Here is a 42,596-nt window from a genome sequence, read left to right as displayed (position 1 = left end):
GGTGGTAGGCGGCGTTCCAGCGGATCTCCTTGGCGAACTGCTCGGTGCTGGTGTTCTCGTCGATGGTGAGCAGTTCGACACCGGTCATCGCGGCGAAGTCGCTCAGCGTCTCGGCGTCCACGGCGGAGCTGAGCACCGTGTGGTGCGGAGCGCCGGCCAGCAACCAGCTCTCCGCGGACTCGGCCAGCGAGGGACGCGGCTTCCACACCGCCCTCGCGACCGGAAGCTGAGGCAGCGGCTGGCTCGGAGCGATGACGTCGACGGCGTTGGCGGTCAGCCGGAAGCGGTCGCCCAGGTCGGCCAGCCCGACGACGACGGCGGGGCCCTCGGCCGCGTTGAAGACCAGGCGGACGGGGTCCTCGCGGCCGCCGATGGACAGCGGGTGGATCTCGCAACTGGGCCGGTCGGCGGCCACCGAGGGGCAGACCTCCAGCATGTGGGCGCCGAGGACACGCGGAGTGCCGGGGCCCAGGTGGTAGGTGTAGTCCTCCATGAAAGTGGTGCCGCCGGGTTGACCGGCGCCCATGACCTTCATCGTGCGCAGCAGCGCGGAGGTCTTCCAGTCGCCCTCGCCGCCGAAGCCGTAGCCGTCGGCCATCAGCCGCTGCACGGCCAGGCCGGGCAGCTGGCGCAGCCCGCCCAGGTCCTCGAAGTTGGTGGTGAACGCGGTGAAGCCGCCCTCGGTGAGGAAGGTGCGCAGGCCCAGTTCCTGACGGGCGGCGTACAGGAGCGAGTCGTGGCGGATGCCGCCGGGGCGCAGGGCGGGCACGACGTCGTAGGACTCGACATACTCTTCGGCGAGTTTCGCGGCGGCCTTGTCCTCGACCGCGTCGACGACGGCGACCAGGTCGTTGACCCCGTAGGTGTTCACGGAGAAGCCGAACCTCAGCTGCGCCTCGACCTTGTCGCCCTCGGTCACCGCGACATCGCGCATGTTGTCGCCGAAGCGCGCCAGGCGCAGGGTGCGTGCCGCGTGACGCCCGGCCGCGGCCCGGGTCCAGGCGGCGACCCGCCTCACGACCCGGGGGTCCGTGCTGTGACCGGCGACGATCTTGCGGTTGACGCCGACCCGGGACTCTATGTGGGCGAACTCGCGGTCACCGTGGGCGGCCTGGTTGAGGTTCATGAAATGCATGTCGATGCTCGACCAGGGCAGCGACAGGTTGTACTGCGTGTGCAGATGCAGCACAGGCCGGTCCAGGGCGCTGAGCCCGGCGATCCACATCTTCGCCGGGGAGAAGGTGTGCATCCACACGATCACGCCGACACAGGTGTCCGAGGCGGTGGCCTCCAGGCACAGCCGCCGGATCGACTCGGCGTCGGTGAGGACGGGCTTCCACACGATCCGCAGGGGAATCTGGGGCGAGGCGTCGAGCCGTTCGGCGATCTGCCGTGACTGGTGGGCGACCTGCTGCAGGGTGTCGTCGCCGTACAGGCCCTGGCTGCCGGTCAGAAACCAGATCTCCTGGCCGGTCGACGGCCCTTCGGATGCGGTCATGGCGGGGTTCCTTTCGGGTGGAGCGGTTTGCGGTGGGGACGGGCGGACCGCTCAGGCGGACGCCTCGGCGCGGATACCGCGCAGACGGTGCATGACGTCGTTGGTGCCGCGGCCGAAGTAGTCGTGCAGGACCCGGTATTCGTCGTAGAGGCGGTCGTAGGCCGCGGCGCGTTCCGGGTCCGGCTGGTACACGCCCCGTTCGGCGTTGCCCATGGCGTGCGCCGCGGCCTGGATGTCGGGGTACGCCCCGGCCGCGACCGCGGCGTGCATCGCGGCGCCGAGAGCCGGCCCCTGTGCCGAGCCGATGATGCTCAGCGGGCGGCGGGTGACATCGGCGTAGATCTGCATGAGCAGGGCGTTCTTCATCAGACCGCCCGCGATGATCAGTTCGTGGACGGGTACCCCGGACGTCTCGAAGGCCTCGATGATGGTGCGGGTGCCGAAGGCGGTGGCCTCCAGCAGGGCGCGGTAGACGTCCTCGGGCCGGGTCGAGAGGGTCAGCCCCACGACCACGCCGCTCAGTTCGTGGTCGACCAGCACCGAGCGGTTGCCGCTGTGCCAGTCCAGGGCGATCAGGCCGTGCTCGCCCACCTTCTGCCCGGCCGCGAGCGCGGTCAGGTGCTCGTGCGGGTCGCGGCCGAGGGCGGCGGCCTCTTCGGCGTACGCGGCGGGGAACCCGGTGCGTACGAACCAGGCGAAGATGTCGCCGACGCCGCTCTGTCCGGCCTCGTAGCCCCACAGGCCCGGCAGGATGCCGCCGTCGACGACACCGCACATGCCGGGCACCATGCCCTGCTGGTCGGAGCTCATCACATGGCAGGTCGAGGTGCCCATGATGGCCACCATCTGCCCCGGCTCCACCGCCCCGGCGGCGGGTGCGGTGACATGCGCGTCGACGTTGCCCACGCACACCGCGATGCCTTCCGGCAGCCCCGTCCAGGCCGCGGCCTCGGCCGTCAGCTGCCCGGCCTTCGCGCCCAACGCACCGATCGGGTGCTCCAGTTTCTCCGTCACGAAGTCGTCGAAGCCGGGGGCGAGCGCTTCCACGTAGGCCCGGGAGGGGTAGGCGCCGTCCTGGTACTGACCCTTGTATCCGGCCGTGCAGGCATTGCGCAGATATGTGCCGCACAGCTGCCACACGATCCAGTCCGCGGCCTCCACCCACCGCTCCATGCGGCCGTAGACCTCCGGATCCTCCTCCAGGACCTGCAGCGCCTTGGCGAACTCCCACTCCGAGGAGATCTTCCCGCCGTACCGCTGGAGCCAGGGCTCCTTGCGTTCGGCGGCCAGCGTGGTGATGCGGTCGGCCTGTGCCTGGGCGGCGTGGTGGCGCCACAGCTTCACGTAGGCGTGCGGACGGGCGGTGTACTCGGGCAGTTCGCACAGGGGCGTGCCGTCGGCGAGCGCGGGCAGCACCGTGCAGGCGGTGAAGTCGGTGCCGATGCCGATGACCTGCTCGGGCCCCACTCCGGAGCGGGCCAGGGCCTCGGGTACGGCGATGCGCAGGACGTCGATGTAGTCCGACGGCACCTGCAGGGCCCAGTCCGGGGGCAGCCTGGTGCCGTCCGGCAGTTCGCGGTCCAGCACCGCGTGCGGGTACTCGTGCTGGGCCGTCCCCAGCTCCGCACCGTCGCGCACCCGGACCACCACGGCCCGGCCGGACAGCGTCCCGAAGTCGACTCCTACGACGCACGGTTCCGGGTTCCCGGCCGACTCGCCTCCGGCGTTCACCATCAGCCTCCTCCACACAGGGGTGTTCGACATGTCGATCGATGTTCGAAAAAATGCGAGCGGTTGACCGGCCAGGTCGGCCGGAACGTCCTAACCCCGGCTTCTGCCGAAGTAGCGGGCGCGTGCCCGGTCGAGCAGGATGGCGACGCCGAGGACCGCTCCCTGCACCACCTGCTGGTCGTACGGGCTGACCTTGAGGGCGAGCAGGCCGTTGGTGATGAACTCCAGCAGGATCGCGCCGGCCGCGATGCCCGCGATACGGCCCTCGCCGCCGGAGAGGGACATCCCGCCGACCACCGCGGCGGCGATCGCGGTCAGTTCCCAGCCCGCGCCGACCGAGGGGTCGGCCACGTTCATACGGCCGATCACCAGGATGCCGACCAGGCCGGCGAGGGCCGCGCTGGCGACGTACGTGGAGGTGATCCGGCGCGCGGTCGGGATGCCGGCCAGCCGGGCGGCCTCCTTGTTGCCGCCGACCGCGTAGATCTGCCGGCCCACGTAGGTGCGCTCCAGCACGAACCAGGCGACGGCGGCCGCGCCGACGAAGAACAGTGCGGGGACCGGGACTTCACCGAGGTAGTACTGACTCAGGTTGCTGAACATCGGGTCGAGGTCGTTGATGGGCGAGCCGCTGGTGATCGCGAGTGCCGTGCCCTGTGCGACGGTGTAGGTGACCAGGGTGATCACGAAGGGCGGCACGTTCAGGCGGGTGACCATGATGCCGTGCCAGAGTCCGACGCCGGCGGTGATCACCAGCGTGAGCAGGATCGCGACGGGCGCGGGCAGGCCCTCGTCGACGTTCATCCAGCCGGCCAGGATGCCGGCCAGGCCGGCCAGCGCGCCCACGGACAGGTCGATGCCGCCGGTCAGGATGACCAGGGATTCGCCGATCGCGAGGATGCCGACCTGCGACAGGTCGCGGCCCATCACCTGGAGGTTGCCCACCGCCGTGTACGTCTGCGCGTTGGCGGCGATCGACAGGAACACCACCACGCAGGCGATGATCACGCCGGCCTCCGGTGAGGCGGCGAGTCTGCGGGCGAGGGTCCGCACGGCCGAACGGGACGGCGGCGCGACCTCGTTCGGGACGAGCGTGCTCTGCGCGCTCATGCTGTGGCTCCGTTCGTCACTGGGTGTGTCTCAAGAGGAGCGGTACCGGCCGCGGCCGTCATGATCCGTTCCTTGGTGGCGTCGGCCCGGTCGATGACCGTGACCACCCGCCCGTGGTTCATCACCGCGATGCGGTGACAGATCCACAGCAGTTCCTCCAGTTCGGAGGAGGCGACCACCAGCGCCATGCCCTGCTCGGCCGCCCGGTCGATCAGCTTGTAGATCTCCGCCTTCGCGCCGACGTCCACACCGCGGGTCGGCTCGTCGAGCAGCAGCAGTCGCGGTTCGGCGGCGAACGCCCGGCCGAAGATGGCCCGTTGCTGGTTGCCACCGGACAGCGAGCCAATCGGCTGCTCCACCGACTGCATCCGTACGTTGACGTTCTCAGTGATCTTGCGTGCCTCGACGCGTTCCCGGCCCGGGCCGAGCAGGCCGCGGGTGCTGATCCGCTTGAGCACGGAGACGACGACGTTTGCCCGGATCGAGGCGAACAGCACCAGTGACTGTTCCTTGCGGTCCTCCGGGATCAGGGCGATCCCGGCCGCCACGCCGTCGCCGGCGCCCCGCGGCTGGTAGGGCTCGCCGCCCAGCCGCATCCGGCCGCCCGTGGCGGGCTGTGCGCCGGCGATCGTGTGGACCAGGCGGCTGCGGCCGGAGCCCATCAGCCCGGCCACGCCGAGGATCTCACCCTCGCGCACCTCCAGGTCGACGGGTCCGAGACCGTCCGCGGTCAGGCCCTCGACCTGCAGCAGGACCGGGCTCGTCGCCGGCGGCGCCTTCGGCTCACCCTGGGTGACCTCACCGCCGACCATCTCCCGGATCAGCCGTTCCTCGGTGGCCTCGGCAGGTTCCAGGTCGGCCACCAGCCTGCCGTTGCGCAGCACCAGAACCCGGTCGCTGATATCGCGCACCTCGTCCAGACGGTGCCCGATGAACAGCACTGTGCCGCCGCGTTCGGCCAGTTGCCGGGCGAGGCCCAGCACCATCTCGGCCTCGACGGGTCCGAGGGAGGAGGTCGGCTCGTCCAGGATCAGCAGCTTGGGTTCACGGCCCCAGGCCTTCGCGATCTCGATCATCTGACGGGTCGGCACCGGAAGGGTGCGCACCTCCCGGCCCACCTCTATGGTCTCGGCGGACAGGCCGATCTCCGCCAGCATCGCCTCGGCCTCGGCCCGCTGCGCCGCACGGTCCACCAGGAACCGGCGCCTGGACTCGCGCGGGCGGCGGCCGAGGAGGAGATTCTCGGCCACCGACAGCTGGCCGACCAGCGGGAACTCCTGGGAGACCATGGCGACTCCGAGCTGACCCGCCGCCTCGGTGGACCCCGCGACCAGGGGCTCGCCGCCGATCAGGATCTCGCCGTCGTCCCGGTGGACCGATCCGGCCAGGGTGCCCATCAACGTGGACTTCCCGGCACCGTTCTCGCCGACCACGCCGACCACCTGCCCGGCGTACAGGTCCAGTTCCGGCAGGTCCAGGACGCGCACCGGTCCGTAGGACTTGTGCACCCCCCGCAGCCGTGCGGTGACCGCGCGGCCCGGGGCGTTCTTCGTGGCCGTCATGCTCAGCCGATCCCGAGCTGCGACTCGAGGGACTGGTAGGCGCTCAGGTCGGACTTGGTGACCAGGCCCACGCCGGAGCTCAGGGTCGAACCGTCCTTCTCCAGGTAGGGCTTGACGAGCGCCATCGTCTTGTCCTTGCCGAGCACCTTCTCCGCGGCCAGGATGTACGCCCCGGTGTAGCCCTGCTGGTACGGCATCTGCACGACGGTCCCGGAGATCACGCCGGACTTGATGAACTTCAGCGTCTGGGCGTCGGAGTCGTCGGAGACGATGTGTACCGAGGCCGTCTTGCCGGCCGAGGTGACGGCCTGGGCCAGTGCGGGGCCGTCGTAGGAGTAGACGCCGTAGAGACCGTTGACGTCCGGGTTGTTCGCGAGGATGGTCTCCGCGTCCGAAGTCGCCGTGCTGGCCTGGAGGTTGTCGTTGACCTTCTGCGCGACGGTGATCTTGGTGCCCTTGAGCGCGTCCTCGAAGCCCTGGATGCGCTGGGTGGCGTTGGACGCGGTGAGCGAGCCGACCAGGATAGCCACCTTGCCCTTTCCGCCGAGGACCTGCTTCATCGCGGTGCCCGCCTGGAAGCCGGCGGTGTAGTTGGGGGTGCCCAGGTAGAGCGAGGCGGCGTCGGTGCCCGGCAGCGGCGAGTCGATCGCGAGGACGCCGATGCCCTTCTGGACGTCGGTGTGAATGGTTCCCGCGGCCGAGGTCGGGTCGATCGCCGAGATCGAGTAACCGGTGACACCCTGCGAACGCAGCGTCTCCAGCTCGGAGTTCTGCTCGGTCAGCTTGCCGTTCGGCGGGGCGAAGTAGGTGCACTTGCTCTTCGGGACGCCGAGGTCGGAGCAGCCCTTGAGGAAGCCGACCTGCCCGGCCTTCCAGTAGTCGGCGGCCACGTTCACGACCATCGCGATGTCGACCTTGGACAGGTCCTTTCCGGCCAGCGCGGACTTCAGCGCCGCGTCCAGCTTGGCGAGGTTCGCCTGGTTGAAGGTGACCGAACCGGCCAGCGCGACCGGGGCGGCGGCCTTCGTGCCGGTCGAGCCGGTGGTGTCGGAGCCGCCCGCGTTCTTGGAGCAGCCGGCGGCGGCGAGCGAGAGGAGCACGGCGGTCGCGGTGACCAGGGTGCGGGACCTTCTGTTTCGGATCATGGGTGATCAGCGCCCTTCTAGGCGTGGCTGGTTGGTGTCTCGGGACGTCTGGAACGCCGGGAACGCGCACCTGTGCACGGGCATGCCGGTGCCGGGGAGGCGGGAACAGGTGCGGGGGCCGCTGGGAAGCGGTACGTGGCACAGGACGCCGGGGTCGCCGGGCGGGGGGCTCATCGGAGTGAGCGCGGCGAGGGCGCGGGGTGCCTGAGGATGGCTCAGGGCTGAGGAGAGGCCGGCCGCCCGGGGCGGTGGGCCGAGGTGGAGCTGTCGTACCTCGTGGAGGTCACGGCCGACCCCTCACGGTCGGCGGGCGGCGGAACTCCGTACGGCACGCGGCTCACAACAGGCTGTGCCGGCAAGGGCATTGGGGTGGAGCGTCAGCGGGGGGCTGTCATGTCGGGCTTTCCGTTCGGTGTCGCGGGCGGGTCGCCGAGGTCCGCACCACGAGGCTGGGCGGTATGACGATGTGGGGTCTGTCCCCGGACGCCGGGATCCCGGCGTCCGGATCACCGACGATCTCGATCAGCGCGCGGAGGGCGCGGCGGCCGAGTTCGTCGAAGTCCTGGCGGACGGTGGTCAGCGACGGGCCGAAGTACTCGGTCTCCGGCATGTCGTCGAAACCGACGACGCTGATGTCCTCGGGCACTCGGCGCCCGCCCTGTTGCAGGGCCCGCAGCAGGCCGAGGGCCATGTGGTCGTTGGCGCAGAACACCGCGGTGACCTCGGGGTCGGTGGCGATCCGCCGGCCGTGCTCGTATCCGGTACGGGCCGTCCAGTCGGCGCCGGCCAGCGCCTGGGGCACGGGAGCGTCCCGCTTCTCCAGGGCGGCGCGCCAGCCGGCCTCGCGCTCCTGTGCGTCGAGCCAGGAACGCGGCCCGACCAGGTGGTGCACCGTGCGATGGCCGAGGTCGAGCAGATAGGAGGTGGCGAGTTCGGCACCCGCCTCGTTGTCCACGGCGACCGAGGCCAGCGCGGTGTGGGTGCCGCAGCCCACCGCGACCAGGGGTACGTCAGGAGGCACGTTCGCCAGTGCGCCCACCGCCGCGGTCTGCGGCGCGATGACGATGATGCCCTCCACGCCCTGGTTGCGCAGCCGGTCGACGGCGTCCAGCACCGAACGCCGGTCGAGTGTGCCGACCGCGGCCACGGTGACGAAGTACTCGTGCTGTCTGGCCGCCTGCTCGATGCCGTAGAGCATGCAGGCCGGGCCGTACAGCGTGGTGTTGAAGCTGATCACACCCAGAGTGCGGGTGCGGCGGGTCGCCAGGGTGCGGGCGGCGGCGTTGGGCCGGTAGCCGAGTTCGCGGACGGCTGCGAGCACCCGCTCCCGGGTGGTGGCCCGCACGTTCGGGTGGTCGTGGAGGACTCGGGAGACGGTCTGGTGCGAGACACCGGCGATCCGGGCCACGTCCGCCATCACCGGTGCGCGATCCCCGTCCATGCTCCGCCTCCTCACGCGCCGTCAGATTCTTCCGACCGATTGCTTCTCCGGTGGGAGGAGCACGTCGTGCCGAATTGTTAGCGCACACAATCTGCGGGGGTCAAGGTTGCCCCGACCCCTCACCTTCGCCTTTTTGCGACCCCTATGCCTTGCGCCACATCCCATCTGACCTGCAGTCACCTCACCCATCAAGATCCTTTCCGGTGCGGTGACACACCCGGGTAAACAGACTGCACAGGTTTTGTTTCCGCACTCTTGACTGTTCGACGGTGTTGACCCGCTATTCATACGGCCGTAAAAAGACGGGGCGCGGAACCGATCGTTCATTCGCCGACCACGCGAGAACGGCACCCCCACAGGTCGCGAGACCGCCTCAATCCACTGCTCTGACCTGCCGTGATGCTCCGAGCGGCACCGAACGGCCAACGCAGTGCCCAGTCCGGCCTTCTCCCCATCACCCTTCCCGTGCCGCTCGATCGAGTGACGACACCCGCGGGTTCGCATTGTTAGCGCCCACATCGAGTCTCCCGGAGCCTGCGGCGCCGGACGAGACAAGAACCGACGACGGAAGAGGTTCACAGTGAAAACTCCAGCGACAGGCCGACGCCTGAGAGGGCTCCTGCTGACGGTGGGCGCGGTCCTCACCCTGGTCGGGGGGATCCTCGCCGGGATCGTCGGCGTCGCGGGCACGGCCCAGGCCGCCTCGTCCCTGCCCTGCGACATCTACGCGTCCGCGGGGACACCGTGCGCCGCGGCGCACAGCACCACTCGGGCGCTCTACGCCTCGTACAACGGCTCCCTCTACCAGGTCAAGCGTGCTTCGGACGGCGCGACCACCAACATCGGCGTCCTCAGCGCCGGCGGCTACGCCAACGCCGCGGCACAGGACTCCTTCTGCTCCGGCACGACCTGCGTCATCACCAAGATCTACGACCAGAGCGCGAACCACAACGACCTGACCATCGAGGGGCCGGGCGGCAACGGCGGCCAGGACGTCGGCGCGATCGCCGACGCACTGCCGGTCACGGTCGGCGGCCACGCGGCGTACGGCGTCTTCGTCTCCGCCGGCGTCGGTTACCGCGACAACAGCACCACGGGTATCGCCACCGGCAGCTCCCCCGAGGGCGCGTACATGGTGACCAGCGGCCACCATGTGAACAACCGCTGCTGCTTCGACTACGGCAACGCCGAGACGTCGGGCAACGACACCGGCAACGGCCACATGGACGCGATCAACTTCGGCACGGAGTGCTGGTTCTCGCCCTGCTCGGGGTCGGGCCCGTGGGTCCAGGCCGACCTGGAGAACGGTCTGTTCGCCGGCGGCAACGGCTCGAACACCAACAACAAGGGCAACTCCAGCGAGTTCGTCACCGCCCTGGAGAAGAACAACGGCACGACGACGTACGCGATCAAGGGCGGCAACGCGCAATCGGGATCGTTGACCACCTGGTACAACGGGGCCCTCCCCAACCTCGGCGGGTACACCCCGATGCACATGGAGGGCGCCATCGTCCTCGGCACCGGCGGTGACGACAGCAACGGCTCCGACGGCTCCTTCCTCGAGGGCGTCATGACCTCCGGCTACCCGACCGACGCCGCCGACAACGCCGTACAGGCCAACATCACCTCCGTCAACTACACCACCCCGGCCGCGAGCTTCCCCGTCGCCGGCACCGCCTACCGACTCACCAACACCAACTCCGGCAAGGTCCTGGACGCGGTGAACTGCGGTACCGCCAACGGGACGTCGATCGACATCTGGGCCTCGCTCGGCAACACCTGCCAGCAGTGGAAGTTCGCCAGCGCGGGCAACGGCCACTACACCATCAGCAACGTCAACAGCGGCACGGTCCTGGACGACAAGAACTGCGGACAGAGCAACGGCACGGCCGTCCAGCTGTGGGCCTCGCTCGGCAACACCTGCCAGCAGTGGGACGTCACCAAGGTCGGCAGCCACTACACCCTCACCAACGTCAACACCGGGATGACGCTGGACGTGGCGAACTGCGGGACGGCCAACGGCACCGCGGTCCGCCAGTGGCAGCAGCTCGACAACGCCTGCCAGCAGTGGAACATCGCCCCCTGACCGGATGACGGAGTCATCGCGGGCCCGTCGGCCCTCCCCACCGACGGGCCCGCGGCCACTCTCGACCGCCCCTCGATTCGTCCGATGAACAGCTGAACAAAGGAACTTCCGCATGCCCTCGCACCCCGGACCGTCCCGCAGGACCGTCCTGACAGCCCTCGGTGCCGCGTCCCTGGCCGGGACCTTCGCCGCCTCCGCTCCCGCCTCGGCCGCCGAACGCTCCGGCCCGAGCGCGGACGCGGCTGCCGTAGACCTCCCCGCCGCGGCCGCGCACTGGAGCTTCGACGAGGGCTCCGGTACCTCCGCCGCCGACTCGTCCGGCAACGGCCACAACGCCACGCTCCAGGAGGCGGCCGCCTGGGACACCGGCAAGGTCGGCGCCCACAGCCTGAGCCTCACAGCCGGCGGCAACGCCACCGCGTCCGGGCCCGTCGTCGACACCTCCAGGGCGTTCTCGGTGGCCGCCTGGGTCAACCTCAGCCAACTGGGCGGCTACCAGACCGCCGTGAGCATCGACGGCAAGGTCGTGAGCTCCTTCTACCTGGGGCTGCGCGACGACACCGGCACCTTCGCCTTCGCCCGCCTCGACTCGGACGCCACCCAGAACGCCGCCGTTGCTGCCGCCGCCTCGGCCCCCACCGCCGGCGTCTGGACCCACCTGGCCGGCGTCAGCGACCCCGCGGCCGGTGTCACCCGCCTCTACGTCAACGGCGTACTGGAAGGCGAGACCGCCTACACCGCGGGCTGGGCCGGCACCGGCGACACCGCCATCGGCCGGGCCCTCTACGGCGGCGGGCACGTCGACCAGTGGCACGGCCTGATCGACGACGTCCAGCTGTTCCCGAGCGCGCTCACCTCCGACCAGGTCGCGACGCTGGCCGGAGTGCCGGTGGAGACCACGACACCGCTGCTGAGCGTGGACGTCGCCCACCCCGCCCACGCCGTCTCCCCGATCCTCCCCGGACTGATGTTCGAGGACATCAACCACTCCGGCGAGGGCGGCATCTACGCCGAACTGGTGCAGAACCGCTCGATGATGGCCGACGACACCGCGCCCGTGCACTGGTCCGCCGTAGGCGGGACAGCCCTCGCTCTCGACGCCACCACGCCCCTCAACGACGTCCTCAAGCGTTCCCTCAAGGTCGTGCTGCCGAGCGATACCGGCGCCGGAAGCCGGGCCGGGGTGGCCAACGACGGATTCTGGGGCATACCCGTGCGGCCCCGGACCACGTACACCGCGCGGCTGTTCGCCAAGGCGTCGCGCCGGATCGGCCCCCTCACCGTGGCCGTCGAGTCGGCGGACGGCGCGACGGTGTACGCCTCCGCGCGGATCCCCCACCTCGGTACGGCATTCCCCGACCGCCCCTTCGAACTGACCCTGCGCACCGGTTCGGGCGCCCCCGTCACCGGCGACGCGAGACTGACCGTCACCACCGCCGACCCCGCCGCGGCGGGCGAGACCCTGTGGCTCCAGCACGTGTCCCTCTTCCCGCCCACCTACAACAACCGCCCCAACGGCCTGCGCGTCGACCTGATGGAGAAGCTGGTAGCTCTGAAGCCGAAGTTCCTGCGCTTCCCCGGCGGCAACTTCCTGGAGGGCAACACCGTCGCGACCCGCTTCAACTGGAAGAACACCATCGGCCCGGTCTGGGAGCGCCCCGGCCACATGGACGACGCGTGGGGCTACTGGTCCACGGACGGACTCGGACTCCTCGAATACCTGGAGTGGGTCGAGGACATGCGCGCCCAGCCGGTCCTCGCCGTCTTCGCCGGCTACGCGCTCAAGGGCGAACACGTCACCGGCGACGCGCTCGAGCCGTACATCCAGGACGCCCTCGACGAGATCGAGTACGTCACGGGCCCGGTCACCAGCACCTGGGGCGCCCGGCGTGCGGCCGACGGCCACCCGAAGCCGTTCCCGCTGGAGTTCGTGGAGATCGGCAACGAGGACTGGTTCGACTCCTCCGGCTCCTACGACGAGCGGTTCGCCGCGTTCCACGACGCGATCAAGGCGAAGTACCCGCACCTGAAGCTGATCGCCTCGACAACGGTGACGAGCCGCACGCCGGACCTGATCGACGAGCACTACTACCTCGCGCCGTCCGCAGCGCAGGCCGCCACCCACAAGTACGACAACAGGGACCGCGATTCGACGAAGGTCTTCGTCGGTGAATGGGCCGCTCAGGAGGGCCGCCCCACCCCCGACCTCAACGCCGCGCTGGGCGACGCCGCCTGGCTGGCCGGACTGATCCGCAACTCGGACCAGGTCCTCATGGAGTGCTACGCGCCGTTGTTCTCCCACGTCAAGAACAACGTCTGGGCGACCAACCTGATCGCCTACGACAACCTGACCAGCTATGTGTCGCCCAGCTACTGGGCGCAGCAGATGCTCACGAGCAGAGTGGGCGACACCGTGCTGCCGGCCACCGCACGCGCGCTGCCAGGCCTGGCCACCGTGGCCACCCGCGCCGGGAACCGCCTCTACGTCGCGGTCGTCAACTCCGGTACGGAGAAGGTGAGCGTGCCGGTCGAACTGAAGGGCCTGGCCAAGGGAGTCAGGAAGAACGCCACTGCCACCGTCCTGACCGGCCCCTCGCGCACCACCACGAACACCCTCAGCGACCCGGCCGCGCTCGTGCCCAGCACGAGCACCGTCACCGGGGCCGGGGCGAGCTTCACCAGCACCGTGCCGCCGCTGTCCGTCACCGTCCTGGAGCTCGTCCTGACGTGACAGCCTGGCGTCACAGGTGGGGTGGAGCCTCACCGCCGAGGAACGTCAAGCCCCGGAGGGACGACGGCGTCGTACTACGGCAGTTGCCAGTTCACCGGCTGTGCCCCCTGGCCGACCAGCAGGTCATTGGCCCGGCTGAACGGGCGCGAGCCGAAGAAGCCACGGTCCGCCGACATCGGTGAGGGGTGGGCCGACTCGATCGCCGGGAGGTCGCCGAGCAGGGGACGGAGGTTGCGCGCGTCACGGCCCCACAGGATCGACACCAGCGGCTTCCCGCGCGCCGCCAACGCCCGGATGGCCTGTTCGGTGACTTCCTCCCAGCCCTGCCCGCGGTGCGCGCCCGGCTTGCGCGGGGCCGTCGTGAGCGCCCTGTTGAGCAGCAGCACGCCCTGCTCGGTCCACGGCGTCAGATCACCGTTCGACGGCCTCGGCAGCCCGAGGTCGGAGTGCATCTCCCGGAAGATGTTCTCCAGACTCCCCGGCAGGGACCGCACCTCGGGCGCCACCGCGAAACTCAACCCGATGGCCATTCCCGGGGTGGGATAGGGATCCTGGCCCACGATCAGGACGCGGACATCGTCGAAGGGCTGCTGGAAGGCTCTCAGGACGTTGGCCCCGGCCGGCAGATAGGTCCGGCCCGCCGCGATCTCGGCCCGGAGGAAGTCCCCCATGCCCGCGATACGTTCGGCCACAGGTTCAAGAGCCTTCGCCCAGCCTGCTTCGACAAGTTCATACAAGGGTCGTGGTGCCACGGCGCGTCACTCTACTGGCACACACTGATGCCCCGCATGCCCAGGGAAGCCTCCACACGCCGGCCCTGGCGCAGGCGCTATTCTTCCTCCGCATCGAGCTCTTCGAGCCGGTCGGGGCGCCCGCGCGCATCACGCGGCCGGTCATCGGCCGGTCATCGGGAAGGAGGGGGGCCTCCCTCATGGCGGCCGACCGCGGTTGCGGGGACGGGTTCCTCGCCGTCGACTCCGGTGGCTCCGGCCTGCGGGTCGTCGTCGGCACCCCCGGTCGCGGGACCACCGCCCCGCGGGAGTCGCCGGTGCCGGTCCGGACAGGTCCGCGCGGCATCGATCCGGGGCATCTGATGGAGCAACTGGTGCCCATGGTCCGGGCGCTGTCGTCCGAGGCGGGGCTGAGCGGGCTCGGCACCGCCGTCGTCGGGGCGGCCGGTCTCGCGAGCCTGGGCGATGCCCTGCGGGCCGAGCTTCCCGCCGCGCTGGAGCGGGAGTTCGGGGTCCGGTCCGTCGCGCTCGTCGCCGACGCGGTGACCGCCTATACCGGCGCTCTCGGACCGCGTCCGGGTGCGGTCGTCGCCGCCGGTACGGGTCTCGTCGCGATCGGCACCGATCTCAAGTCCTGGCGCCGGGCGGACGGCTGGGGTCATCTGCTGGGCGACTGCGGGGGCGGCGCGTGGATCGGGCGGGCCGGCCTGGAAGCCGCTCTGCGTGCCCACGACGGGCGGCCCGGGGGTTCGGCGGCACTGCTGGTCCGTGCCGAGGAGTCGTTCGGGCCGGTGCGGGAGCTGCCCGGCAGGCTCTACCCGCGCACGGACCGGCCCGCCGTACTCGCCTCCTTCGCGCCCCAGGTGGCGGCGGCCGGTGCCGAGGGCGACCCGGTGGCCGGGGGGATCCTGCGCGAGGCGGCCCGGCACATGGCCGAGTCGGCGGCCGCGGTCTGTCCGGCGGCGGGCGAGACGCATGTCAGCCTCACCGGTGGCTTGTTCAGGATGGGTGCCGCCCTCGTCGTACCCCTGGACGAGGAGCTGGAGCGACTGCTGCCGGGCGCGCGGCGGGTGCCGGCGGCGGGCGGGCCGCTGGAGGGATCCGTACAGATCGCCACAGAACTGGCGTCGGGTTCGCTCACCCTGCCGTGTGACGAGGCGATGTTGTACGTGGTGACCCCAAAGAGGGGCTGAAGCGGACGTAACTCATCAGACAAAACCGGACGGATACCGCTCACCTGCACCCTCCCCGAACAGGGAAGCCCAGGAAGCCAGTAACATGCGTCGCCATGAGCTCCCCCACTGGGCCCGCGTCCGGCCTGCCAGTACGAATGCCGCGACCTCGCCAGCCCGGGCGGCACCGCCGACCCGAGCCGCTGGCGGCTCCCGAGGGCGCGCCCGCGCTCGTCCTCGCGGTGCCGGGTACGCCCGGCGCGGCCACGCGCGGTCTCGCCGAGGAGGTCGTGAGCATCGCCCGCTCCGAGCTGCCCGGCCTCGACGCGCGGATCGGCTACCTGGACGGGGACGACTCGGAGTTCCCCACGCTCCAGGCCGTGCTGGCCCACACCGCCGGTGAGCGCACCGCCCGTTACGAGCAGGCCAAGGCCGCCGGAGTGGACGTCAGGGAGCCCGAGGGTCCCGTCGCCGTCGTGGTGCCGCTGCTCGCCGGGCCGGACAGCTCGCTGCTGCGCCGGATCCGCCAGGCCGTGATGGACAGCCGGATCGCGGCCGACCTCACGGATGTGCTGGGCCCGCACCCGCTGCTCGCCGAGGCGCTGCACGTACGTCTGTCGGAGGCCGGGCTGGCCCGCGCCGACCGCGCTCGCCTGTTCGCCGTGACGACCGCCGCGGACGGCATCATCCTGGGCGCGGTGGGCGGCGAGGAGGCCGTGCAGGCGGCCGGGATCACCGGCATGCTGCTCGCCGCGCGGCTGGCCGTACCGGTGATGGCCGCCGCGCTCGACCAGGACGGTTCGATCGCTTCCATCGCCGATCAGCTGCGCTCCTCCGGTTCGCAGCAGCTGGCTCTCGCGCCGTACCTGATAGGGCCGGAGATCGACCCCGCCGTGATCGAGGAGGCCGCCAAGGAGGCCGGCTGCTCCGCCGCCGAGCCGCTCGGCCCCTACCCGGCGATCGGCAAGCTCGTCCTCGCCAAGTACACGACCGCGCTGGGCATCGCCCCGCAGCAGGCACAGGGCGCCCCCGTGCGCTGAGCGCACGCGCCGTGACCGCGCCACCGAAAGGGCCCGCTCCATCCCTCGGAGCGGGCCCTTCGGCGTGCGGAGTCGGGGATCAGTCGAAGATCACGCAGGACGCGGCCGGGACGTCGATCGAGCCCTCGTACCTGGGCAGGCCGGTCGCCGGGTCCACGGCGAACCAGGTCACCTCGCCGGAACGTTCGTTCGCCACGTACAGGAATCCGCCGGACTCCGTGAGAGCCCTGGGCCAGCGGCCGCCGCAGATGACCGTGCCGACCAGGCGCAGGGCGTCGCCCTCGACGGCGAACGTGGACAGGACGTCCTCGCCCCGGGTCGCGGTCCACACGAACCGGCCGTCGGGGGACGTGACGACGCCTGACGGGTACGCGTCGCCCGAAGGCGCGCCCGACAGCACATGGACCTCGCTCAGGGGCTTCAGCGAACCTTCCTCGGCGTCCCAGCGGCACACGGTGAGGGTCGGGGTGAGCTCGTTGAGGACGTACGCGCGCGTGCCGTCGGGGTGGAAGGCCAGGTGGCGCGGGCCCGAGCCCGGGCGGAGGGCGACCTCGCGGTGTATGTCGAGCGCGCCGTCCGCCAGGGTGCACACCCGTACGGAGTCGGTGCCGAGGTCGACGCTGACGATCCACCGCCCGCTCGGGTCGGGCTGCACCTGATGGGCGTGCGGGCCCTGCTGGCGGGACGGGTGGGGACCCGAGCCGATGTGCCGCAGGACGCCGGAGGGTGCGCCGGCGAGGGAGCCGTCGGGGCGCAGCGGCAGGGTGGTGACGCTGCCGGAGCCGTAGTTGGCGGTGAGGACGTGTCCGGCGTGCACGGAGAGGTGCGTGGGTCCGTTCCCGTCCACCGCCACCGACGGGCCGGCCGGTTGGGGCCGGTCGCCGCTCACCCGGTACGCGGCCACCGCGCCGTCGGCCGTCTCACTGACCGCGTACAGCACGTCCGCGCCGGCCGACAGGGCCAGATACGACGGATCGGGTACGCCGTTCAGACCGCTCAGCACCTTCAGCGCACCCGTGCCCGGGGTCACCGCCGCCGTCACGATGCCGGGGCCTCCCGCCGCCGTGAACGACCCGATCCAGGCCCGTCGCCGTCCGCCGCTTTCTGCCACCGTCGTCCCCTCTCGGTCTGTGCCGCTCGGGGCGACGGTAGCAGTCGATCAGCACCGGTCTAGACCAACCCTGGTTTCATCGGGAGTCGCCGCCGGGGTGGCCTGGGTTCAGGCTCCCACCAGTGGTGAGCCGGTAGGCGTCCGCAGGGGCGCCGCCAGCTCCGCGAGCGCCCGTTCCAGTCCGTGCAGATGGGCCAGTGCCGGTTCCTCGGCGAGCGGACGGTCCGACACCGGGAAGTCCCTGCCGCCCGTGAGGGCCTCCACCGCGGCCTCCACCCGTCGGCACGCGGTGGTCAGGCGGGTGTCGTGCGAGGCCTCGGGGTCGGCGGCGACGGTGACCAGGCCCCGGATCTCCCGGGCGCAGTCGTCGAGCAGGGCGAGGACACGGCGGGCGCGCCGCTTGCGGCCCCGCATGGGGTTGAGGGGGTGGACGAGCGGGGCCACCGAGAGGCGGACCCGGCCGAGCAGTTGCTCGAGTTCGCTCACGCGGCCGGCCGGGTCGGTGCCCGGCCGGCCCGCGAGGCGGGCCGCGGCCTCGGCGGTGCAGGTGTGGACGCAGCGCAGGGCGCGCTGGATCCAGGCGTCGGTGACGCTGTGGGTGGTGATCGGCAGGACGAACAGCACCGCGAGGACGGCCCCGACCGCGCCGACGCCGGTCTCCGCGAACCGCAGCGCCAGCAGGCCGGGGTTCAGGACGCCGAGGAGGCCGTAGAGGAACTCGGCGAGCAGGGTGACCCAGAGCATCATCCAGGTGTACGAGACGGCGGCCGAGTAGAAGATGCCGAAGACACAGACGGCGACGAGGACGGCCGTGGGCGCCGGTGCCCCGTGCAGCGGTACGGCGACGAGCAGGCCGAGACCGATGCCTATCACCGTGCCGAGGACGCGACGGAAGCCGCGCACCAGGGTCTCGCCGCGCGAGGTCGTGTTCACGAAGATCCACCAGGTGGCGCCGACGGCCCAGTACCAGCGCTGGCCGGAGACGAGCTGGCCGACGACGAGGGCGAAGCCCGCCCCGGCCATGGCCTGGACCGCCTGGCGGGTGGTCGCACGGGCGAGGCCGGTGCCGTCGGGCGGCGCGGGCACGGGGGCCGGGGGCAGTCGGCGTTCGTAGCACCACAGGCCGAAGCGGACCGCGGCGGCGGTGAGCACGGACAGCAGGACGGCTGCGTGGAGCTCGGGCAGTCGGTCGGTGGTCGCGTGCAGGAACTGCGCCACGAAGAAGGTCATGAACGCGAAGACGCCGAGGCTGTGTCCGCGCGGGCCCCACCGCCGGGCGTACCCGCCCGCGCCGACCACGGCGAGAAAGGTGAGGTCCCGGGCGACGGGGTGGTCGTGGAGCTCGGCCGCGGCGGTGAGGACGGGAAGGCCGACGACGGGCAGCAGCGCGGTGGTGAGCGCCTGCCCCCGGACGGTCGCGTCCGTGACGGTGAACAGGGCGAGCAGCGCGGCGAGACCGCCGGTGACGGCCCCGGCGAGCGAGTGGCCCGCGAGGCCGCACACCACGACGGCGAGGCCGATGCCGAGCACCGCCCGCGCGGCGAAGCGCAGCCGGACCCGGCCCGGATCCGGCGCCATGAACACCCTCTTCAGCACGTACCGCCCCCTGCATCCCTCGCACACCGGCATGGAAAAGGCGCCGCGGGGTCCGCAGCGCCATCGACGGGCTCATTGCAGCATCCTTGCCGCTGTCGGCTCAAGCGAGGTCGAATATGCTGGGCCATTGGTACAGCAGAGGCGGTCCTGGGGCATCCATCGACGGGCCAAAGGACCATGCGCGAGGAGGCCGTACGGCATGGCCGTGGACGAGCTCGACACCCGGATCCTGCGCCTGCTGCTGGAGCAGCCGCGGACCAGTGTGCGGGAGTACGCGCGGATCCTCGGGGTCGCGCGGGGCACCTTGCAGGCGCGGCTGGACCGGCTGGAGCGGGACGGTGTGATCACCGGGACGGGGCCCTCGCTTTCGCCTGCCGCGCTCGGGCATCCGGTGCTGGCGTTCGTGCACATCGAGGTGACCCAGGGGCGGCTCGACGACGTGGGGGACGCGCTGGCCGCCGTGCCGGAGATCGTCGAGGCGTTCTCGATCGCGGGTGGCGGGGATCTGCTGACGCGGGTCGTCGCGCGGGACAACGCGCATCTGGAGGACGTGATCCAGAAGGTGATCAGCCTGCCGGGAGTGGTACGGACCCGCACCGAGGTGGCGCTGCGGGAGCGGGTCCCCCACCGGCTGCTGCCGCTGGTGGAGTCGGTCGGGCGCGCTGCCCGGAGTTGATCTTTGACATCCTGGACGCCATGAGCAGGCTCAGCGGCATATCGGTCATCTTCGATCTCGACGGAACGCTCGTGGACAGCGAGCCGAACTACTACGAAGCAGGTCGACAGACCCTCGCCGAGCACGGCGTCCCCGACTTCACCTGGGCCGACCACGAGCGGTACGTCGGGATCAGCACGCGGGAGACCGTCGCGCGATGGAAGTCGCGGTACGGACTGCGGGCGTCCGTACCGGAGCTGCTCGCGGACAAGAACCGGCGCTATCTGGAGCTGGCCCGGACCGCCACGCGCGTGTACCCCGAGATGCGGAAGTTCGTGGAGCTGCTCGCCGGTGAGGGCGTACCGATGGCCGTGGCCTCGGGCTCCTCACCGGCGGCCATCGCCGCGATCCTGGCCGGGACGGGCCTCGACGCGTATCTCCGTACGACCGTCTCGGCCGACGAGGTGGCCCACGGCAAGCCCGCGCCGGACGTCTTCCTGGAGGCGGCCCGCCGAATCGGCGCCGAACCGGCCGACTGCGTGGTCCTGGAGGACGCCGCGCCGGGTGCCGCCGCCGCGCACGCCGCCGGGATGCGCTGCATCGCGATCCCGTACGTCGCGGCCCAGGCCGACGCCCCGGAGCTCGCCCGCGCCGGTCTGCTCCTGCGGGGAGGCCAGGAGGAGTTCACGGCGCGGGCGGCCCTCGACTGGCTGGCTCGGGGCCGGAGTTGACGGGTCGGCGTCCGGTCCCCCGGCTCCAGGATCCCCTCTACGGCCGCTCCCCGTGCGGCGGTCTCGGTGCCGGCTCGGCCGTGGTTCACGCCCGCAGGGAGCACGCCGGCTCGATGGCCGTCGCCCTGCTGGGCCGGCCGTGACGAGCGTCGACGACGGCCCGGCCGGGGCGATGGGGGTCGTCACCATGGGCGCTCGTGGTCTTCCTCGCTGCTCCGGTCCCGGGAACCCGACTGGCGCACTTCTGGTTCAGGCGGAGCACGTTGTCCTGGTCCCGGTCGGTCTTGATGCGGGCGAGGCGGGCGCCCTCGCCCTGGTGACCGACGCGGGCGCGTTCAGGGCCCCGTCCACCAGCACCGTTCGCCCAGCTCATGGGCGGCACCGTCGATCGGGAACGTCCGACTGGAACTGACGGCTCCAGACCCGTTGACCCCCACCCGCCTCCTCCCTATCGTCTGGTCGATAACTCGCACACCGTTCGATATACCGGCCACTCTCTTGACGTGAGCGACTTCGCAGAGGAGCACCCCCATGGCACCGCCCCTCTCCAGACGATCCCTATTTCAGGTCGCCGCCCTCGCGGCCGCGGCTCCCGCGATCACCGACGCGGCAACCGGCCGGGCCGCAGCCGCAGCTTCGGAGGCACCGCCCGTGTGGACCGCCCAGCCCTTCGCCCTCGACGAAGTCGCCCTCGGCCCGGGCCTCTTCGCCGACAAACGCGAGCTGATGCTCGATCATGCGCGTGGCTACGACGTGAACCGGCTGCTCCAGGTCTTCCGCGCCAACGCCGGCCTGGCCACCGGCGGCGCGGTCGCGCCCGGCGGCTGGGAGGGGCTGGACGGCGAGGCCAACGGCAACCTCCGCGGCCACTACACCGGGCACTTCCTGACCATGCTGTCGCAGGCGTACGCCGGCACCGGCGAGCAGGTCTTCGCCGACCGGATCGCGACGATGGTGAGCGCGCTGACCGCGGTCCGCTCGGCCCTGCGCGCCGACCCCAGGATGCTCACGGTGACCGGGCGGTTCGGGAGCGCCCAGGAGAACGTGCGCGGCTCCTACCAGTACGTCGACCTGCCGACGGCCGTACTCGGCAGCGCCTCCGCGATCACCCTGTCGGCGTGGGTCAAGCCCACCCACGCCGACGACTGGGCCCGTGTCCTCGACTTCGGCAACGACACCACCAAGTACCTGTACCTGGCCGCCCGCAACGGCTCGGGCGTGCCCCGCTTCGCCATCACCGGCAGCGGGGCAGGCGGCGAACAGGGGCTCAACGGCACGACCGCGCTGCCGCTGGACCGGTGGAGCCACCTGGCGGTCACGATCGCGGGCACGACCGGCGTCCTCTATGTCAACGGCACGGCCGTCGCGACGAACACCTCGATGAGCCTGAACCCGGCGGCGCTCGGCACCCTGGCCCACCACTGGCTCGGCCGCTCCCACTACTCGGGCGACCCCGTCTTCGCGGGTGCCTTCGACGAGTTCAACATCTGGTCCCGGGCGCTGAGCGCCGCCGAGATCACCGCCCTGCAGGGCAACCGGGCCTCCGCCACCGCCGCCGGACGCGGCGACCTGGCGTCGTACGACTTCTTCGAGACCACCGGCGGCACGTTCGCCGACGCCTCGGGCCGCGGCCTGACCGCGACCCTGCGCCGGACGTGGGGCGGCCCCAGCCACCCCGGGTTCCTGGCGGCCTACCCGGAGACGCAGTTCATCCAGCTGGAGTCGATGACCGGCAGCGACTACACGAAGGTGTGGGCGCCCTACTACACCGCCCACAAGATCCTGCGGGGCCTGCTGGACGCGTACACCGCCACGGACGACGCCCGCGCCCTCGACCTCGCGTCGGGCATGGGCGACTGGATGTACTCCCGGCTGTCCGTGCTCCCCGAGGCCACCCTCCAGCGGATGTGGGGCCTCTTCTCCAGCGGGGAGTTCGGCGGCATCGTGGAGGCGATCGTCGACCTCCACTCACTCACCGGGAAGGCCGAACACCTCGCGCTGGCCCGCCTGTTCGACCTCGACAAGCTGATCGACGCGTGCGCCGCGAACACCGACACGTTGAACGGGCTGCACGCCAACCAGCACATCCCCATCTTCACGGGTCTGTTGAGGCTGTACGACGCGACGGGCGAGCAGCGCTACCTCACCGCGGCGCGCAACTTCTGGGACATGGTCGTCCCGGTCCGGATGTACGGCATCGGCGGCACCAGCACGGGGGAGTTCTGGAAGGCCTCCGGGGCGATCGCGGGCACGATCAGCGGCGCGACGGCGGAGACGTGCTGCGCGTACAACATGCTGAAGCTGAGCCGGACGCTGTTCTTCCATGAGCAGACCCCGAAGTACATGGACTACTACGAGCGGACCCTCTACAACCAGGTGCTCGGCTCCAAGCAGGACAAGCCCGACACGGAGAAGCCGCTGGTCACCTACTTCATCGGGCTGACACCCGGTCATGTGCGGGACTACACGCCCAAGCAGGGCACCACCTGCTGCGAGGGCACGGGCATGGAGAGCGCCACCAAGTACCAGGACTCGGTGTACTTCAAGGCCGCCGACGGCAGCGCGCTGTACGTCAACCTCTACAGTCCGTCCCGACTCGACTGGGCCGACAAGGGTGTGACGGTCACTCAGACCACCCGTTACCCGAGCGAGCAGGGCACCACGCTCACCTTCGGTGGCTCCGGCGCGGCCTTCGCCCTGAAGCTGCGGGTGCCGTCGTGGGCCACCGCGGGGTTCCGGGTGACCGTCAACGGCGGCGCGGTGAGCGGGACTCCGGTCGCCGGGTCGTACTTCACGGTGACGCGGACCTGGAAGGCGGGGGACGTCGTCCGCGTCACCGTGCCGTTCCGGCTGCGCGTCGAGAAGGCCCTGGACGATCCGACCCTGCAGACCCTGTTCTACGGTCCGGTCAACCTGGTCGCCCGCAACTCGGCCACCAGCTACCTGAGGTTCGGGCTCTACACCGACGCGGCCCTGTCCGGCGATCTGCTGCCGACCCTTACCCCGGTGAGCGGTAAACCCCTCCACTTCACCCTGAACGGCACCGAGTTCGCCCCCTTCCACGAGGGGACCGAGGACCCGACCCACGCCTACTTCCGCCGTGCGGAGCCCCGGGTCGTCTTCGGCGGGGTCGACTCCGGCGTGACCAACCCCGTGAAGTCCGACGCCACTTCACTGCTCGACGAGATCTGGGCGGGGGCGCCCTTCGCCGGCAAGGACGCGCTCGTCGCCCGGGTGCGGTCGACGGTGGACTCCTGGGTGGCGGCCGGGCTGCTCACCCAGGCGAACGGCCGGACGGTGGTGAACACGGCACAGCAGGCGACGTACGTCTCCTGATCCTCCGAGCGGACTCACCGAGGGCGCGGGCGCCTCACACGGCGCCCGTCACCCTGGCGACGAAGGCGGCGAGGTTGGTCACCGTCCGCCGGATCTTCTCGTCCAGGGTGAGCGTCTCGTGCAGCCGCGCACCGGCGCCCGCGTCCTTCTTCCCCCGCACATACAGCGAGCAGGCCAGGTCGTCGCACATGTACGCGCCGACCGAGTTGCCCTGCTGCCCCGCCCTGCCCGCCCTCGGCGCGACCATCAGGGAGACGCCGCCGGAGTGGGTGGTCAGGCACATCGAGCACATGCCGCGCCGCGCCTGGCCGGAGCCGGCGGTCGAACCGCGCAGCGCGAGGGCCGTCGGACGGCCGTCCAGGACGGTCACCAGGTAGGCGCGGTCGGGGGCCTGCGGATCGCGCCAGCCGAGGTAGTCCAGGTCCTCCCACGGCCGGTCGGCCAGGTCACGCGGCACGGCCAGCCGCTTCGCCGCGCCCTTGGTGCAGTTCACGAAGGCGGCACGGATCTCTTGCTCGGTCAGCGGTTCCATAACTCCACGCTAGTTTGCCTAAAAGCTTTAGGCAAACGCATAATCGAGTCTGACAGACGAGAGGACGGCTATGGCACGGGTAGGGCTGACCACGGAGCGACTGGTCCGGGCGGGCGCGGAACTGGCCGACGAGGTGGGCTTCGAGCGGGTGACCGTCTCGGAACTGGCCCGGCGGTTCGACGTCAAGGTCGCGAGCCTGTACTCGCACGTCAAGAACTCCCAGGACCTCAAGACCCGGATCGCCCTGTTCGCCCTTGAGGAGCTCGCCGATCTCTCCGCCGACGCGGTGGCCGGACGGGCGGGCAAGGATGCCCTGACCGCCTTCGCGCACGTCTACCGCGACTACGCCCGCGCCCACCCGGGCCGTGCCGCGGCCGCCCGGCTGAGGCTCGACCCCGAGACCGCCGCCGCCAGCGCGGGCGTACGGCACGCCCAGATGATGCGAGCCATCCTGCGCGGCTACGACCTGCCCGAACCCGACCAGACCCACGCCGTACGGCTGTTGGGCAGCACCTTCCACGGCTACGCGAGCCTGGAGGGGGCAGGCGGGTTCAGCCACAGCTCCCCCGACTCCGAGGAGTCATGGACACGGATCCTGGACGCCCTGGACTCGCTGTTGCGCAACTGGCCCACCTCCTGACCGACCGACAGGCTGAGGAACATGCACGACTGGATCACCACCCCCGTCACCGCCGACCTGCTGCGCGGCGCCCTCGACGTGGAACAGACCGAGCGCGGAGTGCTGCCGCACCGGTTGCCGGCCAGGGCCCGCGCCCAGAACACCGACGACCAGCTCGCCATGGCCGAGTCCCAGCCCTCCGGCGTACGGCTGGCCTTCCGCACCCGGGCCACGGCGCTGGAGCTGGACACCCTGCCGACCAAGCGGGCCTACGTCGGCGCGCCGCCCCGGCCCGACGGGCTGTACGACCTGGTCGTCGACGGCCGGCCGGCCGGGCAGGGCAGTGTGCGCGGCGGCAACCTCATCACCGTCGACATGACCGAGGGGACGTCCGAGGTCCGGCCCGGACCGCCCGGCACCGTCCGGTTCGACGGACTGTCCGGCGAGGTCAAGGACGTCGAGGTATGGCTGCCGCACAACGAGACCACCGAGCTGATCGCCCTGCGCACAGACGCACCGGTGGAGCCCGCGCCGCGCGGTGACCGACGGGTGTGGCTGCACCACGGCAGCTCCATCAGCCACGGCTCCGACGCGGCGAGCCCCACGGCCATCTGGCCCGCGGTCGCCGCGAGGCTGGGCGGCGTGGAGCTGATCAACCTGGGCCTCGCCGGGAGCGCGCTCCTCGACCCGTTCACCGCGCGGGCGGTGCGGGACACTCCCGCCGACCTGATCAGCCTCAAGATCGGGATCAACATCGTCAACCACGATCTGATGCGGCTGCGCGCCTTCGGCCCCGCGGTCCACGGCTTCCTCGACACGATCCGCGAGGGCCACCCGGACACTCCCCTGCTGGTCGTCTCGCCCATCCTGTGCCCGATGCACGAGGAGACTCCGGGTCCCTGCTTCCCGGACGTCAGCGAGCTCGGTGAGGGCCGACTGCGGTTCAGGACGCTGGGCGACCCGGCGGAACGCGCCGGCGGGAAGCTGACCCTTCAGGTGATCCGCGAGGAACTGGCCCGGATCGTGAAGCAGCGGGCCGCCGAGGACCCGAACCTGCACTACCTCGACGGGCGCGAGCTGTACGGCGAGGACGACTCGGCCGAGCTGCCGCTGCCGGACGACCTGCATCCCGACGCGGCGACGCACCGGCGGATCGGGGAACGGTTCGCGGGAGTGGCTTTCGGGGCCGCCGAGGTGTTCGCCGACGACTCCGGCGGGTCCAGCGCCTGAGGTGGCGCGCCGGGCCGGCGGCAGACCTGCGGGTGGGCAGGCCGCGAGCGTGTGAGTACGTGCGGGCCGCGACCGTGGAACCCCGGCCACGGCGTCCTGCCCCCCGGGGGGGGGAGCACTACCCCCGGCGCTTGGGCTTGCCCCGGCGCGCGCCCGCGCCCTTGGAGCCGCCGGACCCGCCCGACCGGCCGGACCCGCCGCGGGAGCCCTTCGCCGCGCCGGAAGCCCCCCGCCCCGTGCCGCCCTTTCCGGTGCCCGACGGCTTGCGTCCGCCGCCCCTCTCGGCTGTCTGCTTGCGCTCCGGCTCCGGCTGAGTGCGGCCCCGTGAGCTGTTGACCGTCCGCCCCCGGACGATGCCGATGAAGTCCTCGACCAGGTCCGTCGTCGCGTCCTCCCGCCAGGACAGGGCGATCTCGGACTGCGGAGCGTCGGTGAGCGGGCGGAAGGTGAGGTCGCGGCGGTGGTGGAGGCGGGCGAGGGACTGCGGGACGACAAGGACGCCGATGTTCGCCGCCACGAGCTCGATCGCGTCCGCCGTGGTGGCCGGTCGCTCGAAGGCCGGTTCGCCGGGCGGCTGCTCCCAGCCGATGACGTCGTCGAGGGGGTGGAGGACGACCTCGTCGGCCAGGTCCTCCAGGGTGACCTCCTCGACCGCCGTCATCACGTGGTCCTTGGGGACCACGACCACCGTCGTCTCCGTGTAGAGGGGAATCGCGCTGAAGACCGTACGGTCGACCGGCAGTCGTACGAACCCGGCGTCCGCGGCCCCCTCGCGCAACACGTCGGATGCCTCGGTGGCGGTCACCTGGAGGAGCTCCAGGGGGATGTCCGGCCGGCGCTCGTTCCAGATCCGCACCCACTTGGCGGGCGTCACCCCGGGGACGTACGCGAGCCGGAAGGAGGGGGATACTGGCGAGTCTGTCACGCGCCAAGGTTACCCACTGTGGTCGGAGGTCTCGTGCGCGGCCGATAGTCTGGACTCCATGACGTCGCACCAGAACACCCAGACGATGAAGCCCGCCACCGCGGCGAAGAAGCTGGGTGTGTACCTCCCTGCCACCCCCGCCGAGTTCCAGGAGGGTGTCGTCTCGCGCGCCGAGTTCAACGAACTCCAGGCGAACCCGCCCCAGTGGTTGCAGGACCTGCGACGCAACGGCCCGCACCCCCGCCCGGTCGTCGCGGCGCGGCTGGGAGTCTCCATCGCCGGTCTCGCGCGCGGCGGGATCACCGAGCCGCTCACCACCGAGCAGATCGAGGCGCTGCGGGACGAGAGTCCCGAGTGGCTGGAGAAGGAGCGCGCCACCCAGGCGGAGGTCCGCAAGGAGACGGCGCGCATCAAGGAGAAGAAGCAGGACGAGCAGTCCTGACCCCGGGGCCCCCGCACCAGCCCGGGGTCCCGAAAACTCCGGTGCGCCGGCTCGAACACCTCTGCGACCATTCCGGCATGGTCCACCGTCTGGAATCCCTGGTCATTCGGCATGCCCTCCGGCTGCCCGCCCCCGCGGGCCCCGCCGGTGAGGGCGCGGTCGCGGCGCGGCAGTTCGACGCCGCGCTGATGTCCGTCGGCTTCAAGCTGTCGGCGGACGCGCTGAGGCAGCTGTCGGGGCTGTCGGAGGCCACGGTCGTCGACACCGCCGTGGGCACGCTCGCCACCGTCCGTGAGATGGCCGGTGACCATGTGCGGCACAACGTCTACTTCAAGGACTTCCCAGCGAATGTCCCGGACACTTTCGAGTTCTGGATGCGCTGTGTGCGCGAGGCCCTGGAGGACGGCAAGGCCCGCTCCGGCGTCCTCGCCCAGCTGCGGGCCGGCGTGATCGACCTGCTCACCCTGCCGTCGTACGGCAACTACCGGCACACGTACGACGAGATGCTCGCCGCGCACGACGAGCTGACAGCCGCGGTCGGCGACCGGCTGACCGTCCTGCACCTGGGCGACGCCCTGGAGGACGAGGTCAGCGCCCTGTACCTGGCGCTGGCCGGCAGCACCACGCCGCTCGGCGACGAGCACCTGGCCGATCTCAAGGTGCTCGCCGAGCACTGCGCGGACGGCCCCCAGCCGGAGACGATCCCGGTGCGGGAGAACCGTGCCGTCATCAACGAGGCCCGGCTGAAGACAGGTTCGGGCCTGCTGCTGGACACCGTCACCGATGTGCTGCGGCTGACCTGCGCGTTGTCGGGCGGGGACGTGAGCCTTCAGGAGCCGACCCGGTTCCACAAGCTGTCCCGGCCGGTGCGCCGCGCCCTGCTCGCGGGGCTGGACGAGGTCGTCGCCCTGGCTCCCGCCAAGCTCGCCGACGTCCTCGCGCACACCGAGGCGTTCAAGCGCCTCGGCGAGCGTCTCCACCCGCACGAGTACCCCCAGTGGCCGCATGCCGCCGACGTGTTCGCGGTGGCGCGGGGCGAGAAGAAGGCTCACACCTTCGACGGCAGGGTGGAGGCGCTGCTCACGGCGGACGACGTCACGGGGGCCACGGAACTGCTCAAGTCGGCGCCCGGCAGGCTCTTCCGCGCGCTGGACCGGCTGCTGCGCACCGCCTCAACCAGGGAGGAGCGGGATGCCGTGGTGGCCGCCGTCGAGCAGGTCGCCCCGGAGGTCTCCGGGCGGGTGGTGTTGTCGGTGCGTGAGTACCTGCACAACCGGGCCGAGGAGACGGGCCGCAAGCGGGTGTTCATCAACCGGGCCGGACGCGCGCATGTCGCCGACGACACGCGTACGGCCGTACCGGAGGCGGACCGGGAACGTCTGATCACCGCGCTCGACGCGGAGATCGGCCGTCGACTCCCGGTTCCGGAGCGGCTGTTGGTCGACCCCGACATTCTCGACGTGGCCCTTCCGCTCAGCGGACGGGCGACCTCGGCCGGGCTCGGTGTGCTGCCGCGTGGTTCCGTGTCGCCGGTCGAGGGTGAGCTGCTGCGGTTCTTCGTGTACTGGAAGCAGACGCGGCGGGTCACCGACTACGACCTGTCCGCGCTGCTCCTCGACGCGGACTACGAGACGGTGTCGTGGCTGTCGTACACCAATCTCCGCGAGGTGGAGGGCGAGCACTCGGGTGACATCACCAACGCCCCCGACGGCGCCTCGGAGTTCATCAACCTGCGGCTCGGGGCGGTGCGGGCCACGTACATCGTCCCGCAGGTCAACATCTACTCCGGGGAGGGGTTCGAGGAGGCCGAGGAGTCGTTCTTCGGGTTCATGCTGCGCGAGGGTGAGCAGCGGGGGCGGCCCTTCGAGGCGCGTACCGTGCGGATGAAGTCGGAGCTGCGCGGTCCCGGCCGGGTGGCGCTGCCGCTGGCGTTCCGGCGTGCTGAGGACGGGAGTTGGCACGCCAAGTGGCTGCACCTGTATCTCAAGGGGCATCCGGCGTACAACCGCGTCGAGGGCAACCAGGTGTCGGTGGCGACGCTGCTGCGCGCCATCGTCGAGCGCGAGCAGCTGACGGTCGGGTATCTGACCGAGCTGATGGCGAACGGCGGTAGGGACGTGGCGACTTGGGATCCCGCTTCGATTCCGGATGTGCCGGTGACGTACATCGGTCTGGAGCGGCCCGAGGGACTGCATCCGGAGTCGGTGGTCATCACGCCGGAAAATCTGCGCGACTTGATCCCCGAGTGGCTGTTACGGTGACGCGTGGCGAGGCCATGGAAGGGCTTCCTTCTCAACTCGATGAGCCCCCATGGGGCTTGGATCTCCAGCCCTTCCGCTTTCCTCGCCCTCGACGTCGACGCACGAGGCCATGAAGGGGCTTCCTTCTCACCGGTCTCCAAAACCGGCCCTCTTATGGCTCCAGTTCCTTCGCTCTCCTCGTCCGCGACATCACGAGCCCAGGCGGCCCCGGACCGGTGCACTCACCGTTCCAGGGCCGCCTTCGCCGTGCTGAGCGCCCGTTCCGCGTAGCCCCTCCCGAAGAGCACGGCGTGCACCAGCAGCGGGAACATCTGGTGCAGGCCGATCCGGTCGGCCCAGCCGTCGGCGAGCGGCGCCGCACTCTCGTAGCCACGCAGCACCTCGTCCAGGTGGGGACAGCCGAAGAGGTGGAGCATCGCGAGGTCGGTCTCGCGGTGGCCGCCGTGCGCGGCCGGGTCGATCAGCCAGGCGTGACCGTCGGCGCCCCACAGCACGTTGCCGTTCCACAGGTCGCCGTGCAGCCGGGCCGGGGGCTCGGCGGGACCCGCGAGAGCGGGCAGCCGCGCGCAGAGCCGCTCGATCACCTCGGTCTCCGCGAGCGTGATCGTGCCGTCGTCCACCGCGCGCCGCAGATACGGCAGCACCCGGTGCTCGGCGTACCACCGCGGCCATTCGGCGCCTTCGACGTTCCGCAGCGGCGCGCGCCCGATGTAGGCCTCCCGGAGACCGGCGGGGGGCGGTGACCCGAAGGCGGGCGCCCCGGCGAGGTGCAGCCCGGCCAGCGCCCGGCCCAGTTCGAGCGCCGCTTCCCGGCTCGGCCGCCCCCGCGCGACCAGGTCGGTCACCAGCCGGGGTCCGACCTGGCCGTGGACGGTCGGCACCCGGACCGTGCCGGCCCCGGCCAGCCAGCGCAGCCCAGCCGCCTCAGCCCGAGCCTCCTCCACGCTCTCGGCGCGCTTCACCATCACCGCCCGGCCGTCGTCGAGGGTCACCTCGGACAGCGCGCCGGACAGCGGGCGTTCATCGGTCGCCTTCCGGCCGGTGAGCCGCGTCGCTGCCGCACCCGGGCCGTCGTCTCGGTCGTACACACGTGCCTCCCTGATCACTTCGGTTTCGCACCAGCGTTCCCCGTAGGGCTCGTGCACAGCCTCTGTGAAGACTCCCAGCCATGTCTTGACATATGGAAGAACCCATCCGTAGCTTGGCCGATCATTTAGATTCGTGAAGCGGGTTCACGGATATGAACGGAGAGTGTCCATGGGCGATCGCCGACGACGACGCCGCCTGGCCGCGGCAGCCAGCGTCGCGGGACTGCTGTTCGCAACGACCGCCTGTGGCTCCGGCTCCGGCAACGCGGGCAGCAGCGATCCGAACACGTTGGAGGTCTGGACCCGGAGCAACCCGGACGCCGCCGCCACCTACGACCGGGTCTTCGCCGCCTTCACCAAGAAGACCGGCATCAAGATCGACTACCAGCCGGTCATCAACTTCGACCAGCAGCTCCAGAGCCGGGCCTCCACCAAGGACCTCCCGGACGTCATGATCAACGACACGGCACTGATGGGCAGTTACCAGAGCCAGGGCCTGCTCAAGCCGATCGATCCCGCCTCGATCACGGGCGGCGACCGGATCACCGCCAAGTCCTGGTCCTCCACGGTGGGCATCGACGGGAAGCACTACGGCATCCCCTACTCCCGTCAGGCCCAGACGCTGATGATCCGCAAGGACTGGCTGAAGAAGCTCGGGCTGAAGGCGCCGACGACCTGGCAGGAGATGCTCTCGGTCGCCAATGCCTTCGCCACCGAGGACCCCGACGGCGACGGCAGGGCCGACACCTACGGCATCGTCGCGCCGGCCAGCGCCCAGAACGGCTACGCGGCCTGGTGGGGCGCGAGCTTCCTGTGGCAGGGCGGGGCGCAGATCATCGCGCCGGACGGCAAGGGCACGTACACCCCGGCCATGGACTCGGCCGCCGCGGTCCGCACCGTGACCTGGATGAAGGACAACCTCTTCTGCGGCCGCAAGGGGGTCGTCCAGCCCGGTGCCATCACCGCCGTCACGGGCACGGCCACCAACTTCCAGGACGGCAACGCCGGGATGTACATGACCGGGCCGTACAACATCACCACCTACGACACCACGCCCGGCAAGAAGACGTACGAGGTCGTCCCGGCCCCCGCGGGTCCGGCCGGCGGCGATGTGCTGGCCGACGGCGAGAACGTCTACCTCGGCGCCAGGACCGGCAAGGACCGGCAGGAGCTGGCGCTTGCCTCGTTCCTGATCTCCGCGAAGGGCCAGAGGATCGCGATGACCAGCGTCGACGGCCACCAGCCGGTCGTCCGCATCCCGGTGAACTCCACGCTCGACGCGGCGAAGGTCAGGAACGACGCCCGCTGGAGTGTCGTACAGAAGGCCTACGAGACCGCCTCGGAGCAGTTCCCGAACGCGCCGGACTTCGCCCCGATCAAACAGGACACCGCCGACGCGCTGAACTCGATCTTCACGTACTGCGGCGGCGACGTCCGCTCGCAGCTCAGGGAGCTCAACGACACCCTCGCCGGCGATCTCAAGGACCAGGACCTGCTGAAATGACCGCTACCGTCCCCGCGTCCACGGCGCGCAGGGCCTTCGACAAGAAGGCCGTCGTCCCCTGGCTCTTCCTGGCTCCGGGTCTGCTGCTCGCGCTCGTCTTCAAGTTCTGGCCGATGGCCAAGGGCGTCTGGCTCAGCTTCTTCCACGTGCGGCCCTTCCTCGGCAACGAGTGGATCGGCCTCGACAACTACACGAGGGTCCTGACCGACCACCGCTTCCAGGAGGCCATCGGGCACACCCTGATCCTCGGCATCGGCCAGGCCGTCGGCGCGATCCTGCTCGGGTTCGCCCTCGCGCTGCTCCTGGAGGGCCAGGCCCGTTCGCTGAAGTTCCTCCGCACCGCCGTCTTCCTGCCCGCCGTCACGGCCACCGCGGTCGTCGGCGAGCTGTGGCGGCTGATGTACTACCCGACGTCCGACGGCCTGCTCAACGGCGGCCTGCACTTCTTCGGCCTCGGGACCGTCCAGTTCCTCGACAACCCGAACATCGCGCTGTACTCGACGATGGTGATGGGCATCTGGATCTGGGCCCCCTACAACATGGTGATCTTCCTCGCCGGTCTCGCGGGCGTCGACCGCTCGCTGTACGAGGCGGCGGCGATGGACGGTGTCTCGCTGTGGCAGCGGCTGCGGTACGTCACGCTCCCCGCGATCCGTCCGGCGCTCATGATCGTGCTCACGCTCGCCACGATCCGCGGACTGCGCGTGTTCACCGAGGTCTACGTCCTCACCGGCGGCGGCCCCGCCGGGTCGACCGACGTCTGGATGACCCGCGCCTACACCCTGGGCTTCACCCGCAACGACATCGGCGGCGCCTCGGCGGCCTCGGTCGTCCTGCTCTGCGTGACGCTGCTGCTCACCGTCACGGTCAATCACCTCCGCAAGAGGGGAGAAGCGCGATGAGCGCCCCCGTCATCGACTCCGCCCGGCCGGCGGCCCCTGACACCCCGGCCGGGCGGACCACCAGGGCACAGCGGACCACCCCGGCCCGCTTCGACACCGCCCTCGGCTGGAACGACAGGCCCGGTCTCGCCTGGGGCCTGAGGATCCTGCTCTGCGTGATCGCCCTCGCGATCTTCGCGGCGCCGTTCCTCACCATCTTCTCCGGCGCCTTCACCACCCACCCCAGCGGCTCCTCGCTGTCGTTCCTGCCGCACGACACCACCCTGTCCAACTTCGAGGTGGCCGGCGCGCAGGGCATGTGGGACTACCTCGGCAACTCGCTGGTCATCGCGGGCGGCGGACTGCTGCTCCAACTCGTGGTGTGCACGCTGGCCGCGTACGCGCTGGCCCGGCACCGGTTCCGTGGCCAGGCGCTGATCATGATGCTGTTCATGATGACGCTGATGCTGCCCGAGGAGGTCATCGCGATCCCGCTGTCCCTGGTCCTCGGTGATGTGCCGGTGGTCCACGTGGACCTCAAGGGCACGGTCTGGGGCGTCATCCTGCCGCTGGGCGCCTGGGGCTTCTCGGTGATGATGCTGACCGAGTTCATGCGGGACATCCCCGTCGAGATCGAGGAGGCGGCCCGCCTGGACGGCGTCGGCGAGCTGCGGATGCTGTGGCAGATCATCCTGCCGCTGTGCAGGCCCGCGCTCGGCGTGGCCGGCGTCCTCGGGTTCATCATGATCTGGGACCAGTACCTACTGCCCCTGATCGCCGCCAAGGACCCCACCGACTACACGGTCACCGTCGCCCTGGCCACCTTGCGCACCGACCCCGTGGTCGGCTCGGGTGTGGTCCTCGCCGGTGCGGTCATCGCCCTGATCCCCAGTCTGATCGTCTACCTGCTCCTCCAGCGCTCCCTGGTCACCGGCATCGCCGCCGGCGCCACGAAGGGCTGACCCCGACCCCCACGTTTGAGGGAGACATGAAGTTCCAAGGAGTGCTGTTCTTCCCGGTGACGCCGTTCGCCGCGGACGGCTCGCTGGACGAGGAACGGCTCGCCCAGCACATCGACAGCGGTGTGGCGGCCGGTGCGGGCGGCGTGTTCGTCGCCTGCGGCACCGGTGAGTTCCACGCGCTGACACCCGACGAGATCGAACGGGCCACCCGGGTCGCCGTCGAGACGACCGCGGGCCGGGTGCCGGTCCTCGCCGCCGCGGGCGGTCCCACCCCGGTCGCCCGCGACCACGCGGCCCGGGTCGCCCGCGCGGGCGCCGACGGCATCCTGCTGCTCCCGCCTTACCTGGTGACTGCCCCGCAGCAGGGCCTGGTGCGTTACGTCGAGCAGGTCACCTCCGCGAGCGACCTGCCCGTCGTCTTCTACCAGCGCGGCACCGCCCGCCTCACCGAGGAGACGGCCGCCGAGATCGCCGCGCTCCCCAAGGTCGTCGGCCTCAAGGACGGCCTCGGGGACATCGAGCGGATGCACCGCATCGTGCGCGCGGTGCGGGCCGTGCCGGGTACGGAGGACTTCCAGTTCTTCAACGGCCTGCCCACGGCGGAGATGACCGCGCCCGCCTACCAGGGCATCGGCGTCTCCCTGTACTCCTCCGCCGTGTTCGCCTTCGCGCCCGAGATCGCCCTCGCCTTCCACCGGGCACTCGCCGCGGGCGACCGACCGCTGCTCGACACGCTCCTCGACGAGTTCTACGGCCCCCTCGTCCAGCTCCGCGACGAGGTACCGGGGTACGCCGTGGCGTTGGTCAAGACCGGAGTGGCCCTGCGTGGCCTGGACGTGGGTGGCGTACGGGCACCCCTGGTCGATCCGACCCCGGAGCACATCGCGCGGCTGTCCGCACTCATCGACCACGGCCTGGAGGTGGTCGGCGCATGAACGACCCGACCCGGATCAAGGAGCTGATCGTCACCCCGATCGCCTTCCGCGACCCGCCACTGCTCAACTCCAACGGCGTCCACGAGCCGCTCGCCCTGCGGATCATCCTCCAACTCGTCCTGGAGGACGGCACGGTGGGCCTCGGCGAGTCCCCCGGCGGGGTCGCCCGACTGGAACGACTCGAGGCCGCCGCGAAGGTCGTCGTGGGCATGGACGTCTTCGACACGACGGCCCTCGGCGCCGCGATCGACGCCGCACTGCTGCCCACGCTCCCTTCCTCGCACGAACGCGGCTGGACCACCTCCGCCGTGGAGGTGGCCTGCCTCGACGCCCAGGGCAAGCTGCTCGACCGCCCGGTCAGCGACCTGCTCGGCGGCACGGTCCGGGACTCGGTGCCGTTCGCCGCGTACCTCTTCTACAAGTGGGCCGAACACCCGGCCCTCGACGGCCGCGCCGCGGTCGGCGACGAGTGGGGCGAGGCTCTGGACCCGGCCGGCATCGTGGAACAGGCCCGGCTGATGCAACAGCGGTACGGGTTCGGGTCGTTCAAGCTGAAGGGCGGTGTCTTCCCGCCCGACGAGGAGATCGCCGCGATCAGGGCGCTCGCGGAGGCCTTCCCCGGACAGCCGCTGCGCCTGGACCCCAACGTGGCGTGGACCGTGGAGACGTCGCAGTACGTCGCACGCGAACTCGACGGTGTCCTGGAGTACCTGGAGGATCCGACCAAGGGCATCGAGGGCATGGCGGCGGTGGCGAAGGACGCGCCGATGCCGCTGGGCACCAACATGTGCGTGGTCGCCTGGGAGCACCTGAAGCCCGCGATCGAGCAGAACGCGATCCAGGTGCTGCTGACCGACCACCACTACTGGGGCGGCCTGCGCCGCACCCGTGAACTGGCCGCGGTCTGCGAGGCGTTCGGGCTCGCCCTCTCCATGCACTCCAACTCGCACCTGGGTATCAGCCTGGCCGCCATGACCCATGTGGCCGCGGCGATCCCGAACCTCGACCACTCCTGCGACACGCACTACCCGTGGAACTCGGCGGACGACGTCATCCTCCCCGGGGTCCTGGAGTTCCGCGACGGAGAGGTCAAGGTCCCGACCGGGCCGGGGCTCGGTGTGGAGCTCGACCATGCGGCCCTGGAGCGGCTGCACCGCCTCTACGTCGACTCCGGGGTACGCAGCCGCGACGACACCGGCTACATGCGACGCTTCCGGCCGGACTACGAACTCCGGCTCCCCCGTTGGTGACAGGACCCCCATGAGGCAAGGCGCCCGGCTATCCATCCCGGGCGCCTTGGCCGACCTGGGCGCGACTGGGGGAGGGGCTGTAGCCGGCCTGCTTCCTGGGCTCCCCTCCCGCTGATGATCCGCCGGTGCTTCAATGTCACTCCCTGGGTGGAGGAGCGCGGGCATGGGCACAGTCCTGGTGACCGGTGGCAGCGGTTTCGTCGGCAGTCATCTGGTACGGCGGCTGCTGGAGCGGGGATACGAGGTGCACGCCACCGTGCGCAGTCTCGCGAACTCGGCGAAGGTGCGGCCACTGCGGGACATGCAAGCCCAGTTCCCCGGCGGACTCACACTGTTCGAGGCTGACCTCCTCAAGGACCGCTCCTTCGACGAGGCCATGGCGGGCTGCCGCGTGGTCTTCCACGTGGCCTCTCCGTTCTTCATGCCGGAGAAGATCAAGGACGGTCAGAAGGACATGGTCGACCCGGCCCTGATCGGCACCCGGAACGTAGTGGCCGGCATCGAGCGGACGCCGTCCGTGGAGCGGCTCGTCCTCACCTCCACGGTCGGCGCGATCTTCGGCGACTACTCCGACGTACGGGACATGGACGGGCAGATCCTGTCGGAGCGGTACTTCAACACCAGCAGCACGGTGGAGAACAACCCGTACCACTACGCCAAGACGGTCGCCGAGCGCGCGGCCTGGGACGCGGAGGCAGCGCAGGACCGCTGGCACATGGTGTCCGTCAATCCCGGCCTGATCCTGGGCCCTTCACTCTCGCCCGCCTCCGAGTCCGGCAGTCTCTTCCTTCTGGAGGAGCTGTTCAAGGGCTACTTCTTCTACGGCGCCCCCGACTTCAGCTTCACCACGGTCGACGTCCGTGACGTGGCCGACGCGCACATCGCGGCGGCGGAGAAGCCCGACGCGACGGGCCGTTACATCCTGGCGGCGCAGACGATGACGTCGTTCCACGAGATGTCCCGCATCATCCGCACCCGCTACCCGCGCGGTCTGCGCATCCCACGCACCGCGCTCCCCCACTGGCCGGTGCGCGTCCTGGGCCCCGCCTTCGGGCTCACCCAGGAGTACGTCCGCAAGCACCTCGGCATCCGCTTCCGCGTGGACAACAGCCGCAGCGTGCACGAACTGGGCCTCGTCTACCGCCCGGTCGAGGAGACGGTCCTCGACCACTACGAGGCATGGCTCGCACAGCGGGGCAAGCGCTGATCCGCACCGGGCGCAGGTCCCTACGCGACGAAGGTCACAGTTACATCTCACACTTTTCACACTTCAATCTTCACGTGAGCCTCACAAGTTGGCTAAGTTGACGGCGAGCAGCACGACGGAAGGGGCATGACTTTCATGGCGCCGGATCGAACTTCGCGCAATGGAGGGTTCAGCCTCCCGACCAAGCGCAACTCCGCCCTCGCGACGGCCGCCATGGCCTCCGCGGCCCTTCTCTCGCAGACCGGGAGCGCCTCGGCGGACGAGGGACCGAGCCGTGACGAGGTGAGCCGACGGGTCACCAACCTGTACGACCGGGCCGAGACCGACTCCGGCACCTACAACGCGACGCGCGCGGCCGGAACGGCGTCGAGCACCCGTGGCCGTACCGCGTCGGCGACCGGCGGCGGACGCGGGGACGGCGGAGATCCCGCCCTCGACGACATCGCCAGGCAGTGGTACGGCGCGGCCCGCGCGAAGGTGGGTCCCATGGTCGAGGCGGTTCTGCCTTCCGACCGCGTGGCCACCCGCCGTGCCGAGCCGCGGCGCCAGCGCCCGACGGATGCCCCCACGGCACGCGAACCGAAGCCGGCCGAGCAGTCCCTGCCGGAACTCACGGCCAAACCCGTGCTCGCCCTGGCCGCCGCACCGGAGCCGGCACCGGCCGCCGCCCTCACCGCCGCCCAGGCCCAGTCACCCGCGTGGGCACCGGAGACCGCCCCGCCGGACCTGACCGACACCGGCGGATTCCCCACCGTGGGCAGCGCCCAACTCGCCATCGGGGTCCCCGAGTACACCCCGCAACTCGTCACCGGCGTCCCGGAGTACACACCCCAACTCACCGCCGGCATCCCCGAGTACACACCCCGACCCGACAGCGCGATACCCACGCACACCCCCGCGCAAGCCGACCGCGGCTTCCCGGAGTACACCGCTCAGGTCGGCACGGGATACCCCGAGTACATCCCGCAACCGCAGGCCGCCACGGGCTTCCCCGAGTACACGGGGCAACTCGGCACCGCGCTGCCCGAGTTCACCGCGCTGCCCGAGTACCCGGCACACACCGCCACCGACTTCCCGGCCTACAGCGGCCGACTCGGCACCGGCCTGCCTGAATACACCGCTCAGCCCACCACAGGGTTCCCCGAGTACGCGGCACAGGCCACCGCAGGGTTCCCCGAGTACTCCGCACAACCCACCCCGGGGCACCCCGAGTACTCGGCCCTCACCGCCCCCCTCGCGGCGGTCGTCGCCTCCCCGCCGGTCGACATCGCCCAGCCCTTCCCGACGGCACCGACCACCCCGACCACCCCCGCCGTCACCCAGAGCATCCCGGCCATCTCCGCCGTCACCCAGAGCATCCCGGCCATCTCCGCCGTCACCCAGAGCATCCCGGCCATCTCCGCCATCCCGTCCCCCCGCACCCCCGAGCCGGACTGGCAGACACCTCAGCCGACCGCGGCCCCCGCCGCCGCACCCCTGGCCCTGGCTCCTGCCCCCGACCTCCCCGTCGCCGACCCCGGTTACGACTCGAAGGTGATCCAGGTACTCGCCTTCGCCCGCTCCCAGATCGGGAAGCCGTGTGTCTGGGGCGCGGCGGGCCCGGGATCGTACGACAACTCCGGGCTCGTCCAGGCCGCCTGGAAGGTCGCCGGCGTCTCCCTCCCCCGCACCTGCCTCGGTCAGGCGAGCACCGGCACGGCGGTACCGCTGTACGCCATGCAACCCGGCGACCTCGTGTTCTTCCACGACGACTTCAGCCATGTGGGCCTGTGCACCGGCAACGGCATGATGATCCACGCACCGGGCCCGGGGGCGTCCATCCGCGAGGAGTCGATCTACCCGACCGGCGAGTCGATCATCCGCGGCGCGATACGGCCCGCCTGACACCCGCCCCGAGCTCGTCCTCGTCACCCCTCGCCGCCACCGCGCGGGCACGCGCCACGGCACTCCCTTCACGCAGACCCCTGGACGCCCCGCGAGCACCTCACCTAGGGTTCCGGAGAAAGCGCTTTCTGGCCTGACCATGCCAACCAGGGGGAGCGTCTCCGTGCCGCACCAGCAATGGACCCGAAAGTCCTTCCTCCGGGGAATGGCCGCCGTCGGCGCGGCCCCCTTCCTCCCCGGCCTGCTCCCCGCGAGCGCCCACGCGGCCTCGTCGAGCCGTCCCGGCTTCCCGCTGGTGGCAGGAGGCACGGCCGTCGGCATCTTCGTGGACGCGGCGGACGACCCCGCTGTCGTCCGCGCCGCGGGCGACCTCCAGTCGGACGTCGAACGGGTCTGCGGGACACGCCCCGACCTGCTGCGCACGCTGCCCCGAAGCGCCCCCCTGCTCGTCCTGGTGGGCACCCTCGGCGCGAGCCCCGCCATCGACCGCCTCGCCGCACAGGGCCGGCTGGACGTCTCCGGGGTGAAGGGCCGCTGGGAGGCCTCCGTGACCCAGGTGATCGAGCGTCCCCTGCCCGGCATCGACCGCGCCCTGGTGATCGCGGGCAGCGACCGGCGCGGCACCGTCTACGGGATCTACGACACCTCGGAGCGCATCGGCGTCTCCCCCTGGTACTGGTGGGCCGACGTCCCCGTCGAGCGCCACGACACGGTGACCGTCCCCGCGGGACCCCTCACCCGCCACGAACCCTCCGTCCGCTACCGCGGCGTCTTCATCAACGACGAGCAGAACCTGACCACTTGGTCCCACCGCACCCAGGAGACCGACAAGAACATCGGCCCCGAGACGTACCGGCGCGTCTTCGAACTGCTGCTGCGCCTCAAGGCCAACTACCTGTGGCCGGCGATGCATCCGTACTCCGACTTCTTCAACAAGTACCGGGAGAACCCCGAACTCGCCGACCGCTACGGCATCGTCGTCGGCTCCAGTCACCCCGAGGCCCTGCTGCGCAACGGTGTCCACGAGTGGGAGCCCTGGATCGCGGAGCACCCGAACGCCGACGGCAGCGCCCCGGTCTACGACTACACGGTCAACCCCGGCGTGATCTCCGACTACTGGAGGGCCCGGGCGAGACAGAACGCCGCCTACGAGAGCAGCTGGACCCTCGGCATGCGCGGCCTGCACGACAGCGCGCTGGAGACGAGGAACGCCACCACGATCCCGGAGAAGGTCGTGGTGATGAACGACATCATCGCCGACCAGCGACGCATCCTTGCCGAGGAGGTCGGCGCGGCGGCCGAGCCGCAGATCTTCATCCCGTACAAGGAGGTCCTGGACCTGTACAACGCGGGCGTCCAGGTTCCGGACGACGTCACGCTGATCTGGCCGGACGACAACCACGGCAACATGCGCCAGCTGCCGAACGAGCCGGAGCGGGCGCGGCCGGGCGGCAACGGGATCTACTACCACCTCTCCTACTGGGGCCGTCCGAAGAGCTATCTGTGGCTGGACACGACCCAAGTGGCCAAGGTGTGGCAGGAGCTCAGGCGGGTCCACGAGCACGGCACCGACCGCATGTGGATCTTCAACGTCGGCGACCTCAAGTCGATCGAGACCGGTCTTTCCTTCGCGATGGACATGGCCTGGGACGTGGACCGCTGGGGGGCCGACGGAGTCGAGGGCTTCCTCGCCGAGTGGGCCGGGCGGCAGTTCGGGCGGCGCCACGCCCGTGAGATCGCCGCGATCCGCACGGAGTACTACCGGCTCGCCGGGGAGCTGCGGCCGGAGTTCGTCGCCGCGGGACTCGTCTCCGTCGTCCACCACGGTGACGAGGCGGGGCGCCGGATGGGGGCGTACGACCAACTCCTGGCGCGAGTCAGGGTGGTGGGGGCCGAACTTCCCGAGGCGTACCGGGACGCCTTCTACGAGCTGGTCGAATACCCGGTGCACGGCGCCTACTTGATGAACCTGAAGTACTACTGGGCGGATCGCAACGCGCTCGCCGCCCGGCAGGGCCGCGGGGCCGGCACCAACCGCTTCGCGGACCTCGCGCTGGCCGCGCACTCGGCGGAGGCGGCTCTCACGAGCCGGTACAACATCGAGGTGGCGGGCGGGAAGTGGGACGGGATCGTCAATCCGTACCCGTCCCAGATCCCGAAGGCTCCCGGGCGCCCGGCCGTCACCAGGGTGCCCCGGCAGGAGACCTCGGGGCTCGGGGTGGCGGCCGAGGGGAACGAGACGGGGGCGGCCCGACCGCTGTCGTTCTCCTCGTACACCCGTGACCGGCGCTTCGTCGACGTCTTCAACACCGGGTTCCTGCCCCTGGACTGGGCGGCCGAGGCCAGTCATCCCTGGGTGAGGCTGAGCACGACCGCCGGCTCACTCACCGAGCAGCGGCGGGTGTGGGTGGAGATCGACTGGGAGCGTGCGCCCGAGGGTGCCGAGGAGGCCGTGGTCGTCTTCACGGGCGCCGGGCAGCGCCACGAGGTAACGCTCCGGGTGGTCAACAGCCGCAGACGGGCCCGTGGTTTCGCCGAGGCCCACGGTCATGTGTCGATCGACGCCGTGCACGCCGACCGGAGGGTCGGGCGCGGGGGCTGCCGCTGGCGGACCGTGCGCGGACTTGGGCGCCGTACGGGAGCCGTCGAGGCCGTTCCGTCCACCGCGGCTCCGATCACCGGTGACATTCCGTCCCGTGCACCGGAGTTGAGATACCGGGTGTGGTTCGGCAGCACCGGGACCTTTCCCGTCACCGTCTTCCGGCTGCCCTCGCTGGACGAGCGCGGGCAGCGGCGGGTGGCCGTCGGACTCGACGACCAGCCGGTGACCGTCCTGTCCGGGCAGGCCGTCGCGACCGGCAACCGGGGGGACGCCTGGGCCCGCCAGGTGGAGGACGGCGTCGAGCGGCTGACCGCCACCGTGACGGTCGCCGAGGCCGGTGAGCATGTGCTGAGGATCTTCATGGTCGATCCGGCGATCGCCGTGGACCAGATCGTGATCGACACGGGCGGGCTGCCCGCCACCTATCTCGCGCCGCCGGAGAGCTACCACCCGGTGTTCAACCCGGAGCCCGCGCCGGGTCCGGGTCCGCAGGCGCCGGACCAGTAGAGCGAAGGCTTCGTGCGGGCCGCCGGTCCCCCCGACCAGTCCTCGGAGATGTCCAGGACCATCTGACCCACCCCGGAGTCGATCAGGGTCT

At 70.9% G+C, this 42,596-nt stretch carries 32 protein-coding genes; 19 read left to right on the top strand and 13 right to left on the bottom strand.

Annotated elements, in window-relative coordinates; all coding sequences use genetic code 11:
• The 6 genes from araA to ABZT93_RS37560 form a co-directional block, all read right to left on the bottom strand.
• The coding region (araA, locus tag ABZT93_RS37585) for an L-arabinose isomerase (RefSeq protein WP_356113136.1) at window positions 1-1,498 on the bottom strand (1,498 nt) is incomplete at its 3' end.
• 51 nt (window positions 1,499-1,549) lie between these two features.
• Entirely contained in the window at window positions 1,550-3,232 is a 1,683-nt protein-coding gene (araB, locus tag ABZT93_RS37580; protein ID WP_356113134.1) for a ribulokinase, read from the bottom strand.
• Window positions 3,233-3,319: 87 nt separating this feature from the next.
• Window positions 3,320-4,339, bottom strand: a complete 1,020-nt coding sequence (locus tag ABZT93_RS37575) for an ABC transporter permease (RefSeq protein ID WP_356113132.1) — start codon at window positions 4,337-4,339, stop codon at window positions 3,320-3,322.
• On the bottom strand, window positions 4,336-5,901 hold the full coding sequence (locus ABZT93_RS37570; RefSeq protein WP_356113131.1) for a sugar ABC transporter ATP-binding protein: 1,566 nt from the start codon (window positions 5,899-5,901) through the stop codon (window positions 4,336-4,338). The genes ABZT93_RS37575 and ABZT93_RS37570 overlap by 4 nt, the downstream gene beginning before the upstream one ends.
• 2 nt (window positions 5,902-5,903) lie before the next feature.
• The gene (locus tag ABZT93_RS37565) at window positions 5,904-7,046 is read right to left on the bottom strand and encodes a substrate-binding domain-containing protein (RefSeq protein WP_356113129.1); all 1,143 of its coding nucleotides are present in this window, start codon (window positions 7,044-7,046) and stop codon (window positions 5,904-5,906) included.
• 391 nt (window positions 7,047-7,437) lie between these two features.
• Window positions 7,438-8,487 (bottom strand): substrate-binding domain-containing protein, encoded by a 1,050-nt coding sequence (locus tag ABZT93_RS37560; protein WP_356113127.1) that lies wholly within the window; start codon window positions 8,485-8,487, stop codon window positions 7,438-7,440.
• Between the two features lie 580 nt (window positions 8,488-9,067).
• Between ABZT93_RS37560 and ABZT93_RS37555 the strand changes: the two genes are divergently transcribed.
• Together ABZT93_RS37555 and ABZT93_RS37550 are read left to right on the top strand one after the other, a co-directional pair.
• On the top strand, window positions 9,068-10,573 hold the full coding sequence (locus ABZT93_RS37555; RefSeq protein WP_356113125.1) for an arabinofuranosidase catalytic domain-containing protein: 1,506 nt from the start codon (window positions 9,068-9,070) through the stop codon (window positions 10,571-10,573).
• A 112-nt stretch (window positions 10,574-10,685) separates the two neighbouring features.
• Complete coding sequence (locus tag ABZT93_RS37550) at window positions 10,686-13,304, top strand: LamG-like jellyroll fold domain-containing protein (RefSeq protein ID WP_356113123.1); 2,619 nt, start codon at window positions 10,686-10,688, stop codon at window positions 13,302-13,304.
• A gap of 74 nt (window positions 13,305-13,378) precedes the next feature.
• Here the strand turns inward: ABZT93_RS37550 and ABZT93_RS37545 are convergent, their stop codons facing one another.
• Complete coding sequence (locus ABZT93_RS37545) at window positions 13,379-14,056, bottom strand: uracil-DNA glycosylase (RefSeq protein WP_356113121.1); 678 nt, start codon at window positions 14,054-14,056, stop codon at window positions 13,379-13,381.
• A 179-nt stretch (window positions 14,057-14,235) separates the two neighbouring features.
• Between ABZT93_RS37545 and ABZT93_RS37540 the strand changes: the two genes are divergently transcribed.
• Window positions 14,236-15,228: a BadF/BadG/BcrA/BcrD ATPase family protein gene (locus tag ABZT93_RS37540; RefSeq protein WP_356113119.1), complete on the top strand. Its 993-nt coding sequence runs from the start codon at window positions 14,236-14,238 to the stop codon at window positions 15,226-15,228.
• A 95-nt stretch (window positions 15,229-15,323) separates the two neighbouring features.
• Window positions 15,324-16,247: a hypothetical protein gene (locus tag ABZT93_RS37535; protein WP_356113118.1), complete on the top strand. Its 924-nt coding sequence runs from the start codon at window positions 15,324-15,326 to the stop codon at window positions 16,245-16,247.
• 79 nt (window positions 16,248-16,326) lie between these two features.
• Here ABZT93_RS37535 and ABZT93_RS37530 read toward each other — a convergent pair whose 3' ends face one another.
• Both ABZT93_RS37530 and ABZT93_RS37525 read right to left on the bottom strand, forming a co-directional pair.
• Window positions 16,327-17,358: a lactonase family protein gene (locus tag ABZT93_RS37530; RefSeq protein ID WP_356113116.1), complete on the bottom strand. Its 1,032-nt coding sequence runs from the start codon at window positions 17,356-17,358 to the stop codon at window positions 16,327-16,329.
• Window positions 17,359-17,466: 108 nt separating this feature from the next.
• Window positions 17,467-18,954 carry an FUSC family protein gene (locus ABZT93_RS37525; protein ID WP_356113114.1) on the bottom strand — a complete coding sequence of 496 codons (1,488 nt, stop codon included), beginning with the start codon at window positions 18,952-18,954 and terminating at the stop codon, window positions 17,467-17,469.
• A 199-nt stretch (window positions 18,955-19,153) separates the two neighbouring features.
• Here ABZT93_RS37525 and ABZT93_RS37520 point away from each other — a divergent pair, with 199 nt between their 5' ends.
• Both ABZT93_RS37520 and ABZT93_RS37515 read left to right on the top strand, forming a co-directional pair.
• Window positions 19,154-19,630 (top strand): Lrp/AsnC family transcriptional regulator, encoded by a 477-nt coding sequence (locus tag ABZT93_RS37520; protein WP_355749639.1) that lies wholly within the window; start codon window positions 19,154-19,156, stop codon window positions 19,628-19,630.
• 20 nt (window positions 19,631-19,650) lie between these two features.
• Window positions 19,651-20,340, top strand: coding sequence for an HAD family phosphatase (locus ABZT93_RS37515; RefSeq protein WP_356113112.1), 690 nt, complete (start codon window positions 19,651-19,653; stop codon window positions 20,338-20,340).
• 85 nt (window positions 20,341-20,425) lie between these two features.
• Here the strand turns inward: ABZT93_RS37515 and ABZT93_RS37510 are convergent, their stop codons facing one another.
• Window positions 20,426-20,713, bottom strand: a complete 288-nt coding sequence (locus ABZT93_RS37510; protein WP_356113110.1) for a hypothetical protein — start codon at window positions 20,711-20,713, stop codon at window positions 20,426-20,428.
• Window positions 20,714-20,871: 158 nt separating this feature from the next.
• Here ABZT93_RS37510 and ABZT93_RS37505 point away from each other — a divergent pair, with 158 nt between their 5' ends.
• Window positions 20,872-23,676 carry a beta-L-arabinofuranosidase domain-containing protein gene (locus ABZT93_RS37505; RefSeq protein ID WP_356113108.1) on the top strand — a complete coding sequence of 935 codons (2,805 nt, stop codon included), beginning with the start codon at window positions 20,872-20,874 and terminating at the stop codon, window positions 23,674-23,676.
• Between the two features lie 34 nt (window positions 23,677-23,710).
• On the opposite strand, the gene ABZT93_RS37500 is transcribed toward ABZT93_RS37505, so the two are convergent.
• Window positions 23,711-24,208 (bottom strand): FBP domain-containing protein, encoded by a 498-nt coding sequence (locus ABZT93_RS37500; RefSeq protein WP_356113106.1) that lies wholly within the window; start codon window positions 24,206-24,208, stop codon window positions 23,711-23,713.
• A 70-nt stretch (window positions 24,209-24,278) separates the two neighbouring features.
• Here ABZT93_RS37500 and ABZT93_RS37495 point away from each other — a divergent pair, with 70 nt between their 5' ends.
• Both ABZT93_RS37495 and ABZT93_RS37490 read left to right on the top strand, forming a co-directional pair.
• Window positions 24,279-24,848, top strand: a complete 570-nt coding sequence (locus tag ABZT93_RS37495) for a TetR/AcrR family transcriptional regulator (RefSeq protein ID WP_356113105.1) — start codon at window positions 24,279-24,281, stop codon at window positions 24,846-24,848.
• A gap of 21 nt (window positions 24,849-24,869) precedes the next feature.
• Window positions 24,870-26,057 carry a GDSL-type esterase/lipase family protein gene (locus tag ABZT93_RS37490; RefSeq protein WP_356113103.1) on the top strand — a complete coding sequence of 396 codons (1,188 nt, stop codon included), beginning with the start codon at window positions 24,870-24,872 and terminating at the stop codon, window positions 26,055-26,057.
• 118 nt (window positions 26,058-26,175) lie between these two features.
• Here ABZT93_RS37490 and ABZT93_RS37485 read toward each other — a convergent pair whose 3' ends face one another.
• Entirely contained in the window at window positions 26,176-26,982 is an 807-nt protein-coding gene (locus ABZT93_RS37485; RefSeq protein ID WP_356113101.1) for a LysR family substrate-binding domain-containing protein, read from the bottom strand.
• Window positions 26,983-27,040: 58 nt separating this feature from the next.
• On the opposite strand from ABZT93_RS37485, the gene ABZT93_RS37480 reads away from it, so the two are divergent.
• Both ABZT93_RS37480 and ABZT93_RS37475 read left to right on the top strand, forming a co-directional pair.
• Window positions 27,041-27,424: a DUF5997 family protein gene (locus ABZT93_RS37480; protein WP_356113099.1), complete on the top strand. Its 384-nt coding sequence runs from the start codon at window positions 27,041-27,043 to the stop codon at window positions 27,422-27,424.
• Window positions 27,425-27,501: 77 nt separating this feature from the next.
• Window positions 27,502-29,685, top strand: a complete 2,184-nt coding sequence (locus ABZT93_RS37475; RefSeq protein WP_356113097.1) for a TerD family protein — start codon at window positions 27,502-27,504, stop codon at window positions 29,683-29,685.
• Window positions 29,686-29,906: 221 nt separating this feature from the next.
• Here the strand turns inward: ABZT93_RS37475 and ABZT93_RS37470 are convergent, their stop codons facing one another.
• Complete coding sequence (locus ABZT93_RS37470) at window positions 29,907-30,773, bottom strand: fructosamine kinase family protein (RefSeq protein WP_356113096.1); 867 nt, start codon at window positions 30,771-30,773, stop codon at window positions 29,907-29,909.
• Between the two features lie 169 nt (window positions 30,774-30,942).
• Here ABZT93_RS37470 and ABZT93_RS37465 point away from each other — a divergent pair, with 169 nt between their 5' ends.
• The 8 genes from ABZT93_RS37465 to ABZT93_RS37430 all read left to right on the top strand — a co-directional run bounded on the left by ABZT93_RS37465 (window position 30,943) and on the right by ABZT93_RS37430 (window position 42,505).
• Entirely contained in the window at window positions 30,943-32,277 is a 1,335-nt protein-coding gene (locus ABZT93_RS37465; RefSeq protein ID WP_356113094.1) for a sugar ABC transporter substrate-binding protein, read from the top strand.
• Window positions 32,274-33,179: a sugar ABC transporter permease gene (locus ABZT93_RS37460; protein WP_356113092.1), complete on the top strand. Its 906-nt coding sequence runs from the start codon at window positions 32,274-32,276 to the stop codon at window positions 33,177-33,179. The genes ABZT93_RS37465 and ABZT93_RS37460 overlap by 4 nt, the downstream gene beginning before the upstream one ends.
• Window positions 33,176-34,120, top strand: a complete 945-nt coding sequence (locus ABZT93_RS37455) for a carbohydrate ABC transporter permease (RefSeq protein WP_356113090.1) — start codon at window positions 33,176-33,178, stop codon at window positions 34,118-34,120. Before ABZT93_RS37460 ends, ABZT93_RS37455 begins: the two co-directional genes overlap by 4 nt.
• A gap of 26 nt (window positions 34,121-34,146) precedes the next feature.
• Window positions 34,147-35,055, top strand: a complete 909-nt coding sequence (locus ABZT93_RS37450) for a 5-dehydro-4-deoxyglucarate dehydratase (RefSeq protein ID WP_356113088.1) — start codon at window positions 34,147-34,149, stop codon at window positions 35,053-35,055.
• Window positions 35,052-36,305 (top strand): glucarate dehydratase family protein, encoded by a 1,254-nt coding sequence (locus ABZT93_RS37445; protein WP_356113087.1) that lies wholly within the window; start codon window positions 35,052-35,054, stop codon window positions 36,303-36,305. Before ABZT93_RS37450 ends, ABZT93_RS37445 begins: the two co-directional genes overlap by 4 nt.
• A 163-nt stretch (window positions 36,306-36,468) precedes the next feature.
• Complete coding sequence (locus ABZT93_RS37440) at window positions 36,469-37,512, top strand: NAD-dependent epimerase/dehydratase family protein (RefSeq protein ID WP_356113085.1); 1,044 nt, start codon at window positions 36,469-36,471, stop codon at window positions 37,510-37,512.
• Between the two features lie 135 nt (window positions 37,513-37,647).
• Window positions 37,648-39,396 (top strand): NlpC/P60 family protein, encoded by a 1,749-nt coding sequence (locus ABZT93_RS37435; RefSeq protein WP_356113083.1) that lies wholly within the window; start codon window positions 37,648-37,650, stop codon window positions 39,394-39,396.
• A gap of 205 nt (window positions 39,397-39,601) precedes the next feature.
• The gene (locus ABZT93_RS37430) at window positions 39,602-42,505 is read left to right on the top strand and encodes a glycosyl hydrolase 115 family protein (RefSeq protein WP_356113138.1); all 2,904 of its coding nucleotides are present in this window, start codon (window positions 39,602-39,604) and stop codon (window positions 42,503-42,505) included.
• Window positions 42,506-42,596: the final 91 nt, after the last annotated feature.

It is taken from the genome of Streptomyces sp. NPDC005303, assembly GCF_040607335.1.
Classification (GTDB): Bacteria; Actinomycetota; Actinomycetes; order Streptomycetales; family Streptomycetaceae; genus Streptomyces.
Note: the sequence above shows the minus strand (reverse complement) of the source record. Positions and strands in the feature narration are given on the sequence as shown.

Coding starts and splice junctions, on each gene's coding strand:
- araB (WP_356113134.1), bottom strand. CDS start 3,232: ATGGTGAACGCCGGAGGCGAGTCGGCCGGGAACCCGGAACCGTGCGTC.
- ABZT93_RS37575 (WP_356113132.1), bottom strand. CDS start 4,339: ATGAGCGCGCAGAGCACGCTCGTCCCGAACGAGGTCGCGCCGCCGTCC.
- ABZT93_RS37570 (WP_356113131.1), bottom strand. CDS start 5,901: ATGACGGCCACGAAGAACGCCCCGGGCCGCGCGGTCACCGCACGGCTG.
- ABZT93_RS37565 (WP_356113129.1), bottom strand. CDS start 7,046: ATGATCCGAAACAGAAGGTCCCGCACCCTGGTCACCGCGACCGCCGTG.
- ABZT93_RS37560 (WP_356113127.1), bottom strand. CDS start 8,487: ATGGACGGGGATCGCGCACCGGTGATGGCGGACGTGGCCCGGATCGCC.
- ABZT93_RS37550 (WP_356113123.1), top strand. CDS start 10,686: ATGCCCTCGCACCCCGGACCGTCCCGCAGGACCGTCCTGACAGCCCTC.
- ABZT93_RS37540 (WP_356113119.1), top strand. CDS start 14,236: ATGGCGGCCGACCGCGGTTGCGGGGACGGGTTCCTCGCCGTCGACTCC.
- ABZT93_RS37535 (WP_356113118.1), top strand. CDS start 15,324: ATGAGCTCCCCCACTGGGCCCGCGTCCGGCCTGCCAGTACGAATGCCG.
- ABZT93_RS37520 (WP_355749639.1), top strand. CDS start 19,154: ATGGCCGTGGACGAGCTCGACACCCGGATCCTGCGCCTGCTGCTGGAG.
- ABZT93_RS37515 (WP_356113112.1), top strand. CDS start 19,651: ATGAGCAGGCTCAGCGGCATATCGGTCATCTTCGATCTCGACGGAACG.
- ABZT93_RS37510 (WP_356113110.1), bottom strand. CDS start 20,713: ATGAGCTGGGCGAACGGTGCTGGTGGACGGGGCCCTGAACGCGCCCGC.
- ABZT93_RS37505 (WP_356113108.1), top strand. CDS start 20,872: ATGGCACCGCCCCTCTCCAGACGATCCCTATTTCAGGTCGCCGCCCTC.
- ABZT93_RS37500 (WP_356113106.1), bottom strand. CDS start 24,208: ATGGAACCGCTGACCGAGCAAGAGATCCGTGCCGCCTTCGTGAACTGC.
- ABZT93_RS37495 (WP_356113105.1), top strand. CDS start 24,279: ATGGCACGGGTAGGGCTGACCACGGAGCGACTGGTCCGGGCGGGCGCG.
- ABZT93_RS37490 (WP_356113103.1), top strand. CDS start 24,870: ATGCACGACTGGATCACCACCCCCGTCACCGCCGACCTGCTGCGCGGC.
- ABZT93_RS37480 (WP_356113099.1), top strand. CDS start 27,041: ATGACGTCGCACCAGAACACCCAGACGATGAAGCCCGCCACCGCGGCG.
- ABZT93_RS37475 (WP_356113097.1), top strand. CDS start 27,502: ATGGTCCACCGTCTGGAATCCCTGGTCATTCGGCATGCCCTCCGGCTG.
- ABZT93_RS37465 (WP_356113094.1), top strand. CDS start 30,943: ATGGGCGATCGCCGACGACGACGCCGCCTGGCCGCGGCAGCCAGCGTC.
- ABZT93_RS37460 (WP_356113092.1), top strand. CDS start 32,274: ATGACCGCTACCGTCCCCGCGTCCACGGCGCGCAGGGCCTTCGACAAG.
- ABZT93_RS37455 (WP_356113090.1), top strand. CDS start 33,176: ATGAGCGCCCCCGTCATCGACTCCGCCCGGCCGGCGGCCCCTGACACC.
- ABZT93_RS37450 (WP_356113088.1), top strand. CDS start 34,147: ATGAAGTTCCAAGGAGTGCTGTTCTTCCCGGTGACGCCGTTCGCCGCG.
- ABZT93_RS37445 (WP_356113087.1), top strand. CDS start 35,052: ATGAACGACCCGACCCGGATCAAGGAGCTGATCGTCACCCCGATCGCC.
- ABZT93_RS37440 (WP_356113085.1), top strand. CDS start 36,469: ATGGGCACAGTCCTGGTGACCGGTGGCAGCGGTTTCGTCGGCAGTCAT.
- ABZT93_RS37435 (WP_356113083.1), top strand. CDS start 37,648: ATGGCGCCGGATCGAACTTCGCGCAATGGAGGGTTCAGCCTCCCGACC.
- ABZT93_RS37430 (WP_356113138.1), top strand. CDS start 39,602: ATGGCCGCCGTCGGCGCGGCCCCCTTCCTCCCCGGCCTGCTCCCCGCG.